Below are 57,671 nucleotides of genomic sequence, written 5' to 3' on the forward strand. Positions count from 1 at the left end.
TAGCAACGGGCGGTACTAATGCCTCGGCAGACAAAGGCAGGATAGACTCCGATTACCAAAGCACCGCAGACCAGTCCGGAATCTATGCCGGAAAAGACGGCTTCGATATTACTGTTGGCAAAAATACCGACCTTGAGGGAGCAGTCATAGCCAGTGACGCATCACCGGACAAGAACAAGCTGAGCACCGATACCCTGACCTATTCGGATATAAACAATAAGGCAAGCTATGACTCTAAGAACACCGGAGTGAACTATAACACCGGAAAAGATGTCAAGACAAAAGACAAAGGCCTGACTCCGGATATAGGAGTAGAAGCAAAGGGCAATGCCGCTGGCACGACTAAATCAGCTGTAGCACCAGGAACTATAGATATAAGAAGCAACCCTGGGCAGGATATATCCGGCCTCAGCCGTGATACAAAAGACGCTTTAAACAAGCTGGGCAAAATCTTTGACAAAGAAAAAATTCTGGAAAAACAAGAAGCAGCGACACTATTTGGTGAAATCGGGTTTAAAGCAATTGGCGATATTGCTGAAAAATTGGGCTGGAAAGAAAAGGATGCCAGAAAAATAGCTTTGCATGGAATAATTGGTGGCATAATGTCCGACATAAATAGTGGTAAATTTGGAACAGGATTTACTGCGGCAGGAGTAAATGCACTGGTAATTTCCAAGCTTATGGAAATAAAGGGCAAAGATGGAATCATGCCGCTTATACCACCGGATGTAATGCAAACCATATCGGCCGCAACAGGTAAATTATCAGATGGTAATGAAGGCGCGGCAATAGCTCAAAGCGGAACTAAGAATAACATATACGAACACTATGATAAATATATTGTCAAAAAAGCCTTAGCTGAATTTAAAATGAAGGAAGCTCAGTGTTTAGGAGATGTTAAGCAGTTACTAAAACTAGGACAGGAGTATTTGCCATATATAATAAAAGCTGCTGACCTTAAGCCCACCGACGGATACAAGTTCATCCCAATAGTTGAGCAAGGTTCACTCATGATAGCTGAAGTAAAGCTTGATGTAAATGATCAAGGTAAACTTGATAAAGACAATATGGGCAGAATTTATGTTTTAAACAACGATGGAACTACAGCCCCAATGTTTATGACATGGGTGGATATTAATGATCGAAACTTTTTTGATGGATTAAATGATGGGTTGGCTGGAGAAAGTTCGCAGTTAATAGACGGAATCAAGGAGATGCTTGAGCATCCAATAGACACCGTAAAGAGCCTGTCCGGTCTGATAAGTGACATTTATAATGATCCTGCCTTGTTGAAGAGAATATCAAAAGAAAAACTATCTGAGTGGGAAGATCAACTGAAGATTTTTGATACAGGAAATGATTATCAACGAGGAAAAGCCAATGGAGAGCTTATTGTAGATGTTCTTGAAACTTTTTCATACGTTGGTCTTGACGGAAAACTTGCCTCTGAAGTACCTAAAATGGCTAAATTAGAAAAAATATTCAGCGCCGATGAAATCGTTGTTAGACCCACTAAGGTTATTGAGGGGTCGGGTAAAGCTACTACAGTTTTTCGGGATGAACTATCACAGTCTAAATCATCGCAAGTTTGGGGAGAACTAAGTGATGGCACTAATCAAGGCATCAAGCATTTTGCAGATTACTGGGAACTGTATCCAGAAAGAATTCCTTCTATAGCAGAACGTTTAGGAGTAGATCCTTCCAAATTTGCCAAAACCGCAGAGGGATTTGAAAACTTTACAAATGAGGCGCTACGAATTACGAGAACCGAAGGGGTGCAAATGAAGGAAATTGGAGGCAAGAAAATCTACTTCATGAATGGCGCAGAAAATGCAAAAAAAGGTGTTGTTGTAATCATGAAGGATGGGAAATTACAGTCAATGATGCCAAGTGAACTAAGATCATTCCTCAAGATGGAATAGAGAGGGGGCTACAAACAATGCGCGGTAAAATAATTCAAATAAATTCCGATGGCTATGAAAGATGTATCAACATAGAATGTTACGACTCCAAAGTTGGGGCAATCTGGTGTTACTTTTTAGATAAGGAATATCTAGAGCCTGGGCAAGAAATGGAGTTTATGCCGAAAGGGGCTGAAGTAGACATTGATGTGTCTGTAGTCTTCGTAAATAAATATGAGGTGGTGGATGATTCCGCAACGATGGAAATGAGGCAACCGATAGAGCAATCTTCACATGTTCAAGTTAAGGCACTGGTAGTACAAATCATTGACGAGTGGACAATGGTTTGTAACATAGGTGTTTTGGAAAATGTAGTAGTTGAGTTTGAAACGAAAGTATTGGGAGTAAATGTAGGTCAAAAGTTGAGTTTTGAAGGTGAATTACAAATGGTAATACAAGAATAAGAAATATCCCTGAAATGTGCTAAATGTGTGACTTGCTCTACAACACTTACTAGATAAACTAGCTGCAGAAGATAGGGAATCTCGCTGCAGAACGAACGCACTTTAGGAGCAAAGAGTCTACACAGCATATTAATAATGAAGTCCTTGTTTGGCAAATTGACTGCATAATCTAAATTCTGCAGTCAGTTGCCCAAAATGCTCCTAGTGTAGCGGCAGTACCGTCGGTAGCATCAATGACGTAATTGTCCCTACTGATCCTACTCGTGGGAAACAAACTAAATAGCATTAATAAGGCTAAACTATTCAGTGACATTGTATAATCCAGGGGTGAATTTCCGCAGGGAAATAGTATAATAAAAACCTTTGTCTATGATTCAAAAACCAGCGTGGTTAATAATGTTCACAAGGCACTGGATATAGCAGGTTTTATCCCGGGTATAGGATCATTTTCTGAAGGCGCCAATTCATTATTATATGCTTTTCAAGGAGAAAAAGGCGAAGCGGCACTGGCAGCATTATCGGCAATACCGGGCATCAAGGCAGTAAAAGTTTTAAAAGACGGCATACAATATCTTAAAATAATACCCGAATCAGGGGAAGCTGGTAAAGCATTAAAAGAATTATATGATGTTGAAAAAACAGCCGGAAATACCGGAGATGTTATTGAGGTAACTGCGGAGTCGGGTAAAGATGCGGGTAAAATACCTTGGAATAGTTGGACAGATTATGAAAAAGTAACTATTACTATTAATGGAGAAGTACAGACTTACGCCAAAGTCGGTGATCGATTGTATTCAAAACATGCAGTTGACAGAATGCAGCCCAGTGGAAATAGATATGGTTCTTCGATTACCCAGGCTGGTGGAGATTATGGAAGAAGTGTCGCTCCAGAATACATAGAACAAGTAATAAAAGAAGTAAAACCTGTTTTGCAGGAAAATGGTAATCTCTCTTATACATCAGGCTCTTTGCAGGTTATTACAAATCAACAAGGAGCAGTTGTTACCATAATAACGAAGTAGTTAGGAGTTGATAGAGATAGATACACTAGGGCAATTAGAGTTAATTTGTAAACGATATATAAATAAAGAATTCGAGCTAGAGGAGTTTCAGAGTCGGTTAGAAACACTAATAATTTCTGATGAGAAAAAAGCAGAAATAGAAAAGGTTCGGCTTGATGCGGTAAATAGATTGGAAAAAATTAGATTTTGTAATTTAGAAGCGAATTTTTATAAGTATGGAGTAGTCGTAGCTACATCTTTGGTTGAGTTTGTTAAAAGGATGAGGTGATTCTCAACATCATCAATGAAACCCGAAGTGACGGCAGGAGATACCCTGAAAACGAACTCGGGTGAGAGGATACCACCATCACCGGCGCCAAAGCCAGCGGTGGCAAAGTAGAGATGAATGTCGGCCGTGACCTTGCTATAAAATCACTGCAGGATACGGATGATTACAATGAACACAACAGCTCCTCAGGTATAGCTATAGCAACGGGCGGTACTAATGCTTCGGCAGACAAAGGCAAAATAGACTCCGATTACCAAAGCACTGCAGATCAGTCCGGTATCTATGCCGGAAAAGACGGCTTCGATATTACTGTTGGCAAGAATACCGACCTTAAGGGTGCGGTCATTGCCAGCACGGCTAGGCCAGATAAGAATAAAATCTCTACGGATACGCTGACACACTCGGATATTCAGAATAAGGCGGATTACAGCGCAAGCAGCGTTGGAGTTAATGTCAATACGAAGCCTGATGCTAAATATAATGAACAAGGAATAACTCCTAATATCGGAGTACCTGCATCAGGAAAAGCAGACAGTACAACTAAATCAGCAATTGCTAATGGAACGATTGAAGTACGGAGTAACCCAAATTCTGATTTGAGTAATCTGAGTAGGAATACTGATCAAGCAGTAAATGTATTAGGGAAAATTTTTGATAAGAAAACATTTGAAGAAAAGCAAGAGTTAGCAAGGGTATTTGGTGAAGAAGCATTCAAAGCAATTGGCGAATTATCTCGAAATCAACAAGACAAAGCGGATATTGCTGGTGCATTAGCTGATAAATATGATGAACAAGCTAAAAAAGATCGTGCTAATGGAAAGATAGAGAAGGTTGAGAAAGATGAAAAACTAGCACAACAATGCAGGGATATACAAGAACAACTTGCTCCATGGGGTGAAGGCGGAGCGAATATAACGGCATTACATGCTTTGGTTGGTGGACTTTCAGCCGAGTTAGGTGGAGGTAGTTTTGCTTCAGGTGCTGTCGGTGCAGGAAACGCTGAAGCAAGTAGAAATCTTCTTAAAAATTTATCGCCAGATTTACAACAATGGGGTAGTGCTATAATTGGTGCTGCGGCAGCAAAAGTTACAGGGAATAATGCTGGTACAGGAGCTACTACAGCTATATCAGGAACGGTAAATAATGACCTAGCGCATAGGGCGACAGGAATTGCGAAGGGGGTAGTAGATAGTTTAAAAAGCGATGTACAAGGTTTATGGAATATGTTTGCCAATCCGAAAGAAACAATAGATGCCATAAAAGATGCAGCAGGAGCAATATATGATTTAGGAAAAGAACAAGGTTTTGGTGCAGTGTTTAAACAGATAGCCAATGCAGTAGGTGGCGAGTGGGTATCTAAGTATAATAATATTCAAAGTGATTTTGCCAATGGAAATATTGATGAAAATACTTATGATTATCGTATGGGAACTTTATCAGGTGAGGCAGCGTATTTTATTGCTACTACCGTTCCAGAACCAGAAAAATTATCACTGAGTCCTAAGTTAGTAAGTGCACTTGGAAAAATTAGCAAGGCAAAAGATTTTGAAATGCCTGAAATGGTAGTGACAGCAGATAAATTAAAAAAAGTCGAATACGGTGACCAATATACAAAAGTAAATGGAAAGAAGAGTTTAAAACCCGATGTGGAATATACAACTTGGACTGATATAATAAAAGCGTACACCCAAAAGTGATAAAATAGTATCAATAGAGGTGTGCGAAAATGGTAAAAAAGTACAATGAAGAATTTAAGCATGACGCGCTGAAACTGGCTTCAGAGATTGGGGTTCGCCAAGCCGGCGAGAAGCTTAATGTATCTACGAAAACGCTATATGCCTGGCAACGGGCCGAGCGGCTGGCGCATGGCATTGCGCTGAAAGGCTTGCGTCCCGGAGAAAGCGTTGAAGAAGGCCTCCGGCGTCTAGAAAAAGAAATGGACGAACTACGGGAAGCCAATATGATATTGAAAAAAGCGTTGGGTTTTATGGCGGGTCGATAAGCGGATTAAAACCGCGGCAACTGTATACATGGATTGCCCAGAACCGTGGAACGGCCAGTGTCGCACTTTGCTGTATGGTGCTGTCCGTCCGTCGGGAAGGGTATTATGCCTGGCAAAAGCGGCTAAGCCATCCTGATCGGGATGGTGACCTAATATCGGCCCTGAAAGCCATTAGAGCAAAACATCCCTGCTATGGGGTCCGCAGTCTACGTGACGAACTGCCGGCAACAGTGGAAAAACCTAGTTATGGGAAATGTTACACGCTATGCCGCGACAACGGTCTGCTGCAACGGCGCAGGAAGTCGCATGGTATTACGCGGCGTAGCTTTAAAGACCAATTGAGTGAGGATTTAGTAAAGCGCGATTTTACAGCAGCCGAGGCGAACACCAAATGGTTGTCGGACATAACGGAAATGAAGTGCAAAGACGGAAGATTATATTTAGCCGCTATTCTGGACTGCTTTGATGGCGCTATTGTTGGCCTGTCGATGGCGGCGCACAAGCGGGCTGACTTATGTGTTTCCGCGCTGAACAGTGCCATAGGCCGTTACGGAGAGCGCCCGGACCTGATTATCCATTCAGATCGCGGCAGTGAATACACCAGCCATAAATATCGCCAAGCACTCCAAAAATATAAGCTACTGCAAAGCATGGGACATACGGGAAGCTGCTATGATAACGCTCGCATGGAAAGCTTTTTTGCCACATTGAAAAAAGAACTTATCTATAAATTGCCCTTGTACAAGCTGTCACGTCACCAGGTTCGGCAACAAATATTCGCCTGGATTGAGCTATATTACAATACCGAGCGACGGTATACGGCCAATGAGGGAAATCTGCCTCCCCTTAAAAAGCGAGCCATAAATCAGGCCCAAGCNCGCTTTTCTTGACTATTTCAACTACCGAAGGATACAAATATGTTACAGATAGTGATGGGCGAATATCATCTGTTGAGGCGAATTTAGAATCTGGTATCGCAGATAGAAATAAATATGCGCAAAGAACAGTCGGTGGGGATGACAGATTACCTAATGATGATGGTGGACATTTAATAGCAAGTATCTTCAAAGGTTCTGGAGAAATTGATAATTTAGTACCAATGAATTCTACGTTAAATCGAAGTGAATATAAATCACTGGAAAATACTTGGAAGAATGCTTTGGATGAAGGTAAAACCGTAAATGTTAAAATTGAGCCAACTTATAATAGTGGATCTGTAAGACCGGCTAAATTTGACATCGAGTATACTATTGATGGTAAAAAATATAAGAGGAGTTTAACTAACTATGAATGAGATGAGAAATATGGAAACTAAAAAAATGGAAGAATTGTATGGTCAAATTGCTGATTTATTAAATCAGATGATTCCAGAAGAATGGTCAAGAATTTTATTATACTCAGAAGTTCGGGAAGGAATGTCACAAGTGTATTTTTATTATTATCGTACATCACAGGATAAGCCAATATATAGTTTAGATATCGTAGATATCTACAATATCGATAAACAAAATTTCAAAAATTTCGACCACAAGTTATATGATTGTTTCGAAAGGCTTTGGGAGGAATTTAAGATACAAGGGCAAGAACCATGGACACATCTTACATTTTTCCTAGATAGTACAGGAAAAATGAAAATTGACTATAGCTATGAAGATGTTTCTGAAATCAGCCCTGTAGAGCAACAAGAGAAATGGGAGGCTAAATATTTAAGTTTGTAAAATTAATAAAATCCATTAGTAGATTCAAAGCAACTAAAATGAAAAGAGGATTACCCAATGTTCAATAAACAAATAAAAAATATCTTTCTAGTAGCCTTCATGCTTTTCAGCATAGTAGCCATTACTCAGCCAAATACTACCTATGCTGCTGACGCATCTACAGTCGGAGTGGTAAACTACCAGCAATTAATTAATCAGCATCCTGATATGGCGCAAGCGAATGAAACATACAAAGCAGCAGTTAAACAAGCACAAGATGATTTTAATGCTAAATCAGCTAACATGAAGGATCAGGATAAAAAGCCTTATTCAAACAGTTACAACAAGGAATCCAACAAAAACAACAGGAACTAATAAACGCTATTCGTGATAAAGTAAATGCTGCAATCAAAGCGGTAGCTGATGACAAAGGATTAACCGTTGTTGTGGATAAAAGCGTTATCGCTTGGTGTTGTTAGCACATGATTCATTGGCAGGGCTTATTAAAATGATTGACTTGAGCGAGACCTATCCTGACCAAAGTGAGTTATTTGAAGAATACTGGTCAATGAAAGCTGACATGCTTGAATCGTTGAAACAAGAGGAAATATCTCTGTGACTAAAACTTATTGCAAAATGACGGAATTTCGTGGCTACAATGCAAAAAATCATACACCACCATGCTTGCTGATAAACAGAAGGTGCAAAAACTGACTGCATAATCATAATTCTGCAGCCAGTCATCCCCAAAGCTCCTAGCGTAGCGTCAGTGCCGTGGTAGCATCAATGACGCAATTATCCCTACAGATCTACTCGTGTAAGACAAACTAAATAGCAGCAATACTGGATATAGCAGGTTTTATCCCGGGTATAGGATCATTTTCTGAAGGCGACAATTCATTACAATACAATATTTTGATAGGATACTGTGTTTAACGGAGCAATCCGTTGATAAATGTTCAAGAAAAGAGATAGGAGCGTTTTGCTATGAAAAAAATTTTACCAATTATATTTTTTACATGTATGTTTATATTTTCTCCAATAAGCAGTGCAGCAATATATGTAAATAACGAAAATGGATATTCTATTGATTTACCAAATGGATGGAGTTTAGAACAGGAATCTGAACAGATTACAAATTTTTCAAATGCCCAAAAAATGGATTTGAAAATTATTACCAAACCTTCAAATGTTAAAGCTCATTCGCCTGAATATGATTTAGCAAATTTATATTACAATACTAAACAAATTAATCAAATTTCTTGTGTTAATATCCGACCTGACCTAATAGCTAATCAGATCGCTGTATGCGCTGATTTTTCTCAGCAGGAAAATACTAAAACTTATTCAGATGGTATAATTGCACAATTTTATTATAATAATAAACTGTATATATTATTATTTAGTGGTAAACAGCAACAGAAAGAAGCAATGGAAAATGATGCAAATAAAATACTGAAATCAATGAAGTTTATGCAAAAATCATCATTTGAATTATATACAGACGGACAACAAGAAACTGCTCAAAAAAATTATGAGGCGGCATCTGTTGATTATAAAAAAGCCTTAGAATTAACTTCCAATTACACAGGGGCAATGCACCAACTGGCTTATAATTATTCTGAAACAGGTGAATATACTAAGGCAATTGATATTATGACTTCAGCGATTAATATACAGCCTAATGATCCTGAATATTATAGTGAACGGGGATATGCCTATTTTAATACTAATGATAGTATTGATGCCATCTCAGATTTTTCTAAAGCAATTGAATTGGACAATAAAGAGGCCCATTATTATGGTGGACTTGGCAATGCTTATGCACAGCAGAATAATTATCAAGCTGCAATAACCGCATTCGAAAAACAGTTTTCGTTAAGTGCTAAAAGTGGTAATTCAGCAGAAGCACAATTTAATTTGGCACAATGCTATGAAAAATTAGGGTATAGGGACAAAGCTTTGGAGCAATATAATGCTGTGCTGAAATCTCAAGATTTACCAGCAGAAATAAAAGCTAAGGCTGAGGTTAGAATTAATAATAATTGGTCAATTCTGCAAGAATGGCTATAATATACGCAATATAAAAGCTGTGCGAATATTATCATGGTTATTAAACTAATCAAAATCATTATGATGTATCCAATTATAGTAGTGCAAGATAAGTTTGTGTTTTTGATAAAAATCTATAGAGTGATATTTTAACAATGCTCAAAAAATTATTCAATGAAACGATGCAGGAAATGCTGGAAGTGGAAATGGATATGATTCTGGGTTACCGCGATTACTGGTATGCATATACGCTGGTGCTTGAATATGTAGAAATATTTTACGATACAGTACGGATTTACAGCAATTGTGATTATATATCGCTAGATGAATACAAAAAAATGTATCAGTAATGTCAGAAAAAAGATACATAATTGGTAAGATAAAGATAAAATACGTTTATCGTTTTATTTATACCAAAAATTGACACAGAACAACTGTAAGACAATAGCAATATTGTTTGTCTATTGAAGATGTTATTATATAAACTGTAGTTAATACATACTAAAAGGTGATAGTATTATGAAGAAATTATATATTGGTATTATGCTGACTTTAGGTCTTTTAACAATTGGATTTGTCTTTCAACCTTTATCAGCTTTAGCATCGGTAGAAAAATCACAGAAAGAATCAGTGGTCTTGGAAGGGAATAATGAAGAAAAATGTGCAGAACATATGAATCAAGGTAAAGTGTATGTGAGCCAAGGGCAATATGCTTCAGCACTAAATGAATATAGTTCGGCTATTGAATTAAATCCAACATTTGTACCCGCTTATTTTAATCGTGGATTGATGTATGAAATGCAGAAACAATATGATTTAGCATTGACCGACTATGACCATGCTGTTGAATTAGACCCGACAGATGCGCAAATATTTGATGCTAGAGGTAATATATATATATATCTGAAAAAACGTGATTTAGCATTGGCCGACTATAATCATGCTGTTGAATTAGACCCGACATATATACAAGTATTGTACGATAGAGGCATGTTTTATTTAAGACAGAAGAAATATGATTTGGCAATAGTAGACTTTAACCATGCTATTGAACTGGCACCGACAGACGCGGAAGCATTTTGGCATAGAGGTGATTTATATTGTTGGCAGAACAAGTATGATTTAGCGCTAGCAGACTATAATCATGCTATTGAGTTAGACCCGACAAATATACTCTATTATACTTCTCGTTTATTACTGTATAAACAAGAAGGAAAACGTGATTTGGAATTGGCTGATATACAGCATTGTTTAGAATTAGCACCATATGAAAGTAGTTATAGTCTTTTGGTCGATTCTTTATATAAACAAAAATCATTAGCAGATACACCAACAGAATTAACGAATCAAAAAGATAATATTGAATGATGTATAGAATATTGTAGTGAACCCAAAGTTAGACCTAACCGTAGTAGCATTTATAGTAAGCGATTACCATTCTGTTATTAGTCGCTTATCGTCGAAAGGTGTGCCGGAAACGGTGTACCGACGCTTTATCAATATTATCTGGCAAATAAGCCGGAGAATTCAGACTGAGTTGTGCTGCCTGTGACGAACTTCGACGCTTATTTAGGCACGACCATCTTTAGTCGGAATTGGCTCGCCAAGCTGCCGGAAAGTATTCTATAGCGTGAAAATGACTATGGTGTGTATAAGTAATATTTGTATAATACATTGGATATTCGTCGTAAAAAGTGTTATTTGTTTTCTTTATATCGTTGATATTTTCGATTTTATGCGCTATACTGTACTCACGTTATCATGTGGAGGTGAGTGTATGTACCGATTTGCTATTGAAAAACTCTATAAATGGAAGAAAAGCAAGCGCCGAAAGCCGCTGATCATCGAAGGGGCGCGTCAGGTCGGCAAGACCTGGCTGATGAAAGAATTCGGTTCCAAGGTGTATGCGAATACCGTATATATCAACTTCGACTCTAATTCTAGGATGGCGGAGCTGTTCGCGTCTGACCTGAACACTGATCGCCTTATCATGGGGTTGGAGCTTTACGCCGGTCACAAGATCGACGCCGAAAACACGCTGCTGATTTTTGACGAAGTGCAGGAAGTGCCAAGGGCACTTTCCTCTCTTAAATATTTTTATGAGAACGCACCGCAGTATCATATTATCTGCGCAGGTTCGCTGTTGGGTATTGCTCTCCACGGCGGAACCTCTTTCCCCGTTGGTAAGGTAGACTTTCTCAAGCTCTATCCGCTTTCTTTCCGGGAATTCCTGATGGCGACCGGCAACGAGCGATTCACTAAACTACTGGACAAGCAGGATTACGAGATGATCACCTCCTTTAAGCAGACCTACATCGACGCGCTTAAGTACTATTATTTCGTGGGCGGTATGCCAGAGGCCGTGCAGAGCTTCGCCGAGAACAAGGACTTTAATGAGGCTCGGGAGATACAAAAGCACATTTTGGCGGCGTATGAGCAGGATTTTTCCAAGCACGCGCCCTATGAGATCGTGCCGAAGATCCGTATGATATGGAACAGCATTCCCTCTCAGCTGGCAAGGGAAAACAAGAAATTTATTTACGGTCTTGTCCGCGAGGGTGGTCGTGCGAAGGAATACGAGACAGCGATCATGTGGCTCACCGATTGCGGGTTGGTGCACAAAGTCAGCCGGGTCAACGCCGCCGGAATCCCGCTGAAAGCCTACGAAGACCTGCGGGCGTTCAAGCTGTATATCGTGGACGTGGGGCTATTGGGTTGTATGACTGGACTTAGGCAGCGCACACTGCTGGACGGCAATAACCTGTTCACCGAATTCAAAGGTGCACTGACAGAGCAATATGTCTGTCAACAGCTCAAAACCATTGAGGATTTGGGCGTCTATTATTTCACCAACGACCGGGGTTCCTGTGAGGTGGATTTTGTCATCGACACCGGCGAAAAGGTCATTCCGGTGGAGGTCAAAGCCGAGGTCAATCTCAAAGCCAAAAGCCTGCGGGTGTATAAGGATAAATTTAATCCAGAAATCTCCGTCCGTACGTCCATGGCAGATTACAAAAAGGAAGATTGGCTGGTAAACTTGTCACTGTATGCGGTGGAAGAGATAGATCATGTTGTTTCATAGAAAATTATTGAATTCTGCAAGTCAGCCGGCATCCGGCAGAGTATGAGTAAGGCCGGTTATCCTTATGATAACGCGCCTATGGAACGTTATGACAATACATTGAAAACTGAGCTGATTTATCTGCATTATTACCATTCTGATCAGGAGTTGAATGCATCCATTGATGAATTTGCTTATGGTTGGTATAATCACGCAAGGCCACATTCATACAACGGTTATAAAACACCATATGAGGCGCGGTATAACTCATAAAGATTAGGTTGATGTGTTACAAAAATGATTGACTATTACAGTACACCTGCTGTGGGAATTTATGGATAACGGTGTAATGAGAGATTGATTTCTATAAATAAAAAAAAGAACTGCCGTATGCAGCCATTTTCATTCATAATGCAATATGCCACTTTCTTTATCCGTATTCAGAAAGGTGGGAGACAGTACAGCGGTAGTGATTTATATTTTTATGAATTCAATGAGTTGTTTCATGCGACAGTTCTTTTTTGTAAGTCAAATTTCTTTTTGCCTGCCGGCACCGGGGCCGTCATTGGCGACGGCAACTGCAGCTTCAGCAAAAGTTTTCATATCATTAAGCATGTGGAGGGCTCCCTCTATCAGTATAAGACCGATTCTTTCGGCAGCGTAGCTGTTGGTTACCGGCTTTTTCAGGCAGTGGCTGGTTTGGATGATATAGGGAAGCAGTTTATTTTTATTGACAATGATATCGGACAATAAAGGTCGTTCTTTTTGTAAGGCACCTGCCAGATATACAGCAATTTCCTCGAATTTTCCCAGGCAATGTATTGGTTTGGTCAGATTGTCGATGCGTTCCTGGCATTTGTGCATTATTGAATCATTCAGCTGCAGGGCAGTGTTGATTGGCAGTGTGGTAAGAGCTGTAGAAGCAGGTACGGAATTAGTTCGAACCATATCATATAATTCCACAGCTAATTCGATAAAACGACAGATAACGGCAGATCCGGCAGTTTCACTTAACTGTAAGTGCAGGTCTATATAAGGTGACAATCCTAATTTTTTCAGGGCGGCCTGATGTGCCGGCTCGCCGGCCAAATGGGAAGGCATGAGATGCGTCGCTGATGCGGGACAGATGGCCTGGGCAATAAGGGCAGCCGCCGCGGTGTTGAAACCGTCAAGGATTACCAGACAATTGTTGGCAGCAGCACCAAGAATAATTCCGGCAAGACAGCCAAATTCAAAACCGCCGATTTTTGTTAATACATCTATTCCGTCATTGGTACGGGGTGCATTAACGGCAAGAGCCTTTTTTACGACAGCAATTTTGGTTTGGAGTCTGCTGTCAGATATATTGGTGCCCCTGCCGGTTGCCTGTTCCGGGCTTAGTCCACAGATCGCTGCGGCAATAGCGGCACTGGAAGTGGTGTTGGCAATGCCCATTTCTCCGAGTAAAAAGCAGTTATATTTTTTTCGAACTAGTTCATTGGCAATATTTATTCCTGTAATTAAGGCTTTTTTGGCATTATTTTCGGACATGGCCGGTCCGTCAGTAAAATTATTTGTACCTAATGCGATTTTTTTATTGATCAGTCCGGGTAGATTATTAAGATTGGCAGCAATCCCCATGTCGACTACCAGCATGTCCGCACCGGAAAAGTTAGTCATGGCGTTGGCCACAGCGCCTTTATTGATCAGATAATTACGGGTCATATCGATAGTGGTTTTTTGTGGATAGGCACTGACCTTCATAGCACAAACACCGTGGTCGGCGCAGGCTATTACTGCAGCTTTTTTCGGTTTGCGCGGATTGATCTGCCCGGTTATGGCAGCATAGTTCAAAAATATATCATATAATCCGCCTAAACCGAAAATGTTGTGCAGTGCTGCGGCAGGTCCGGTTTTTACTGAAGCGATGAATGCATCATCTACGGGAGTTATTTTATTTACAGTTGCTGTGATTATTCCCATTAAGCTTTTAATTCCTTTGGTACTTGTTTTAGGCTGAGACCGATCCTGTTTCTGGCGGCATCGACGTTTATCACCATGACATCAAGGATATCACCAACTGAGACAACATCTAAAGGATGCTTGACTCGTTTATAGCTGAGTTCTGAGATGTGGATGAGTCCTGCTGTTTTAATGCCAATATCGACAAACACGCCAAAATCAGTAATGTTTCTTACTGTACCGCGCATGATCGTACCTACTTTGATATCATCAAGTTTGACAATAGCTTTTCTGGTGAGTGGAGCCGGTAAGTCTTCACGGGGATCACGACCGGGCTTTGCCAGGGCATCGATGATATCGCGCACAGTTGGAACACCGGCTTTGAGGGAAACGGCCATTTCGTCCGGGTTTACCAGTTTCAGCTTGGCTTTTAGTATTTCCAGCTGCTTTTTGTCATTGATATCATCTAGTGTGAACCCGAGTTTATTGAGCAGCTGCTCAGCAATTTTATATGATTCGGGGTGTACAGGTGTATTATCGAGCGGCATCGTTCCATCGTTGATGCGGAGAAAGCCGGCACATTGGGTATAGGCTGCCTGACCTAAGCGGGTCACTTTCAAAAGTTCTTTGCGATTTTCAAAGCTGCCATTGGCATCGCGGTATTTTACGATGTTTTTGGCAACGGCTGCATTTATGCCGGCAATGTGTTTCAATAAGGCGGCAGAAGCTGTGTTTAAGGCTACGCCAACATGGTTGACGGCTGATTCGATTACGGTATCCAGTGTAGAATTCAATTCTTTTTGGTTTACATCGTGTTGGTACTGTCCTACGCCAATAGCTTTGGGATCGATTTTTACCAGTTCAGCGAGTGGATCCTGGATACGGCGGGCGATGGAGACGGCACCTCTGATGGTTACATCATAGTCGGGCAGCTCTTCTACAGCAAGTTTGGAAGCTGAGTATACAGAAGCGCCGGCTTCACTCGTGATAAGATAATGTACATTCAGATTGTTGTCGGCAATCAAATTCGCAGTAAATTCTTCTGTTTCAAAGGAAGCAGTGCCGTTACCAATAGAAATTAGTGTTACATTATATTTTTTTATAAGCTGCAATACTTTTTGTGCAGATTTTTCTTTGGCGTCTTCGCTCATGGTTATATACAAAACACCGTGGGCAAGAATCTGCCCGGTGGCATCAACAATGGCCATTTTGCAGCCTGTACGATAGCCGGGATCAAGCCCCATTACGACATGTCCGGCCAGAGGAGCCTGCAATAACAGTTGTTTGAGGTTGGCACCAAAGATGTTTATAGCCTGTTTTTCGGCATTTTCAGTCAATAGCGAACGGATTTCACGTTCCAATGCAGGAAATAGCAATCTTTTATAACCATCGGATAAGGCAGTCTGCAGCGTTTGTGTGAAAATTGATGGACGGGTAATAAGTTTATCATAAAACCGTTGGATATTTTTGTCGTGGTCGGCGGTGAGCTTTACTTTAAGTGCACCTTTTTTTTCACCGCGGTTTATTGCCAGAATGCGGTGTGAAGGGAGAGTCCGTATTGGTTCACTATAGTCTTCATACATGAGGAAAGCCTGTTCCGGGTCTTTTTCGGTATCGCGGATTGTTTCAATCAGACCTTCCTGCCATAAAACTTTGCGCAGCCAGGCACGAATAACTGCAGTCTCAGTTGTGCTTTCAGCTATTATATCCATGGCACCGGCAACAGCATCATCAGCAGAAATCACTTCTTTTTCGGGATTGATGTATTTGACAGCCAGATCGTTTATCGTGCCGGCCGTAATTTTTTGCTCTAACATGAGCTGCGCTAGTGGTTCCAAGCCTTTTTCCCGGGCAATCATAGCACGGGTGCGTTTCTTTTGTTTATATGGAAGATAAATGTCTTCCAATTCCTGAAGCTTTGTGGTTTTACTGATGGCTGCTTTTAGTTCGTCAGTGAGCTTACCTTGTTCGTCAATATTGTTTAGTATTTCAGTTTGACGTTTTACCAGATTACGCAGATAAGTTAATCGTTCCGACAAATCACGCAGTTGTTCTTCCTTCAATTCACCTGTAGCTTCCTTGCGATAACGGGCAATGAAGGGAATAGTGTTTCCTTCGTCAATGAGTTTCACAGCAGCCGTAATTTGTTTGGGTGCTATATTCAATTCTTTAGCAATAGAAGCATTGATATTTTGTTCTAACAAAAAGTTCCCTCATTTCATTTAGTACTGATATGTTATTATAGCATGAAATATTGTGCTGATATATGAATTGAAACAGTTATCAGGAAAAGTCCAGCCGGAATTTTCTGCCGGGAGTTATATATCGCAGTAAAAATATTTCATTGGCAGGAATCTGACCGACAACGTTTGTTTTTTCATCGGCAGGCTGGGGATTTTTTATAATTTGCAGTTCGCCCTTGTAGCGTCCGTATAAATCATTATCTAACGTTATCATGCCAATCTGACGGTCTATGGAATTTGCTTGTGTGATAGAAAGATCATTGAATAATTGGCGGCTTTCTTGTGTTCTTATAACATCACGGGCTTCATCAAGACGAGCAGTGAAAGTGTTGTGCTGCAACAATTGTCCAACAGCAGGATTTTTATTGTAAAGACGGGCCTTTATAGTGACAATGTTTTCTTGTAGGTGGGCCAGAGTTTGGATTTCATCAATTGTAGGAAAGCTGTCACCAATGAAAATTGAATTGACACCGAGAGCACATAGGTGACGGGCTGCCAGGTCAAAGGGCAGACGACGGTGCTCTTCTAAGGTTGGCAGTCCTTTTTTCAAGGGAGGCCGGGGTCGATTATGGCTGGGTATAAAAGCGCCCACTTTTATACCGTTTTCCTGCAGCATTTGTGTCTTATCGGCCAGTAATTTTTCCGATATGCCGGTACCGGGATGCGGATAGAAATTATGCAAGGCATCAATGTGCGAAAAATCAGCGTTATACAGTGCCAGTTCATTGAGGATACGTCTGGTAACAGTGGATGCGTTAAGCTGAAGTTTTATATCGCAAGAATTATGGCTGAGCTCGCTGATCACCGCATTTTCATAACCATAATCGATACGAAGGCGTTTGATGCCTTTTAATTTAAATAAAGAAGCGTTGAATTTTTTGCTGCCGAGTAATGTCAAAGTGTCAGGGGAAATATCAGCAATGATTTCCATATTGTTTTGTGATGCCGCTTTCATAAGTTGGTCAAATTGGCTGCGAAAATTGGCAAAATTGGTTTCGGGGATGTGGAAGGAAGTAAATATTCGTTTGATATGGCAGTCAGCAGCAATATTTATCAGCTGCAGATTTTCTTCAAAAGAATTTTCCAGACCGGGATAAAGAGAAATGCCGTTGTTCATCAAGTCACCTCATTAAAATAAAATAGCTTAATTGATACATTCTGGGAAGGCGGTTTGTCCGCACAATAAGTAATTTTGTGATATCGAGCATACAGAATTATTCATCAGGATCTTCAAAACCGACAAGGTAGGTAACAATGAATCCTGTAAGATAGGCAGTAAAAAGACCAAATAGATAGGCAGGCATGTTGTCGGTAGCAGCTGTCAGGGGTAGACCTGATATACCTATAGCAGAAGCACCTACGTTGTTCATTGCCTGGATACCGCCGCCTAATGCACCACCAATGCAGGCTGTAAAGAATGGTTTTCCCAAGGGCAGGGTGACGCCGTAGATGAGTGGTTCACCAATGCCCATTATGCCGACAGGCAGTGCGGAAATAATGATTTTTTTTAGTCGTTGGTTTTTGGTTTTGCAATATACGGCAAAAGAAGCACCGACTTGTCCTGCTCCGGCCATTGCCAAAATAGGCAAAAGTACGGTTACACCGTATTTGGCTAATAATTGTGCGTGAATAGGCGTCAGACCTTGGTGCAGTCCGGTGATGACGAGAGGTAAGAATGTGCCGCCGAGGATAAATCCAGTCAGCATGCCACCGGAACTGATAGCGGTAGTTACTGTCTGTCCGATAAAGTCGGCAATTATACCGCCGACAGGCTGTAAGATGAATATTGCTGGGAAAGTAGCAAGTAAAATGACCAGCAGTGGTGTGAGAAATAGATCAAACATCTGAGGAATGATGTTGTGTAGTTTTTTTTCCAGCCAGGAAGAAAAAGCTACAACCAGTAAAACCGCTATGATACCGCCGCGCCCGGCAGAAAGTTTTTCATCAAACAGCATTATATCGGATAATGCCGGGTGAGTTATGATCACGGCCATTGTTCCACCCAGCATAGGGGAAGCACCAAATTCTTTTGCCGCGTTGATACCGACAAAGATGTTAATACCCCAAAAGACACTGGTGCCGGCTATTTTTAATATTTGGATTATTGGATTCAGGCTGAGTGAAGCATCTGTTTTCAAGATGATATTTAATAATCCGGTTATAAGGCCGCAGGCAATAAAAGCGGGAATCAATGGCAGAAAGATGCCACTGATTTTTTTTAACAGTAATTTAAATGGGGTAGCATTTTTTTTGCGGATGGCAGTGTGTAATTGCTCAGCTGCAGTAAAATCAGGATTTGAAATGGTTTTGTTATTTATAAATTGCTGCATGATTTCGGTAGCTGTCGTGGCTTTACCGGGACCTAAAATTATCTGCAGTTCATTGCCGTTCAGGACAACTCCCATTACACCATCGAGTTTTTTTATTTTATCAAGTGGCAGATTGTCGGTAATGGTCAATTGCAGCCGCAATCTGGTCATGCAGTTGTAAACTTTATTTATTTTATAATTGCGCAGTAGGAGATAAATTTGTTTTATTAATTGCTGCATTGTTTAACCTTTCCAATATCAGTTTGTATTTGTCTGATAGAATCGTTGCTGCAGGCAAGTAATTTTTGTGCCTGTGGCATGTCAGCACCAGTCAGGTGCATAACAATGGCCAATTTTACCCTGCCGTTGGTTTTTTTTAATAATTCGACAGCTGATTCATAAGAAACATCGGTGGCAGCCATGATTATGCGCACGGCCCTTTCCTGAAGTTTTAAGTTGGAGACATGCACATCAACCATTAGGTTTTGATATACTTTGCCGAGCTTTATCATGACTGCAGTGGAGAGCATGTTTAAAAGCATTTTTTGAGCAGTACCGGCTTTCATTCGGGTGCTGCCGGTTATGACCTCCGGTCCGGTTATCATTTCAAGTGGAAAGTCGGCATAGCGGGCAATGGCTGAATTGCTACAGCAGGCCGCGCTGATGGTTGTGGCACCAATTCCCTGGGCATATTTCAATCCACCAATAACATAAGGAGTACGGCCGCTGGCGGCAAGACCGACGAGTACATCATCGGATGAAAAGGCTTTGGCTTTTAAATCATCTTCAGCAGATTTTTTGTTGTCTTCAGCACCTTCTTGTGCTTTGAATACAGCTTCTTTTCCTCCGGCAATTATTCCTTGTACAAGCTGTGGAGAGATGCTGTAGGTCGGCGGACATTCAGCTGCATCTAAAATACCAAGACGTCCGGAAGTGCCGGCTCCAAGATAAAAAAGCCGCCCCCCTTTTTTTAATTTATCAACGATATTGTCAATGGCGGCAGCAATTGCTGGCAGGATTTTTTCAACGGCATCAGCGACTTTTTTGTCTTCGTTGTTAATAATACGGCATATAGTAAAGGTATCTTTTGTATCTATATTCATAGTAAAAGAATTGCGATTTTCTGTGTTAAGTTTTTTTAAATCAATCATAAATTATGTCACCTGTCTATAGTTAAATTATAGATATTATTATAGCAAATATAATTGCTAAAAACATGGATTCGCGGTCTTATTTTTTGTTTCCAAATGGATTTGAGACCATGAATAATAAAAACGACAGTATTTTTACTGTCGTTTTTATTATTCATGGTCTCAATGATGCTGATTAATTAATCAATGTTGAGTGGTTCGGCCTTTACAGCAAATGCTTGAGCCGGGTTGCTAAGAGCAACCGTGGCATACCATACCAGCACACAGTCACCATTTTGTACATTTTGCAACTCAACAGAGACGTTTTGAGGAATTGTCACATAAGTATTGGTGCTTTCATCGAGAAAACGAACACCATTCGCAGTTTTTTGCGGGTCAGATACGATAGCATACATTGCGCCGGTTTTGTTCTTGGGAGTCATGATCAGTGCATAGCCATGTGACTGCGGTGGCAGACTGCGAGTCATTATATGGCTATAATATGCCATAACATCATCACCAACATTGAGACGGTCAAGTGGCACATCTTTGCCGGATTCGCCGGATAAAATCAATGTGTCCCATCCAACCAATATCACTACACTGTTTTTATTATTATTATCAACAACGGTGATGTAATGATTATTGATGCCAGATATGTGTCCGCGCAAAATAAGTGGTGATTCGGGTTTAACAGGGGCAGCCAGAACTGTGGCATTGAACAAAAGGAGAGCAGCGAGCATGAAGAAAATCTTTTTCATTAAATCCTCCTAATAATGTATACTGTTAATATACATTATTATACGATAAAACAATAATGTGGTCAAATGTATGACTATAACGTTAACTATTTAAAAAAAATAGATACATTAATGCTGATTAAACGTATTAAAATTACTTTTCAGACAAAATATACAGCCGATTATAAAACCGATAACGGCTGGTAATATCCATCCCATGCCGATATTAAAGAAGGGCAGTAATGAATTATAGATATTTAAAATAGATTGAATAAACTCGGTATTTTTTATTAAGAGAGGCAGATTGTTGCAGGCATCGCCCAAAGCGGCAAATATAGTAAAAATTGTTGTTGTAACATATACGATCTGCTGATTGCCAAATAGTGGAGACAATAAGGCCAAGAGTATCAAGGTTATGGATAATGGATAGAGGAACATCAATACGGGAACGGCCAGATTAATTATTTGAGTTAAACCTACATTACTGATAATAAAGGAAATTATTGTAAAGACAAATACATAGTTTTTGTATGATAAGGAGTTGGGAAACATTTTATGAAAAATATCCGAGCAAGCGGTTATAAGGCCGATAGCCGTTTTTAAACAAGCCAGTGTGACTATGATGGCAAGCAGGACATCACCAATCATTCCTAAATAATAGTCGGCTATTTGGGCTAAAGCAATACCGCCATTACTGGATACGGTAAATTGGTTGACACTGAATACACCAATATAAGCTAAACAAGCGTAAATTATGCTCATCAGTATTAAGGTCACAATACCGGCTTTTATTGTACCAACGGCTATATCACTGGGCTGATTCAATCCTAAGCCGCGTAATGTATCAATTACGATAACTCCGAATACAAGTGATGCCAGAGCATCCATTGTGTTGTAACCTTCCGTAAAACCATGAAAAAATGGTGCGGTTTTAAAGGCATCGTGGGCAGGGGGAATAATACCGCCGCCCATCGGCTGATAAAAGGCGATGATGATGAGAATGGCCAAAAATAATAAAAATAGAGGATTTAGCACTTTTCCTACCCACAGCAATATTTTATTGGGCTTGAGAGAAAATATGAGAGCAATAAGAAAAAATAGTAAAGTAAAAATGAATAAGGACAATGTTTGATTTTGCGGGGCAATATACGGTGCCAGACCAATTTCATATGATACTGAACCAGTCCTTGGCAAGGCAAAAATTGGTCCAATGGTGAGATTAAGGGCAACTGTAAGAAAAACAGCATAATAAGGATGAATGCGGCTGGATAGATCATACAGACTGGAACTTCCGGATATGCCGATTGCTAAGACACCAAGAAATGGAAGTCCTACCCCGGTGAGGAGAAAACCCAAAATTGTCGGTATGATATTATTGCCGGCTTCCTGCCCCATATGCACTGGAAAAATCAGATTTCCCGCACCAAAAAACAGGCCGAACAGCATTGAACCGACAAATACATAAGATGACAAAGAAAGTTTCTTGTGAATCATGAAAATGGACACCTCTTTAGATTGTTTTATGACGATAAATTTAAACTTTGAAGATAAAAATTTAATATATACTAAATTCATAATAATTTATAAGTGCAAAATTTAAATTAGTATATATTTTAGCATATTGTAAAGGTAAGGGCAAAATTATTATACAGCAATCTTTTGGGTCAAATAAATAATTTTTGGATAATGAATCAGTAATGTATACTGTACACTTTTTAATAATATGGAAAATTTTTCAGATTTAGAGTATAATAACAAAATGTAATCATTCTTATGACAAAATGTAATTAACCGTTAGAGAGCAAGATTGAAAAAGATATTGCTGCTAGTGTATTACAAAGGGAGGTTGTACTATTTTGAGTATGAAATTTTTTAAATCATTGCATTTTCAGGTATTTGCATCAATAATAATTGGTATTGTATTTGGCTATTTATACCCTGCCCTTGGTACGGAAATGAAACCGTTGGGTGACGCATTTATAAAATTAATTAAGATGATTATAGGTCCGATTATATTTTGTACTATAGTATGCGGTATTGCCGGTATGGGTGATATGAAGAAAGTTGGCCGGGTCGGTGGTAAAGCCTTGCTGTATTTTGAAGCAGTAACTACGTTTTCCCTGTTTTTTGGCATATTGCTCGTAGAAGTTTTGAAACCCGGTCAGGGAATGAATATCGATCCATCGACACTTGATGCGTCGTCAGTGGCTGCATATGCACAGGCGGCACAGACACATACTGTCGGACAGTTTTTTATGAATATAATTCCCAATACAGTAATAGATGCTTTTGCAAAAGGGGAAATTTTGCAAATATTACTATTTTCAATTATATTTGGCTGGGCGTTATCGAAGATGGGAGAAAAAGGCAGGCCGCTTTTGCAGATTATCAATGATGTTTCACAGACATTTTTCAAGATTGTTGATATAATTATGAAATTGGCACCGGTGGGGACCTTTGGTGCAATGGCATTTACCATTGGTGCTTACGGGATTGGATCATTAAGCAATTTACTGAAATTACTCGGAACTTTTTATCTGGCATGCTTTTTGTTCTTGATGATCATTATTGGACCTATTGCCAAGTGGGCCGGGATAAATTTTTTTCATTACCTCAATTATTTTAAGGAAGAACTTTTGGTTGTATTTGGTACGGCATCATCAGAAAGTGTTTTACCGCGTATGATGGAGAAACTGGAAAAATTGGGCTGCTCTAAATCTATTGTTGGATTGGTCATACCTACAGGGTATTCTTTTAATCTTGATGGGACGTCGATTTATTTGACGATTGCAGCTATATTTTTGGCACAGGCAACAAATACTGATCTGACTTTTACGCAGGAAGCAACGATAATTGCAGTGCTGCTGCTGACTTCTAAGGGAGCATCCGGAGTTACCGGCAGCGGTTTTATTGTGCTTGCCGCTACACTATCAAGCATGCCGTCAATACCAGTAGGGGCGTTGGCACTTATTTTCGGTGTAGATCGTTTTATGACACAAGGCCGGGCTTTAACAAATCTGGTTGGTAATGGTATTGCAACTTTTGTTGTAGCACGTTGGGAAAATGAGCTGGACTATGATAAAATGCAGGTAATTGCCAGTAATGGTAAAAGAAGTACTAAACACGAATTAGTCTGAATGAAATTATAAAAAGAGGCTGTCGTACCGATGGCATTGACATCATAGAAATGTAATTCACCGTGTTATCCTCCTGCTTTTTTGAGGGCGGATAAGAAAACTGGGATATTGCATGTTTATGAATGAAAATGCACACGTACAGCAGCCTTTTTTATTGTTCTGTTATAGTGACGTTGCGTCCGGAATTTTTACCGTTATAAAGAGCCAGGTCGGCTCTTTTTATAATATCTTCTTCGACGGCATCGTCAATATGAATTGTTGAAACTCCCAGGGTAATAGTAACATGTAATACGTTGTCATTGTGTATCCAGATTTTTTTATCAATTAACTGCCGGATATTTTCAAGTTTATTTTTAGCTTGTTCCAAGTTGGTTTTTGGCATCAGTAAAATAAATTCTTCCCCTCCCCAGCGTGATGCTATATCGATTCCGGATAAGTTTTTTTTCATGATTTTAGATACTTCGATTAAAATGAAATCACCGGCGTCATGTCCATACTTATCATTTACTTTTTTGAAAAAATCTATATCAGCCATGCCTAAAGACCAAATTTCTTCGCTGATTTTAAATTTTTGAATCATTTCTTTAATTTTTTTTGCTGTGTAGCGGCGATTATTTAATCCGGTCAATTCATCTGTTATTGAAATTTCATGTAATTTTTTATTTAAGGTAGTAAGATAATTATTTGTATTTTCTTGCAAGATTTTTGTACTTGTCAGTTCAGCTATAGTTTTTTCCAATTCCGAAGTTCTTTCACGGATGATTTTTTCAAGATTAATGTTTAGCTGGGTTACTTTATTTTCAGCTTTTTTTCTTTTTCTGTATGTTATGAACAAAAAAATAGTCAGTGATGTTTCAAGCAAAATAACAATGCTGCCGTAAATTATCCAGTTTTTATAGTGTGTCCATAGAGAAGGCGGTTTATTTTCTATTTGCGTATTTTCCGGTAGTAAGTTTTCATTTATTCCCCAGCGGGTAAGTTCGTACCAATCAAAAATATATTGATTTACGCAGTTAGGTGTATTGATGACAGGAGAAAGCTTTTTTTTCGCTAAAATATCAATACAGGCTTTTGCTGCATATTGGCCGACTTGTTTCCAGTTATGCATATAGCCTCCTGTTGCCCCTTTACCTATATAATAAGAATTTATCGTATATATGGGTACTTTGGCTGAATGGTATATTTTTTGGAAAATTTGCAGAGGAAGGAGTTTTTTGTTATCATCATATCTATTCCAAAATAAATATAATATTGCTGTATCATTTTTAAAAGTATTTATATTATTGTATATTTCTTCATAATCCATTTTATTGGAAAATACGAATTGAATATTTGGATATTTATCTTTATTGGCGAGAATAGATTTTATTGCGCTGTGCCCAAGTGGTGAGTCATTGACGATTATGAAGATTTTCTGTGTATTTGGCCGGGTGGTAAGGATCAACTGAATAATCTTTTCTTTGTCATCGTTGTCACTGGAAATAATTGTGAGATTGTCAAATAATTGTCTGTTTATCGGTACGGGATCATTGACTTGAATGGCTGCAATAGGGACGTTGGGGAATATTTTTTGCGAATAAGTTTGCAAAAATGGCAGCATGAAACTATCGCAGATGATAAGATCCGGCGGCGCGTTTTTAAATTTTGCTGCGAGGTGGCGGGCCATTTCCGGCAGGTAATCATCTTGTGATGCAAAATGGATTAAGTCGAAGTAACTATAAGAATATGTAAAGTTATAAGTATCGTCTTTATTAAATTGTTCTTTTATTCCATCTATCCAAGCATTAACGGAAGGATAATCCGGGTTATACCCGCTGATAAAAAGAATATGTTTATCATTTTCTACTGTCTGGCATTCAGCTGTTTCGCTCAAAGCTGTTATCATAATAATTATCATAAATATGAAAAAGTAATGTTTAAAATAAAATCGTTGCATGAAAAATATATACCCTTTGTAAAAAATTAAATTTTATAATCTGATTAAACAATAATATATATTCATTATACACAATTATTTAGATAAGTACATGAAAATGTACTTTTTATGATGGAAAATGGCAGAAGTTATTACTTAAAGGGTATTTCTGATAAACAGAAATATATAATAAAGGAAAATTTATTAGTAAAGGCGAATTATTGTTTACGATGATAAATGTATAGAGGGATATAATGAAGATTTTGGTGACAGGTTGTTCGGGGCAATTGGGGTTTGATGTATGTCGAGAGTTGACGAAAAGAAGAATTGATTATTATGGAGCGGTAAGAAAAGATTTTGATTTAATTGATGGTAAAGCTGCTGCAGCTTTTGTCGCGGCCTATGCTCCTGATGCAGTAATACATTGTGCAGCTTACACAGATGTTGATAGTGCGGAAGATGAAGTAAATGTTTGCCGGAAAATCAATGTTGATGCAGCGCGGGTAATGGCTCGGGGTTGCAAAACTATAGGGGCCAAGATGATATATGTCAGTACGGACTATGTATTTGATGGAATCGGTGGGGAATTTTATCCGGTGAATGGATTAAAAGCGCCGTTGAATGTTTATGGACAGTCTAAATCAGACGGAGAAGAGGCTGTCCGCGGTTCGCTTAACGAGTGTTTTATTGTGAGAACATCGTGGGTGTTCGGAATAAATGGTAATAATTTCGTCAGAACAATGCTGCGCCTTGCTGAGTCGCATGATGTACTCAAGGTAGTTGATGATCAAGTCGGTTCGCCGACATATACAGTAGATTTGGCAGTATTGCTATGTGATATGGTGATGAGTGATAAATATGGTATCTATCATGCAACAAATGAAGGAATCTGCTCGTGGGCAGAATATGCCAGGGAGATATTCCGGCAGACCAAAATATCTGTACAAGTAATTGGGCAGCCTGCGGTGTCATATCCAACAAAAGCCAAAAGGCCGCTGAATTCTCGTTTGAGTAAGAAGTCGTTGGAGGATGCCGGCTTTACCAGATTACCGGATTGGCATGATGCATTACAGCGGTATATCCAGGAGCTGCGGGATAAAGGATCAGTGTAAGTTGTTTAGAAAAAGGAGGCAGTGTTTTGAAAGTTATAATTTTGGCAGGCGGTGGCGGTACGAGATTATTCCCGCTTTCACGTAAAAGAAGGCCTAAGCAGTTTTTACATATAAATAAAAATAAATCACTTCTGGCTGAAACAGTAGAAAGATTTCGTCAGTTGGTAAAGGCAGAGGATATCGTTATTGTTACCGGCAGGGACTATCTGTTTTCGGTACAAAGTGAGCTGGCTGAATGCGATGCATCAGCTGTTCATATAGTATTGGAAAGCGCGGCCAGAAATACGGCACCGGCAATAGCTCTGGCTGCGCAGTACTGCTGTGATGTATTGGGCGGCAGTGAAGATGAAGCATTGTTTGTAGCGCCATCAGATCATATTGTGCGGCCAATAAGTGTATATGGCGATATGGTACAGAAAGCGGCTGGGAAAGCCCGGGAGGGACAGTTTGTCGTGTTTGGGGCTGAGGCGGTGCGTCCTGAAACAGGGTTTGGTTATATCGAGGCAGGAGAAAAGCAGTCAGATAAAACATATAAAATAAAAGCCTTTAAGGAAAAACCCGATAAGGCAACAGCCGTTGAGTATATAAAAAAGGGAAATTATTTTTGGAATGCAGGTATGTTTTGTTTTACATGGCACACATATCGTGAGGAACTACGCAAATATGCAGAACCGGTGTATCGCTGTATATTGGAAACTTATGCGCAGACAGCAGCAGCCTTTTCCAAGATGCCGGGTATTTCCATTGATTATGCTGTAGCTGAAAAAACGCAGCGCGGAGTGATGGTGCCGCTGGATTTATATTGGAATGATGTTGGGTCATGGGATGCTCTTTATGAAGTATTGGATAAAGATTCCTCCGGAAATGCTATCAAGGGTGACTGCATCAGTGTAAATTGTTCGGATAGTCTGCTTTGGGGTCAAAGCAGACTGATAGCGGGAATTGGACTTAAAGATATAATGGTGGTGGAAACGGATGATGTGATTTTAGTTGCGCAAAAAGGTGAATCCCAGCATGTCCGTGAGATTGTAAACAGACTCAAGGCTCGCGGCAGACGTGAAGTAGATGAACATACAACTATCTATTATAAATGGGGTTATGCGACGCTGTTAAATGAAGGAACGGGTTATCGTATGAAAAAACTGACGATAAATCCAGGCGGTGTGTTGCCGGAAAAGATGCATTATCATCGTGCAGTACATTGGATAGTGACACGTGGTGCCGCATTGGTCGGTATAAATGGGCAAGTACGCATGATGCATAGCAATGAAAGTGTATTTATCCCGATGACTACGCCATATAAAATAGAAAACCCCGGTAAGGTGCCATTGATAATAATCGAAGTGTCCAGTGGTGAGTATTTGGGGGAAGATGATGAGAAGTTTATCAGTTCGGAAAAGGATGTTATAAAGGGATAGCAGATGAAAGAAGGTGGAAAAATGGCAAAAATGCCTGTTTTATTTATTGGACATGGTTCACCAATGAACGCTGTGGAGAACAATGCTTTTTCGGCAAAATGGATTTCTTTGGCCGATATATTGCCGCGGCCGCGGGCAATATTGGCAATATCAGCACATTGGTATACTGACGGAACAAGAATAGCAACGTCTATATCACCCAATATGATTTATGACATGTATGGTTTTCCCCAGGAGCTTTATGCAGTGCGGTATCCAGTAAAAGGATCACCTCAATTAGCTGAATGTACACAAGCAATGATAACAAAAAACGTCAGTATTGATAATACTTGGGGTATTGACCATGGGACATGGTCTGTGTTGTGCAGAATGTATCCAAAGGCAGATATCCCGGTATATCAGCTCAGTATTGACAAAAATGCCAGTGGGGCAGAACAGTTGCAAATAGGCAGGGATATTGCCGGATTGCGCAGCCGCGGTGTATTAATCTTTGCCAGTGGCAACGTCGTGCATAATTTGGGAATGGTGAATTGGAACATGTCTGATGGTTATGCTTGGGCTGATGAATTTGATGGTTATATTAAGGAAAAAACTGCTGCAAAAGATTATGCGGCAGTCGTTGATTATAAAAAAGCCGGCCAATGCGCTGAGAATGCGTTTTTGACACCGGATCATTTTTATCCGTTATTGGTAGCCATTGGGGCTGTGGAAAAGACGGACAGCCTTACTGTATTTAATAATGCGTGCACTCTGGGATCATTGTCAATGACCAGTTATTTGTGGGAAGATGCTATTGGATAAACAGTAAAAGCTGACCTTATTTTTAGTATTTTAGATATTTTGTCACCAAAAATCGCAGATTTTCCTGCAGAGCCATTTCCGTGTCGGCCAATGCACCGGCTGAAGGAGCCAGTTTGTTGTAATGAAAGACTTGTTCCTTGTTTTCAATATAATCAGCAGGATAGGCAGTTACGGTCACACCTTCTTGTTCGAAATTTAAAACGGCTCTTTTCATATGGAATGCAGAAGTCACTAAAATTGGCTCATAAAGTTCATGATCACGTAATATTTGCGCAGAAAAACGGGCATTTTGTTTAGTGTTAAGACTTTTATCCTCTACTAGTATTTTAGATTCCGGGACTCCTAAATCGAGTAATATACGTTTGGCAATGACAGCTTCTTTCCCGCTGTCTTCATATACCTGGCCACCGGAAACGAGAATGGGGACATTGAGAAGTTTTTGCAGACGTACCGCCGTTAAAAGACGATTTGCCGGAATGCTGCGTAATTCACCTGTTCCGCTTACATCAGGAGTATCTAAAGTAGCTCCGCCACCCAGCATTATTATGGCATCACCTGTCGGAAACACTGGTGGGTTATATTCATTTTCCAGATTGCTGACAAGTTTTTGCGACATCCAGCTTGTTGACAGTAAATATAAACTCATCGTTAGAATTAATATTATAATGGCAACGTATTTTTTTGTATATTTCCAGCAATATATAGCTAACAGTAAAAATAATACAAAAAAAATGCCGGGGGGTAAAATAAGACTGGCACCAAATTTCAATAGGTAAATCATTAACTGGAATCCTCCCAATGTGTATTATGGCATATATAAATATCATATTATATAGTAACATAAAATTAATAGATATGGTGATTTTATTGTTTGAATGACTTGTTTAAGAAGAATATTAGAAAAGAGAGCTGTATTTACAAAAAGGATATTTTTTCACTACAGCGAACTGATTAATATAATAAATTTTTTGATAAGAGGAGCGTTTTATTATGTTGATGGAAAAACAAAAAGTTATACGGACTGAAAAAAAAGCCGGCGGTAAGGGACATGTCTTAATAGAACATCTTATAACTGCCGCTGAAATGAAGGATAAGTGCCAGATGTTTGCTAAAGTGACCTTGGAACCGGGATGTTCACTGGGATTTCATAAGCACGAAGGTAATAATGAAACATATCATATAATTACCGGAACAGGTTTATATAATGATAATGGCAATGAAATTACTGTGAAAAAAGGTGATACGACTTTTTGTCCTGTCGGTGAAAGTCATGGCATTGAAAATAGATCTGCTGAAAATCTTGTTTTTATGGCATTGATCATGAATGAATAAACTATATATTTTAGAGATTATGTGTTATCGGCTGTTACACCGATGGGCTTATAGATGTAAGATCCAATTAAAAAGGGCTTTGCCTTTGGCAGAGTCCTTTTTAATTGGATCTTTTAGGGTGGTATATCATCACACGGCACCATACGGCATTAAGCAATAATAAAAGCGCTGTTATAAAAAAAACATTTTTGATACCAATAAGTGCCGCAAGATGCCCACCAAGGAACGAACCGGCAAACATCCCCAAAAACTGTGCGGATTGATTAAATCCGTAGATGCGTCCCAGACAGGCTGAAGGGGTATATTGGCGGATAAGATTGTTTACTGAAGGGAGAAGGCCGGCTGTTGCGATACCGAGGATAAAACGAAGTGCGCCGAGTTCAGCAGGAGTTCGCACGAACCCCTGCAGGATAAAAGAGCAGCCACTTAATAACAGTGAGATAAAAAGTATTTTTTGTGAACCAATGGTATCGGCCAGCCGTCCAATGCGTGATGCCGAAAGCATGCTGGCAAAACCGGCACAGGAAAAAACAATTCCGGCTATGAGTGCCAGATGTTCGGGTGAGGCAGCTAATTGCGCTATATATACGGTAATGATTGGTTGAATGGACATTAGTGCGAACTGCATAATAAGTGTCGTGACAAAAAGGCCGATAATTAATTTTTTATCTGGAAGTGCATTAAAGGTGCGGCTTAATGTCAAGGCAGCGATTTGTGGCTGTGGATGGAAATTTTCTTTGAGAAGAAAAAGCAGCAAAAAACCGACAAAACAACAGGCACCGATTATAAAAAAATTTTCCCGATAACCGACTGTTTCAGATAATAGACCGCCAAATAACGGTCCCAGCAGTGCACCACTTACCTGTGATGTAAAAAATATACCCAAAGCCCAGCCAGAATGTTCTTTCGGAGTGGATTGAGCAATAAGGGGGATTATTGCTGCCTGAAAACCACTCATAGCTCCCTGGGCGAGACGCAGCCCGGCAAGCTGGTATACATTTTGGGCGAGCCCCATTCCCACCATAATAATGCCAAGCCATAAACTGGCACGCAGGGTCATGGGTTTGCGTCCGTATTTATCTGATAAGCGTCCCCATATGGGAGAAAAAATTGCCAGGCTGATGAAATTGCAGCTGAAAATGATTCCTGACCAGCGTTCTATTTCCTGAAAATTGTTAATACCTAGTGATTCAATATAAAGTGGTAAAATAGGTGCCATTTGGCTCATGCCAACAGATACAATAAAACTTGCACAACAGCAAATCGCAAGATTTCGTTTCCAGATTTCCATTATAATACGCCTGCCATTTTTAAATTGGTTCAATAATAACTCATATCGTGCAGGTTTATTACATTACGGCTGTATTTGAGGAATAATACATTGCTTGAAATGAGCTTTAAATTTATGTTATGATTGCGATAGTAAATATATATTTACTATATAATATGCAGGGGAAAAAGTAAATATATATAAATTAATTTAGAACTGGGGAATTTTAATGACTAAAGATTTAACATCAGGCGGGCCGGCAGGCTTGATATTTTCTTTTGCTGTGCCACTTATTGCCGGCAATGTTTTTCAACAGATGTACCTGTTAGTAGACACGCTTATTGTCGGCCGGTTTTTAGGCGTCAGCGCTTTAGCGGCAGTGGGTTGCTGTGGTTGTCTGATGTTTTTACTGGTGGGGTTTGTTATGGGGTTTACGAGTGGGTTATCCATTTATACCGGACAGTGTTTCGGGGCAGGTAATTTTACCGGAGTGAGACAAAGTGCGGCAGCTTGTTTATTGATAAGTTTAGCTGCCACGCTTATATTAACATTGCTGGGAATATTATCGGCCAGACCGATGCTGGTTTTTATTCAGACACCACCGGATGTAATTGATATGGCATATTCATTTATCAGTATTATTTATGCCGGGGCTGGTGCATTAATAATGGTTAATATGATGATGAATTTTATCAGGGCATTGGGTGACAGTAAAACGCCTTTATATTTTTTAATTTTTGGCACGGTGGCTAATATAGTTTTGGAGATAATATTTATTCCGATGTTGGGGCTGGGAGTTGCTGGGGCCGCAGAAGCAACAGTGATCTGTCAAGTAATTTCGGTTGCTCTATGTTTTTGGTACATTGCTAAAAAAATGCCATTGTTATGGATAAGACGTGAAGACTGGCATCTGTCATGGAATTTTATTTGGCAGCATTTGCGGATAGGGCTGCCAATGGGGTTTCAAGCTTCGGTAATAGCATTGGGGGCAATAATATTACAGATATCTTTAAATAATCTGGGTGAAACAGCGATTGCTGCTTATGCCGCTGCACAAAAGATCGACTCTATAGCAGTCATGCCGATGATGTCTTTCGGTATGGCAATGGCCGCTTATACAGCGCAAAATTACGGCGCTAAAAAAATTTCCCGTATTGATGAGGGCGTACGAAAATGCATGCTGATGTCGGGCGGATTTGCTGTTGGTATTGCGATTATATTGATAACACTCAGCCCATTGATGCTGGAGCAGTTTGTCGGACCGGGTCAGACAAAAGTTATTGAGTATGGGCATTTATATTTAATAATTGATGGGATAAATTATATTATTTTGTCATTGCTGTTTATTTATCGATTTACATTGCAGGGGCTGGGCCAAAGTATTGTTCCCACTATTGCCGGTATTATGGAGCTGGTCATGCGTGGCATAGCAGCGGTGTTCCTTGTCAATGCATGGGGTTATATCGGAGCCTGCCTGGCTAATCCGTTAGCATGGATAGGATCATGTCTGCCGCTGGCAATGATGTATTATTATACGCGCCGCAGTCTGGGCAGATCTTATAAAGCAGCTCATTGAATAATGATTTTAATAATATATAATTTAGCTTTGTTTTTTAAAGGGAAAATTTATCTTTATAACGAATAAATAATAGCAGCATAAATGATGGTTTTATTTGACAGTTGCTCAAAATGGCTTGTGAGATAATAATGTGACAATGGTAAAATACAATGTTCCGGTAACTGCCAGATATAGTATAGTCAGGCATAATTGGTAGAAGGGAATGATAAAGCATGGAATTAAAACGTACAGCATTTAAGGCTTATGATATTCGCGGAAAATATCCAAGTGAGGTAAATGAGGAACTAGCTTATCGAATAGGTCGGGTGTTTGTTGATATTTTTAATAGCAAAAGGGTAGTAGTGGGCAATGACATCAGATTGTCAGGACCTAAAATCAAAGCAGCATTGATACGCGGTCTGACGGAAATGGGGTGTGATGTTGTTGACATCGGAGAATGTGGCACGGAAATGATTTATTTTGCCACATATTTTTTGCAGCTCGATGGTGGAATAATGATTACTGCCAGCCATAATCCAAAAGATTATAATGGAATGAAGCTGGTCAGACAAGGTGCCCGCCCAATAAGTTCTGATACGGGACTTAAAAGAATAGAAGAAAAAGTTATCAATGGTGAGCTGGGTCGTCTGGCACTCAGACACGGCCTTGTAAGTCAGAAAAATATTATGAATGAATATGTTGAACATATTTTAGGCTATGTCGATAAAAAGGTATTGAAACCGTTGACGGTAGTTGTTAATGCCGGTAATGGCGCCGCCGGTCCGGTACTTGATGTCATGGAAAAATTTTTACCGTTTAAGTTTATAAAAATTTATAATGAACCGGATGGCAATTTTCCCAATGGGGTTCCCAATCCGCTGCTTCCGGAAAATCGCGCGGCTACAGCACAGGCTGTACGCGAAAATAAAGCTGATATTGGTGTGGCTTGGGATGGAGATTTTGACAGGTGCTTTATTTTTGATGAAAAAGGCAGTATGATCGAAGGGTACTATATTGTTGGTTTTTTGGCAAAAGCATTTTTGGAAAAGACACCGGGAGCGAAGATAATATATGATCCGCGTCTGATTTGGAATACGATCGAAATTGTTAAGGAAGCCGGTGGTATACCCGTTATGTGCAAGAGTGGACATGCGTTTATCAAAGAAAAAATGCGTCGGGAAAATGCGATTTATGGCGGCGAGATGTCAGCACATAATTATTTTCGGGAGTTTACATTTTGCGACAGTGGTATGATAACGTGGCTTTTAGTGGCAGAATTATTGTCAAAAGCAGACAGACCGCTTTCGGCGTTGCTGACTGAACGTATGCAGCGATATCCGATAAGCGGTGAAATTAACAGTACGGTAAAAGATGCCGAAGCTGTAATGAAAAAAATTGAGGAATTATACGGCAGGACTGGTAAGGTTGATAAAACAGATGGACTGAGCGTAGCTTATGATAATTGGCGCTTTAATCTGCGTATTTCGAATACTGAACCGGTGATTCGCCTTAATGTAGAATCGCGTGGTGACAAGAAATTGCTCGAAGTTAAAACTAATGAACTGCTTAATATTATAAGAGCATAAATACAGATACTTGGATAAAATAAAATGATGGCAGGTAATTTTTGTGCAGAAAAAAATAAGAAAAGCAATAATTCCGGCAGCCGGTCTGGGAACGAGGTTCCTTCCGGCGACAAAGGCCCAGCCTAAGGAAATGCTGCCAATAGTTGATAAACCGGCAATACAATTTATTATCGAGGAAGCTATTGCATCGGGTATTGAAGAAATCCTGGTAATAACCGGGCGTAATAAACGCTCGATTGAAGATCATTTTGATCGATCTTTGGAATTAGAAATGCAGCTTAAGGCCAAGGGAAAATATGAAATGCTCAAGATGATCGAAGAAATTTCAAGTATATCGCTGCATTTTATTAGGCAAAAAGAGGCACGGGGGTTGGGACATGCTGTTTTGTGTGCCAAACAATTTGTCGGGAATGAACCATTTGCTGTATTATTGGGCGATGATTTGGTGGATTCTGAGGTACCGTGTCTGTTGCAATTGATAAAGGCTTATGATGATTTGGGTGGCAGTATTCTGGGAGTCCAGGAAGTTCCTCATTCGCAGGTCTGTAACTATGGTATTGTTGATCCTGTGCGGGTGAAGGATAATGTATGGCAGGCAAAAACCCTGGTGGAAAAACCGGCAATAGATAGGGCTCCGTCAAATCTGGCTGTTTTGGGACGTTATATTTTGCAACCGCAGATTTTTGAAATATTGGAGCATACGGTACCGGGTAGTGGTAATGAGATACAGTTAACAGATGCTATTCGTGAACTGGGCAGTAAACAAAAAGTATTTGCCCTCAATTTTTCCGGACGACGCTATGACATTGGTGATAAAGAGGGTTTTTTAGAGGCAACTGTGGAGTATGCATTAAAACGTCCGGAATTACGGGATAGATTTATGGCTTATATGATGCATACTATTGGGCCATTATTGTTAAAAGAAGAACAGTGAAAGGGTGTTGGTAAATGAGCTTAAAATTGAAATCGGGTTTTGAATTTGATTATGAAAATCTTGTTGGTGAGGGACGTGTGACCAGGGATGATGTAGAGCAACTGGCACCACAATTAGGTAAGGCTCATAAGGCAATGGACACTATGCGTAAAACTGGTGTAATCAAAGCACATTTATCAAAAGATGGTACACCGGAAAAGGTATTGTTCAGTCAGCTGCCATATGTTGAAAAAGGAAACCTTAATTCCCCGGAATCGATTGATCGTCTTAAAAAATTTGGACAGTCAATGCGAAATCGTATTGATACGGTTATTTCATTGGGAATAGGCGGTTCTTTTTTAGGTAATAAGGTTTTGTTTGATGTGCAATGTGGCAGCTTTTGGAATATGAAAACACGGGAAGAACGCGATGGTTATCCTCGGGTATTTTTTAGTGGTAATAACATTGATCCGCGCAGCACAAAGGATTTAATTGACTATATAAACCATGCTGCTGATATGGCAATGCATCACGATAAAAAAAATCCGCATAAATATAAGGTTATGCTGATTTGTATTTCTAAATCAGGTGGCACACTTGATACGATGTCTAATTTTATGGTTATTTATGATGCATTAATGAATAATCCAAATGTTGAGGTCGAAGTAACTGCTGTTACTGATCCCAATACAGAAAAACCAACATTGCTAAAAAAAATGGCCATGGAAAATAAGTGGGAAAGTTTCGCTGTACCGGATGGTGTTGGCGGACGTTTTACTATTTTTTGTGAAGTAGGATTGGTTTTGGGAGCAGCAGTAGGTTTTGATATTGAGGCTTTTCTGGCTGGTGCGAAACAGATGGATATTGATTGTCAAAATGATGATATATGGCAGAATCCGGCTATGCTTAATGCTGCACTGAAATTTATCGCATCGGAAAAATATGGACGTAGTGAAGAAGTTATGATGCCATATGGGGATTATCTTGAATCCGTTTCGATGTGGTATATTCAGCTGCTGGCTGAATCACTTGGGAAACAATTCAATAAAGAAGGAAAAGAAGTCTGCTACGGACGGACTCCGATTGTGGCCTTGGGAACACGTGATATGCATTCACAAACGCAGCAGCATCAAGAAGGTCGTCTTAATAAGATAGTACAGTTTATCCGTATTGAAAAATGGACAAATGATTTAACCATTCCCAATGTCTTTCCGCAGGCCCATAAACTTGCCGATATAGCAGGAGTGACTATGGGACAGGCATTGGAAGTGGCACGACAGTCAAATGCTGATGCACTTGCGTCAAATGGCCGTTTTAATGCATTGTTTAGTCTGCCGGAATTGAATGCTTATTATCTTGGTCAGCTTTTGTATATGTTGGCTTTATCTGTTGCGTATGAAGGGGAATTGGCCGATGTCGATGCATTTAATCAGCCGGGTGTTGAAGCCTATAAACGTATTATGGGTCCGAAGCTTCAACAGGTAAAAAGCAGGGGATAATTATAAAACATTTGTTTTAAGATGAAACTAATGCAGTAAGTTTTTTTGTCAGCTGTCCTGGCAGTTTTATTTGATGGTATTTGTGTATAGAAGAAATTCGAAAAATAACCCCACATTATCCGGCTATATTATGGAAAGAATAATGTGGGGTATTTTAGTTATTATTATACAAAAACAGCGGTAAGATGAAATATCTTGTTAATTAAATGCTTGGCCCCATGCTGAGAATGTCTTCATCAATTTCACCTTTAAATTTTTTAACATTTTTATTGAATAGGCCGACTAACTTAGCAGCCTGGCGTTTATAAGCTGCCTTGTCAGCCCAGGTATTGGCTGGTTTCAGAATGTCACTGGGTACATCCGGACAATAGTCCGGTACTTCTATCTTGAAGATAGGGTCTGGTATCCAGCCTACACTGTCAAGTTTACCGTCTAGTGCTGCTGAAAGCATTGCCCTGGTGAATTTTAATTTCATTCTTGACCCTATTCCGTAAGGACCACCTGTCCAGCCGGTATTGACCAGGTAAACCTTAGTATTATGTTCCTTTATTTTTTGTTCAAGCAGACGGGCGTACTTTAATGGTGGCAGCGGTAAAAATGGTTCACCAAAACCGATAGAGAAAGTTGCCTGCGGTTCAACAATACCGCGTTCAGTACCGGCTACCTTACTGGTGTAACCGGATAGAAAATGATACATGGCCTGCTTAGGATTGAGTCTTGAAATCGGCGGTAATACACCAAAAGCATCTGCTGTTAAGAAAATGACAGCTGTCGGATGTCCGGACATACTTGGATGGATTGCATTGGGAATATATTCCAAGGGATAAGCCACACGGGTATTTTCCGTATATTTGGCATCATCATAGTCTTCCTGGCGGGTACGGGGATTAAGAACGACATTTTCCAATACAGAACCATATTTAATTGCCCTGTATATTTCCGGTTCGCTGTCTTCTGTCAAATGAATACATTTGGCATAGCAGCCACCTTCAATATTAAAGATACCATGTTCACTCCAGCCATGTTCATCATCACCAATCAGACTGCGGTGCGGATCTGCCGATAGTGTAGTTTTACCGGTGCCGCTTAAGCCAAAGAAGATAGCTGTTTTACCGTCTTTACCTACATTAGCCGAGCAATGCATTGATAAAATACCTTTTTGCGGCAGGAGATAGTTCATTACTGAAAAGATAGATTTTTTCATTTCACCGCAATATTTGGTTCCACCGATTAAAACCATTCTGTAATCAAAGTTTATTATTACAAATGCTTCGGAATGTACTGAATCTTCCATCGGATTTGCCTTTACGCTGGGAAAACATACAAGGGTGAAACCTTCCGGCGTAGTTGGCGGAGTTTCTGGTTTTATGAACAGTTCCTTTAGAAAAAGATGCTGTGCCGCGGTTTCTGTTATACATTTTACCTGTAGACGGTGGTCCGGATCGGCACCAACATAATTATCACTGACGTAAAGCCGATGATTTTTAGCAAAGTTTTTCATTTTTGCGTACAATCGTTCAAAAGTTCGTTCTGTACATGGGGCGTTATTAGTCCAGCTTATGATATTGTGTACGGCAGGAGTATCAACGATAAATTTATCCTTGGGGGAGCGGCCGGTATATTTGCCGGTGTATATGCAGATCGCTCCACGTTTGGAAAGTACGGCCTCTTTGTTTATTATAGCTTCTTCAAATAATTCCGATACGCTTAAATCACGTGATACCATACGTGCAACAGATAAAATATCAGCAGCTGAAAACTTTTTATTTTCCATCTTGATCAACTTCCTTCACTAAAGATATCAGATATCATTTTTACTTCGTCTGATTTGATATACTATACTTCTATTTTTTTAATACAAATCCTTCTAAATTTTTCAATAATTAAGATTAATTTATATAAACTATTATAAAATAATCTTAAACTATTTATAATAACGGTTTGCATTTATGCGATAAATGATACTTTCTTATAATACACTGTTTATGCAAAATCATGAATAATTGACTTTATAGGGGGATTTTTATATAATTAGATATATTTGTAACCTTGGAGGTAGAAAATTTTGAAATATATGAGTGGCAATGAACTGCGGGAAAAGTTTCTGCAATACTTTGCACAAAGAGGTCATTTGCGTCTGCCAAGTTTTTCTTTGATACCGGAAAATGATCCGTCTTTATTGATGATCGGTGCGGGGATGGCACCTTTTAAACCTTTTTTTACTGGGAAAATGAAACCACCATGCACACGCATAACCACTAGTCAGCGTTGTGTTCGTACCGGTGATATTGAAAATGTTGGCAGGACAGCTCGTCATCAAACATATTTCGAAATGCTGGGTAATTTTTCTTTTGGTGATTATTTTAAAGAGGAAGTAATACCTTGGGCTTGGGATTTTCTGACAAAAGAATTAGAGCTTCCTGCGGATAAACTGTGGGTAAGCATTTATCCTAAGGACGATGAGGCTTATAAAATATGGACGGAAAAAACAACGGTTAATCCACAGCAGATTATTAAACTGGAGGATAATTTCTGGGAAATAGGTACGGGCCCGTGCGGACCTGATTCAGAAATATACATTGATCTTGGTGAGGAACGCGGCTGTGGCAAACCAGATTGTGCACCGGGCTGCGATTGTGATCGTTATTTGGAAATATGGAATCTTGTATTCACTCAATATGATCATACCGAAACTGGTGATTATGTTCCTCTGGCTAAGAAAAATATCGACACTGGTGCCGGTTTAGAACGGTTGGCATCAGTGGTTCAAGGCAAACCAACTAATTTTGAAACCGATTTATTGTATCCGATTATAGAGTATGCTTCCCTTGTTTCCGGTGTAGCTTATAATGCAGGTGAACAATCAGATATTTCTTTAAAAGTCATTGCTGATCATGCCCGTAGTATAGCAATAATGGTAATGGACGGAATTTTGCCTTCTAATGAGGGCCGGGGATATGTATTACGCCGTATTTTGCGCCGGGCAGTACGACATGGGCGTATGCTGGGAATCGAAAAGGCATTTTTGGCAGATGCAGTTGATGTTGTAGCTGATATTTACAAGGATGTTTATGATGAACTTATTGTGCGCAAAGATTATATTAAAAAAGTTATCAGCGTTGAGGAAGAACGTTTTCATCTTACCTTATCACAAGGGATATCGCTATTAAATGAGGAAATAGAAGAACTTACTGCACAGGGAAAAACTATTCTTAATGGGGAAATAGGCTTTAAATTATATGATACTTACGGGTTTCCTTGTGAATTGACCAGTGAGATACTTCATGAAAATCAATTAGTGCTTGATATGGATGGATTCAATAAAGCTATGCAGGCACAAAGGGAACGTGCCAGAAAAGCCCGTCAGGAAAATAAACGCATTGATATTCCGGATTTACGCAATCTTGATGTTGATAAACTCAGCAGTAATGCCGCAGCTAAGTCAGCAAAGATAGTTTGTATATGGAAAGATGCACAGATTACAGACGCATTGCATGACGGTGATGAAGCAGGAATAATACTCGATGTAACACCCTTTTATGCTGAAGGCGGCGGACAGGTCGGTGATTGCGGTCAATTGATCGGAGAAATGGGACGTGTTGCTATTTCTAATACTAAAAAGTTGCCTAATGGGACGGTTTATCATATCGGTTATGTCACAGAAGGTGTTATTCATACCGGAGATGATATGAAAATTGAGATAGATGTTGAAAAGAAACTGGCTTCAGCGCGTAATCATACTGCTACGCATTTATTGCAGGCTGCTTTGAAGAAAGTTGTCGGTGTTCATGTAAATCAAGCCGGTTCGTCAGTAACACCTGAACATTTGCGGTTTGACTTTTCTAATTTTGAACCGATGACGAAAGAACAATTATCACAAACAGAGCAGATGGTAAATGATGAAATTATTAAGGCCCTGCCGGTAAAAATAAGTCATATGCCTCAGGATGAGGCTAAAAAACAAGGCGCAATGGCATTGTTTGGCGAGAAATATGGCGATATTGTAAGAGTTGTTACTGTACCGGGATTCAGTATGGAATTATGCGGCGGCAGCCATGTTGAAAATATCGGGCAGATAGGTTTATTTAAAATAATCAGTGAAAGTGGTGTCGCGGCCGGAGTTCGTCGAATCGAAGCATTGACCGGCAAGGCTGCTTATGAATATACTAAAAAGCAGGAGGCAGTTATTACCGGAGCGGCGGAATCATTGAAAACAGATGTTTTTGATTTAAATGCGAAAATAGTTGGATTGTTGCAGGAAAATAGGGAATTCAAACATCGTTTGAATGATGTAAGGGAAACGGTTGCTAAGGCTAATTCGCAAAAATTATTGTCTGATGCAAAACAATATGGTGATTTGAACGTAGTGTCTGGTAAAGTCGATGCTGCGGATATGGATGAACTGCGCAGTATTGCTGATACAATCTGTAGTCAGTTGAAAAATGGTGTTGTAATATTAGCAGCTGCAGTTGCAGCGGATAAAGTTAATTTAGTGGTAAAGGTTTCGACAGATGCTGTTAAGAAGGGTGTTCATGCCGGCAAAATAATTAAGGTTGCCGCTCAGGTGACCGGCGGCAACGGTGGTGGCCGTCCTAATATGGCTCAGGCCGGTGGTAAAATGCCTGGTAAGATACCTGAGGCTTTTGAAAAGGCAATAGAAATTTTGAAATCACAGATAGATAATTAGATATTTTTTCCGTGAAAGGAATGTGATTTATATGTCCAATATGGAAGAAACAATGATGTTTAAGTTTGGTGCCGATAAAAAACGGGCTGAAACGGTAATTAAGGAAGTATGTGCGGCGATGCAGGAAAAAGGATATAATCCGATAAACCAGTTGGTAGGTTATTTGTTATCAGGTGATCCTGCATATATAACCAGTTATAAAGATGCCCGCAGCAAAATTCGCAGTATGGATCGTGATGAATTGCTGGTAGAATTGGTGCAATTTTATTTGAATCAAAATAAGCTGTAAGAGCAGGAGAATGTAATGCGTGTCATAGGCCTTGATGTAGGAGATAAAACAATAGGTGTGGCGGTTAGCGATGCCCTTATGCTTACAGCTCAGGGAATCGAGACAATAAGGCGCACAGTATGGGAGAATGATTTACGTCGTCTGAAAGAACTGTTTGATGAATATGATGTTGATAAGATAGTTGTTGGACTACCACGAAACATGAATGGCACTGAGGGCGAGCGCTGTGACATTGTCAGAGATTTTGCCAAACGGCTGCAAACCGTTGTTGATAGTGAAATAATTTTTTGGGATGAACGATTGTCTACAGTAGCAGCGGAGAAATATTTGGTGGCTGCGGATGTCAGCAGGGCAAAACGGCGTAAGGTGATAGATAAAATGGCGGCAGTTTTTATTCTGCAAGGATATCTTGACAGCAGTCCACGACTTTAATCGAAAAACTCAGTCCTTTTCAGGGGACTGAGTTTTTTAGTTAAAATATTAATCAGTTTGCGGCAATTATTTTTTGGCAGTCACGACAATAGCCATATAATTCCAAACGATGATTAACGATGGAAAAATCGGTCTGCTTTTCTACTGTTTTTTCAAATTCTTTTAAAGGACAGCCACCAATTAAAATGACTTTTTTACAGCGCAGACAGATTAATTGATGTTGATGAGTGGTGGGAAATAATGAATATACACACTTTTCGTCCATAAAAGAAGTCCGCAGGGTTATTTTTTTTTCGGTGAATTTTTCTAATATTCGATAGACCGTTGATAGATTTACTAATGCATCGCTTTTTCTGGCCTTGAGATAAATTTGTTCAGCTGTGTGCGGTATTTTGATATTCTTCAATATATTAAGCAGTAAATTGCGTTGTTTTGTACTTTTCATGCCATATTTATTGAGATATTCTTTATAATTTAATTCTTCCATCTTCATCCTTCCTCGTCTATAGGATTTATGCTGCAAAAATATTATTGTAGCAGTTTAGCTTTTATTTTATATTTATAAAATAGTACACATAACAATAATAACACTGAATTCAATGCTATTATACCACCAGGAGCCGCATTGACCCAATAGGAAATGATAATGCCGGAAAAAATATCAATATAACTAAACAAGATACCATAGCAAAGTGTTTTTTTAAAACTCATTTCTAATTGTAAGGCAGCCGCAATCGGTAAAGCTATTAGTGCACTGATAACTAAAATACCGACGATACGTATTGATATTGATATGGTAGCAGCTACTAGAATAGCAAATAGATAATTGATTAATTTTACATCCAGTCCGGCTATTGTAGCACCTTCCTCATCAAAGACAATAAAGACCAATGCTGAATAAAAGCGATAGACGAGAAAAAGAGAAATGGCACTGAAAAATAGGACCCAATAAAAATCTGCCCGGGTGACAGTTAAAATACTGCCGAACATCAGTGAATCGATATTAGCATGCACCAGACCGGAACTGAGTAAAGTGATTGCTATACCGATAGACAATGATAGTATGATAACCAGAATTAATTCGGCATAGGTGCGAAAGTGTTTTCTCAGCCATTCTATGATGACACTAAAAACCGACACAGCTAAAAAAGCGCTTAATACCGGATTTTCTTGAAAAAGCATGCCTAATGCTATACCAGCCAGTGACGCATGTGATAATGTGTCGCCAATCATGGAATAACGCCTGAGCACGAGAAAAATGCCGATGACAGGACATAATACGGCGATAAATATAGAAATTAAAAAAGCATTCTGCATAAAACTATAAGTAAGCATTAATAATTTTCTCCTATGTCATTTTTCAGATGTTCTTTGATATATTGCTGCGGCAGACAAATATGGCCGTGACCCTTTTCAATATGGTAAAGGGCTGTAGAATTTTTTACAGCAGCCTGAAGATTGTGTTCTACACAAATGATCGTTGTTTTGTCCTGTCGGTTGAGAGTACGCAAAAAACCGTATATTTCAATTTGGCTTTGCCGGTCAATACCGTTAGAAGGTTCATCGAGTATCAACAGTTTGGGATTTCCCAGAAGTGCTCTGGCAATGAATAATTTTTGGCATTGTCCACCGGACAGCTGGCCAATGAGAGTATTTTCCTTTCCGTTTAAGTGTAATAATTTAAGGACGTCGGGTATTTTTACGGTGAGAGATTTTTTTTGGACTTTTTTGTAGCAATTAAGAACCTCATTAACTGTTATAGGGAAATGAGTGTTTAACTGATTGAAACGTTGCGGTACATATGCCGTGGTAGGATAAGTGTTTTCTATTGTTCCGGAATCAGGTGTAAGCAGACCTAAAATCAGACGTATTAAAGTGCTTTTGCCTGAACCGTTGGAACCGATTATTGATATGTAATCGCCATGGTTGACGGTGAGGTTTATATTAATAAGCAAATTACGCTGATTGTTATATGAAAAATACAGATTATTAATTTTTAACATGAAAATCCTTTCTGATTAATCTTGACTTTTTTCTTTTTATATTATATCTTTATATTATTGCAAATGCAAATTATTTGCAATAATATAAAGATATAATATATACTGGGAAAGGTGGAATTATTTTAATGAAAAAGAATCTAATTATTGGTTTTTTACTTGTAATGTTCTTAATTGTTGTTTCGGGATGCGGGAAAACAAATCCTTCTTCATCGCAGGAGCAAAATAATGATAAGTTGCCTGTAGCAGTGTCCTTTCAGGCCATGAAAGAGATAACAGAGGCTGTGGGAAAGGATCATGTTGAAGTAAATTGTGTCATACCAGACGGTACAGAACCGCATGATTTTCAACCGACAGCTAAAGATCTGACGATAATCAGTAAATCAAAAATGTTTATTTATAACGGTTTGGGATTGGAAAAATCGTGGCTGGATAAAGTTACGGCAGCTGATGATAATAAGGGTCTTACATTGGTTGAAGCGTCAAAGGAGGCTACGCCAATGATGGTGGCGGAAGATAACAGTGACAGTAAAGTAACTGATCCACATTTTTGGCTGAGTGTTGAAGGAGCTAAACTCGAGGCTAAGAATATAAGGGATGCCCTGATTGCGGCAGATGGTAAAAATAAAGCCGATTATGAAAAAAATTATCAGGAATTTGCTGGTAAATTAGATGACTTGAAGAAGGAATATACCGAGAAGTTTCAAAACTCAAAACGTCATGATTTTGTGACAGGACATGCCGCATTTGGTTATTTGGCCAGAGATTTTAATTTGAAACAAAATAGTGTATCAGATGCTTTGCTTTCCGGTGAACCAAGTGCCAAAAAATTAAAAGAATTGACGGATTACTGTCGTCAAAATAATGTCACAACTATTTTTGTGGAAGATATGGTAAATCCGAAAATTTCTGAAACACTGGCTACGGAAGTCAATGCCAAGACTGTTAAAATCTATACATTGGAAAGTAGTCCGGACAATTTGGATTATATCAGTGCGTTGCGCTATGATTTAGATAAAATTTATGAAAGCTTGAATTCGTAAAAAATCTATACGTTTAATAAAAAATTAATCCCTCCGTATTGTGGAGGGATTAATTTTTGCCTAATTGCTAAATGAAAGTGGCATGAAAATTATTGGGCTTTATTTTCAACTGTTTTTTCCGGTTCATCCAAGTCTTTTATTTGGATATTGCGATAACGGCTCATGCCGGTACCAGCAGGAATTAGTTTACCAATTATGACATTTTCTTTTAGGCCAATAAGTGGATCAACCTTACCCTTTATTGCAGCATCAGTAAGTACCCGGGTCGTTTCCTGGAATGAAGCTGCAGATAAGAATGAATCTGTTGCCAATGATGCTTTGGTAATACCCAGCAGGATTGGATGGGCAACTGCCGGCATTCCGTCGGCTTCAATGATTTTTGCGTTGGCAGATTCGAAGGTATTGATATCAATATATTCTCCCGGTAAGAATTCCGTGTCACCGGAGTCTTCGATTTTCACTTTATGAAGCATTTGGCGGACCATCACTTCAATATGCTTATCATTTATTTCAACACCTTGGGATTTATATACTTTTTGTACTTCATAGACAAGGTATTTTTGTGTTTCTTTCAGACCGCAGACGCGCAGGATGTCATGTGGATTGATAGAGCCTTCAGTGATTTTATCACCGGGTTTAACAGTCAATTTATCGCGGACCAGCATTCTTGCGCCATAAGGTATTGGATATTCACGGGCATCACCTTCTGGTGGAGTTACCACGACCACACGCATACCTTTTTCTTCAGTAATGCTTACTTCACCAGCAATTTCAGAAATGATGGCATGGTGTTTTGGTTTGCGTGCTTCAAATAGTTCTTCGACACGCGGCAGGCCCTGGGTGATATCTTCTCCGGCTACACCACCGGTATGGAAGGTACGCATAGTCAGCTGCGTGCCCGGTTCTCCGATCGATTGTGCGGCAATGATACCGACAGCTTCACCAATATCAACTTCGGTGGCATTAGCTAGATCACGACCATAGCATTTTATGCATACACCAAATTGCGATTTACATGTCAATACACTTCTTATCGTTACTTTTTCGCGTACACTACATATTTTATCAGCAAGTTCATCAGTAATACTGTCATTAATAGAAGCAATTTTTTCATTTGTTGAAGGATCAAGGATATCTTCTGCCAGAACACGTCCGACGATTCTTTCCTTCAATGATTCAATTACACCGTTACCTTCTTTTATTGCTTCAACTTCAATACCACGGATACTGTTGTTGCGGACCTTGACTTCTTTGGCGTCACTATTTAATATATTTTCAATGCTTTTTTCTGTCAGTGGTTCACCACCGGCAATTAAAATATCACCGGCACAATCACGAACATCTTCGGTAACTTTTTTGCCCAGCATTTCATGCATCATTGCTTTTTTGATGGAATGGCGCACATTTTCTTCCGGGGCGCCAAGTGCTATTGTTTCTGTAGATACGGTACTGCCAGTGCAAATATCGGCATTTGACAGACCTTTTAGAGTAATTTCAGCAACACCGTGTTCGCCGATAGATTTTAATGATGTTTCATCAAGAGCTGTATCCGCCGAGAATAGGATATCAGCCGTCTTAGGATCAGTTACATTCTGAGCCAGTATACGGCCAATTAAGGTCGGAGCCAGCATGGAAACGGCGCTGGATGCTGAGGTAGCTAGTTTTGCCCGTTCACGAACGAGGTTGATACCTACAATATCACAGTCTTCTTCACGCACTATTACATCTTGGGCAACGTCGACGAGGCGGCGGGTAAGATAACCGGAATCTGCTGTACGCAGGGCAGTATCGGCAAGACCTTTACGGGCACCATGCGATGATATAAAGTAATCGGATACAGTCAAGCCTTCACGGAAGTTGGCTTTGATAGGCAGTTCAATAATATTTCCGGATGGATCAGCCATTAAGCCGCGCATGCCGGCAAGCTGGCGCATTTGCTGTTTATTACCGCGGGCACCGGAATCGGCCATCATGAATATTGGATTAAAAGGATCCATATTATTCATCATTGCATCGGTTATATCATCGGTGGCCTTGGTCCAAAGATCGCAAACCATTTTATGGCGTTCTTCTTCGGTTATCAGACCACGATTGAATTTTTGTTCAACCTTATTGACTTTTTCTTCTGAAGCGGCTAAGATTTCTTTCTTTTCCGGCGGAACGATGATATCGGAAATAGCAACGGTCATACCAGCGATACAAGCGTAATGATAGCCTAAGTTTTTAACACTGTCAATTACAACAGAAGTCTGGCTGCCGCCTAGTTTTTCATAGCATTTAGCAACAAGTTTGCCAAGTTCTTTTTTATCCATGCGGATACCTAAACACCATTCGCCGGTTTTTTTATCTTTATAGTAGTAACGTATTGGTTCCGGTAAAATTTCATTGAAGATCATGCGACCTAATGAAGTGTTGACTAAACCATATTTACCGATACGTACCTTAATTTTTGCCTGCAAATCCAATTCTTTATGCTGATGAGCCAGGATGGCTTCATTTATTCCTGTAAATATTTTGTTTTCACCATGTGCACCGGGTCTTAATATTGTCAAATAATAAGAACCCAAAACCATATCCTGGGTAGGTACAATAATCGGACGGCCATCCTTAGGTGCCAGTATATGATTGGCTGCCAGCATCAATATGCGGGCTTCAGCCTGAGCTTCAGTTGAAAGTGGCAAATGGATAGCCATTTGGTCACCATCAAAATCGGCATTGTAAGCAGTGCAGGCAAGTGGATGGAGTTTTAATGCTCTGCCTTCAGTCAATACAGGTTCAAATGCCTGAATACCTAAACGATGCAGTGTCGGTGCACGGTTAAGCAGGACAGGATGTTCTTTGATAACTTCTTCAAGAACATCCCATACTTCGGGACGCACACGTTCAACCATACGTTTAGCTGATTTTATGTTGTGAGCTATTCCTGCATTGACTAATTTTTTCATTACAAATGGTTTGAATAATTCCAAAGCCATTTCTTTTGGCAGGCCGCATTGATGCAATTTTAATTCAGGTCCTACAACAATAACGGAACGGCCGGAATAGTCAACACGTTTACCAAGCAGATTTTGGCGGAAACGGCCTTGTTTGCCCTTTAACATGTCACTTAATGATTTCAGTGGGCGATTTCCCGGACCAGTTACCGGACGACCGCGACGACCATTATCAATCAATGAATCCACGGCTTCTTGAAGCATACGCTTTTCATTCCTGACAATAATGTCTGGTGCACCTAGATCGAGCAAGCGTTTTAAACGATTATTGCGGTTTATTACACGGCGATATAAATCATTTAAATCAGAAGTAGCAAATCTGCCACCATCCAATTGTACCATCGGACGAAGTTCCGGTGGGATGACCGGAACCACATCCAATATCATCCATGATGGTTTATTACCTGATTTGCGAAAAGCTTCGACCACTTCCAGACGACGTATGGCACGAACCTTTCTTTGTCCGCTGGAGGAAGTGAGCTCAGCTCGTAAACTGGTACTCATTTTGTCCAGATCTATTTCTTCTAATAACTGTTTTACCGCTTCAGCGCCCATACCAACTTTGAAGCTATTGCCATATTTTGCATTGTATTCGCGATACTCATTTTCTGTGAGTAATTGTTTTTTCATCAATGGTGTATCGCCCGCATCTAATACTATATATGATGCGAAATACAGGACTTTTTCCAAAGAACGTGGTGATACGTCGAGTATAAGTCCCATGCGGCTGGGAATACCTTTAAAATACCAAATATGTGAAACCGGTGCTGCAAGCTCAATGTGTCCCATGCGTTCACGTCGAACCTTTGCCCGGGTTACTTCGACACCGCAGCGATCACATATTACACCCTTATAACGAATGCGTTTGTATTTACCACAATGGCATTCCCAGTCACGTGTCGGACCAAATATCCGTTCACAAAACAACCCGTCACGTTCAGGTTTTAATGTACGATAATTTATAGTTTCCGGTTTTTTGACTTCACCATAAGACCATTCTCTGATTTTTTCTGGTGAAGCAATCCCTATACGCATGGAATCGAAATTATTCACATCCAGCAAAGGGTAATCACTCCCCTCTTATTCATCATAATCGTCATCATCGGCAGGCTTGCCGTCTGACGAAGTATTTCTTCCATCAGTGGTATCTTCTTCATTGGTCATATTGCCTAATTCAGCAATGATATCATCATCGCTGATGGAGTCTTTTTCTGCGGTATCGGGCTTGTCGGCAGGAGCATCAACGGGATCGTTTTGAGAATTTTCCCGCGGTGCAGATTTTATATTATCAGCATGTGGTTCAACAATATCGTCATCTGGATCGTGAATCATTATTTCCTGAGCATCTTCCGAAAGAACTTTGATATCCAGTCCGATGCTTTGTAATTCCTTAATAAGAACTTTAAATGATTCAGGAACACCCGGTTCAGGAATGTTTTCTCCCTTGACAATGGCTTCATAGGTTTTTACACGACCTACAACATCATCGGATTTTACTGTTAAGATTTCTTGTAAAGTATACGCTGCGCCATAAGCTTCCAGTGCCCATACTTCCATTTCTCCGAAACGCTGTCCGCCAAACTGGGCTTTACCACCTAATGGCTGTTGTGTAACAAGCGAATACGGTCCTGTGGAACGGGCATGGATTTTATCATCAACAAGATGATGTAATTTCAGCATGTAAACACAGCCGACAGTAACGGGATTTTCAAATGGTTCACCGGTACGGCCGTCATAAAGTATGGTTTTGCCGTCATCGGAGAATTGTGACGCATGTAAGGTCTGGAATACTTCATTTTCCTTGGCACCGTCAAATACCGGAGTAGCTATGTGGATGCCTGCAACATCAGGTTTCGGCATACCATATTTATCATAATCGTAGCCGATATCCCGCAGCCGTTTTTCAACAGTAAGATCACCTGCTTTGATCTGCATACCCAGCTCGCGTACTGCCATGCCAAGATGTGTTTCCAGTACCTGTCCAATATTCATACGTGAAGGAACACCTAATGGATTTAAAACAATTTGTACTGGGGTCCCATCCGGTAAAAATGGCATATCTTCTTCACGCATTACACGAGAGACAACGCCTTTGTTCCCATGACGACCGGCCATCTTATCACCCACAGCAATTTTACGCTTCTGAGCAATGTAAACACGTACCAGCTGGTTCACGCCTGGTGGCAGTTCATCATTATTTTCACGGCTGAATATCTTAACATCTACAATCTTACCTGATTCACCATGCGGGACACGCAGTGATGTATCACGCACTTCCCGGGCTTTTTCGCCAAAGATGGCTCTCAATAATCTTTCTTCGGCGGTAAGTTCGGTTTCACCCTTAGGGGTAACCTTGCCGACCAGTATATCTCCTGGACGAACTTCAGCACCGATGCGGATGATACCTTTTTCATCAAGATCTTTTAGAGCATCTTCTGCAACATTTGGCATATCACGGGTTATTTCTTCAGCACCCAATTTTGTATCACGGGCGTCACATTCGTATTCTTCAATATGAATAGAGGTATATATATCTTCTTTTACTAATTTTTCGCTTAATAAGACGGCATCTTCATAGTTATAGCCTTCCCATGGCATAAATGCAACGATTATGTTATAGCCAAGCGCTAATTCACCGTGATCTGTGGCCGGACCGTCCGCAATTGGCTGACCTTTATAAATATTGTCGCCTTTGTAGACTATCGGAACCTGATTTATACAGGTCCCTTGATTAGAACGCAGGTATTTTTGTAATTTATAGTTGTCATAGTCGCCGTTTTCCTTGCGGATTATAATCCGATCAGCGGTGACCTTACTTATTGTTCCGGCATTTTTGGCTAAAATCATTACGCCGGAATCACAGGCAGCCTTATATTCCATACCGGTACCGACAAGTGGTGCCTGCGTACGTAATAAAGGAACAGCTTGTCGCTGCATGTTTGCCCCCATCAGAGCACGGTTGGCATCATCGTTTTCCAAAAATGGAATCATTGCTGTTGCAATAGAAACTACTTGTTTTGGTGATACATCCATGTAATCTACAGAGTCAGCGGGCATTAAGCTGGTTTCTTCGTGGAAACGTGCTGTTACACGATTGTTGGCAAACCAATCATTATCATTTAATTTTTCGTTAGCCTGAGCGATTACGATATCTTCTTCTTCATCGGCAGTCAGATAGAAAACGTCACTGGTGACTTTTTTATGGATACGGTCAACTTTGCGATAGGGAGTTTCGATGAAACCAAAACGGTTGACCCGGGCGTAAGTGGACAGTGAACCAATGAGACCGATATTAGGACCTTCCGGAGTTTCAATAGGGCACATGCGTCCATAATGAGAATTATGGACATCGCGTACTTCGAAACCGGCCCGTTCACGTGATAACCCACCGGGACCAAGGGCGCTCAGACGACGCTTATGAGTAAGTTCACTCAATGGATTATGCTGATCCATAAACTGGGACAATTGGCTTGAACCAAAAAATTCTTTTATTGACGCAACTACCGGACGGATATTAATAAGCGCTTGTGGCGTAATGGCTTCATTATCCTGAATTGTCATGCGTTCTCTAACGACACGTTCCATGCGCGATAATCCAATGCGAAACTGGTTTTGCAGTAATTCACCAACGGAGCGCACACGGCGATTGCCTAAATGGTCAATGTCATCTGTAGAACCTATGCCATCCATCAAGTTCAAAAGATAATTAATTGCGGCCATTATGTCTTCGATGGTTATTGTACGATGATGATATTCCAGAGTGGATGAACAAATCATCTTCATTGGTTTATCTTTTTTATTTTTGACATAGAAGGAAATTATTTCCCCGTCACCAAAAATATTTTTTTCCTGTTCGACTGTAATGGGATTAAGCATTGTCATATTAATCGGGGTATTTGCAGGAATTACTATTTCACCCGTGGTGTGGTCAACTAACGGTTCAATCAGTTCATGACCTGATAAACGTCTTTTCCAGCCGAGTTTTTTTGTTATTTTATAGCGGCCTACTGTAGCTAAATCATAACGTTTCGGATCAAAAAACAATCCGTCCAGGAGGGCTTGTGAATTTTCAACTGTAGGTGGTTCACCGGGACGCAGACGTTTGTAAATTTCAACTAATGCTTCCTCTTTAGAGGTGGCACTGTCACGTTCCATTGTATTGACAATACGTGGGTCATTATCAAATAATTCGGCGATTGCCTGATTGGAACTTACTCCTAAGGCACGAATGAGAATTGTAACCGGTAGTTTGCGTGTACGATCTATTCGGACTGAAACAACATCATTAGCATCATTTTCTAATTCTATCCACGCACCACGGTTTGGAATAAGTGTAGAATTATACAATTGTTTACCAGTGGCATCAGTGGCAACACCATAATATGCACCTGGTGAACGCACTAACTGACTGACGATGACACGTTCGGCTCCATTTATAATAAATGTACCTGTTTCTGTCATCAACGGGAAGTCACCCATAAAGACTTCCTGCTCTTTTATTTCTCCAGTTTCATTGTTTATAAGACGAACATTGACTCTTAATGGTGCTGCGTAAGTAGTATCTCGTTCTTTGCATTCATCTATGGAATATTTCGGATCACCTAAAGAAAAATTTTCAAAGGATAAAACGAGATTCCCCGTAAAATCCTGAATAGGTGAGATATCATGGAAAATTTCTTTGAGGCCATCTTTCATGAACCATTCGTATGAACTTCTTTGGATATCCAGCAAATGCGGCATATCCATAACTTCTTTAATTTTGGCGTAGCTATACCTTGTTCTTTTTCCTACCGGAACAGGTTTAAACAAAATTTTCACCCCTCAGCACATTTACACAATAATAAAGTAATGAACATTAAAAAGGCAAGGCCATTATTGCTGTTCACACCTTGCTTTTTTAATTTCGTGATATTTCATTGTACACCCCGCCTGATATATTTTATCCGTAGGCAATGCACTTCCTTTTACGGATAATTAGCCATTCTGTAATAACCAATTATAGCACAACATAGCTCAAAGGTCAACCAAAACATGAAATAATTTTAGTTGACCTTTGAGTTATGTTATACCAGATATTATGATAAGAGTCAAATATTGTTTGTTCAGCAGCTAGTGTACGATCATAGATTGGCACGGGCCGTTTGAGTATTATTCATTATGTCGCTGGCGATAAGACCGATCATGCCGTGCTGAGCTGCTATATCGCCGGCTTTACCATGTAAGTAAACAGCAGCTATGGCAGCTTTTTTTGCATCTGTTTCCGCACGTATTGCCGCAGTTATTCCAGCCAGAACATCTCCACAGCCTGCAGTTGCCATTCCCTGGTTACCGACTGTTGTCAGGAATATATTACCATCAGGACAGGCGACAATAGTTTTTTCACTTTTTAGGATAAAGATACTGTTGTATTTTATAGATGCTCTGCGGGCATATGACCATAAATCTGCCTTGAGTTCTTTTACTTTGATTTGCAATAAATTGGCCATTTCACCGAGATGCGGAGTCAATATCGGCGGGGTGAAGCATTTAGCCAACTCATCGATGTGCCCGGAAAATGCAAAGATAGCATCAGCGTCTAATATAACTGGTTTTTTTATTTTATTGACCAGTTCACGTACGAATTGTAAAGTAGCAGTATCTCTGCCTAAACCGGGACCGATTAATATGCTGTCATAGCTTTCTTCTCGTGGCAATATTAAATTAATGGCTGAGATTCCCAGTATTCCGGGTTTTTCTTCTGGCAGAGGTTTTACGATCACTTCTGTCATTTTGCCAGCGAATATAGGGTATAAACTCTCAGCAGTTCCCAAAGTTACGAGTCCTGCGCCTGCACGCAAAGCTGCCTGAGAGCATAATGACGCGGCACCTGTGTAACCGGTTGAACCTGCAATGACCAGTATTCTGCCGCAACTGCCTTTGTAAGCATTCATCGGACGAGGCAGCAGAAATTTTTTTGTCAAATTTTTATCAATAAATCTTTGTTTAATAGTTGTATCATTGAGGACATTGAGAGGAATGCCAATGCTGTCTGTCAATAATTTACCAGTATAGATTACACCTGGATAAAGCAGGTTTCCTATTTTAGGAATACCTAAAGTAATTGTCGTTGTGGCTTTTACTGCCTGTCCATCGCTTACGGTGCCATTGTCGGCGTTTACACCGCTGGGAATATCAATGGCAACGACTGATTTTCCAGCATTGTTTATGTAAGCAATCATTTTTTTGTAGTCATCTTTTAATGGCAAGCGAACACCAGTGCCGCAGAGTCCGTCAATGACGATATCAGATAAATTTAGGCCTAATCTGACTTTATCCCAGTCGTGAGGTGTTTTTATAAAGTAAAGCTCTGCACCCATATGTAGTAATATTGCATAATTCGAACGGGCTGACCCGGTAAAATGTTCAATATTGCCTAAAAGAAAAATTTTTACTTTAAGATTAAAATTCAATAAATGCCTTGCTGCAACTAAGGCATCACCGCCGTTATTACCCATTCCGGCAGCCACAAAAACAGTTTTATCAGAATTGTTTTCCAACAAATTGAATGCAGCCCGGGCAACAGCACGTCCGGCATTTTCCATTAAGACGATTTCTTTGATACCGTATTCTTCAATAGCTGTTTTGTCAATATTTTTTATTTGTTCAACTGTTGCTATTCGCAATTGAAAAACCTCCCCTGCCAAGTGTTGCTGCAGGCCAGAGACTAATTTTTGACCTGGTTATAACACTATTTGATGTTTTGGATGCCATCAGGTGAGTAGCTGCGCGCAATCAACACTTCTACCCGACGATTCTGGGCACGATGCTCCGGTGTATCATTGGGCACTATCGGATGGTACTCACTGTTTCCTGTAGCTTGAAAGCGTGCAGGGTTAAGATTGGGATTTTTTTGCAAAATTTCTTTCATGAAATTAAGCGCCCGCTGACTGCTCAAGTCCCAGTTAGAAGGAAAGCGGCTGTTGGAGATGGGGACATTGTCAGTATGTCCGGAAATTATGACACTCTGGCTGATTTCTCCTAATAAAGATGCCACGATAGATGTTACTTTGTTGGAGTCATTTGTCAAATCGGCACTGCCAGAAGCAAACAGGGCTTTTTCCTTGATCCGTATCATCAAACCCGGTTCAGTCATCTGTGTACTGACTTCATTTTCCAAATGATTTTTTTTAATGTATGCTTCAAGCTTTTGCTGTTCTTGTTCTAATTTATCATTTTCTGCCACATAATCGTTCATGGACTTTTGTCTGGTTTGATCTTCGGTAAGATAGGCAGAGTAACCGCTTTGTGTTCCCATTTTGTTGAAAAAAGAAATACCGCCTGCATTGAAACCACGCCGAAATGAAGCTGTAGCATCATCAGTGTTTTTGCTGGAAGCGGCACTGACTGCAAAAAGAACGATAAACAGTGCTAATAGAAGTGTCAACAAATCTGAATAAGGTAGAAGCCATGCTTCGCTGGCATGTTCTTCCTTGGGCTTAGGTCTTTTTTTTCGTGCCACATCATTCACCCGCTTTTTCAGATTTTATTTTGTCTCTTTCCGACTGAGGAATAAATGTCATTAGCTTTGCTTCAATTGCCATTGGTGAATCACCGGCCTGCAAAGATAAAATACCTTCAATGATCATTCGTTTCTGGGCGATTTCCATTTGAGACAGAATTTTTAGCTTATTGGCTATTGGCAGCCATAATACATAACCGGTGAATATACCTAGTAAAGTAGCAACGAATGCAGCCGAAATAGCATGACCGAGTGCCTCAATATCCGATAGATTTCCCAGCGCTGCAATAAGTCCTACAACGGCACCTAATACACCGAGTGTAGGTGCGTAAGTACCGGCTTGGACAAATATCGACATACCCTCAGAATGACGGTGTTCCATGACCTGCAGTTCTGCTTCCAATACATCACTAACAAATTCAGGATCCATCCCGTCAATTACCATTGATAAACCTGAACGAAAAAACGGGTCTTCAATTTCATTTACTCTGTCTTCCAACGCTAAGATGCCTTCACGTCGGGCAACTTGAGATAAATCAACAAAAAGCTGGAGCATTTCAGTTTTGGGTTTGTTGTCAGGCGGCTGTAGCGTTTTTTTGATTAACTTTGGAAAATTCTTCATCTGCTCTGATGTAAATCCGGTAAACAGACAGGATATAGTACCTCCGATAATAATCAAAAATGCAGCCGGGTTGATCATTACCGTAGGATCTGCTCCTTTTAACACATATCCTATACTCACTGATAAAAAACCAACGGCTAAACCGATAATTGTCGATTTTTCCAAGCTTAAATCCCTCCCTGGATTGCTAAATACATTTATTTAGAATCGAATTCTAAGTTTAATTGTATATTATTCCATATGGTACAGTAAAAATCCTATTAAAAAATTATTTTATTTCATTTTTATCAAAAATTATTATATTTGTATAGTAAAACGGCGAAGAATTCCTTCGCCGCTTCATTATTTGTAGATTATATTTTAATATCGGCCGCCTGTTTGAGCGTTAATTTCGCTTCTGCGATTATCGAAGTGATTATAGTTTTTGCCGGTTCCACTTTATTTAGCAACGTCAATGTTTGCCCGGCCTGAACCATACCATTTTCGATATCACCGTCAACAGCAGCTAATTTATTGGTGCCGGTAGCCATTTTAATGAGTTGTTCCTTGGTTGTGGTACCCAAATTCTCTTTGGTGACAAAATCCTGGGAAAATTTATTTTTTAGACCACGGACAGCAGCCCCAAGTGTATAACCAGTTACAATAGTATCAGTATCAATAGCTTGTAATAGTTTTTCCTTGACATTTTTATGAACCTGGCATTCCTCAGCTACTAAAAAACGTGTTCCCATTTGAA

The 57,671-nt window shown here is 39.9% G+C and carries 47 protein-coding genes and 2 pseudogenes (1 of these 49 running past the window's edge); 29 read left to right on the forward strand and 20 right to left on the reverse strand.

What is annotated here, in order from left to right:
- The 16 genes and pseudogenes from I6751_RS03025 to I6751_RS03100 all read left to right on the forward strand — a co-directional run.
- Positions 1-1,922: pseudogene (locus I6751_RS03025) on the forward strand (hypothetical protein); the annotation flags it as partial.
- A 17-nt stretch (positions 1,923-1,939) separates the two neighbouring features.
- Positions 1,940-2,365 (forward strand): hypothetical protein, encoded by a 426-nt coding sequence (locus I6751_RS03030; protein WP_196592138.1) that lies wholly within the window; start codon positions 1,940-1,942, stop codon positions 2,363-2,365.
- Positions 2,366-2,751: 386 nt separating this feature from the next.
- Positions 2,752-3,387 (forward strand): hypothetical protein, encoded by a 636-nt coding sequence (locus I6751_RS03035; RefSeq protein WP_196598984.1) that lies wholly within the window; start codon positions 2,752-2,754, stop codon positions 3,385-3,387.
- A 7-nt stretch (positions 3,388-3,394) separates the two neighbouring features.
- Positions 3,395-3,655: a hypothetical protein gene (locus I6751_RS03040; RefSeq protein WP_196592136.1), complete on the forward strand. Its 261-nt coding sequence runs from the start codon at positions 3,395-3,397 to the stop codon at positions 3,653-3,655.
- Between the two features lie 113 nt (positions 3,656-3,768).
- On the forward strand, positions 3,769-5,352 hold the full coding sequence (locus I6751_RS03045) for a DUF637 domain-containing protein (protein WP_231038023.1): 1,584 nt from the start codon (positions 3,769-3,771) through the stop codon (positions 5,350-5,352).
- Positions 5,353-5,381: 29 nt separating this feature from the next.
- On the forward strand, positions 5,382-5,657 hold the full coding sequence (locus I6751_RS03050; RefSeq protein WP_196590715.1) for a transposase: 276 nt from the start codon (positions 5,382-5,384) through the stop codon (positions 5,655-5,657).
- 32 nt (positions 5,658-5,689) lie between these two features.
- Positions 5,690-6,547: an IS3 family transposase gene (locus tag I6751_RS03055; protein WP_330998715.1), complete on the forward strand. Its 858-nt coding sequence runs from the start codon at positions 5,690-5,692 to the stop codon at positions 6,545-6,547.
- Positions 6,544-6,951 (forward strand): DNA/RNA non-specific endonuclease, encoded by a 408-nt coding sequence (locus tag I6751_RS03060; RefSeq protein ID WP_231038024.1) that lies wholly within the window; start codon positions 6,544-6,546, stop codon positions 6,949-6,951. The genes I6751_RS03055 and I6751_RS03060 overlap by 4 nt, the downstream gene beginning before the upstream one ends.
- Complete coding sequence (locus I6751_RS03065) at positions 6,944-7,375, forward strand: immunity protein YezG family protein (protein WP_196591662.1); 432 nt, start codon at positions 6,944-6,946, stop codon at positions 7,373-7,375. The genes I6751_RS03060 and I6751_RS03065 overlap by 8 nt, the downstream gene beginning before the upstream one ends.
- 57 nt (positions 7,376-7,432) lie before the next feature.
- A complete protein-coding gene (locus tag I6751_RS03070) occupies positions 7,433-7,729 on the forward strand; it encodes a hypothetical protein (RefSeq protein WP_196591663.1) in 297 nt (98 codons plus the stop codon).
- Positions 7,730-7,737: 8 nt separating this feature from the next.
- Positions 7,738-7,833, forward strand: a complete 96-nt coding sequence (locus I6751_RS14065) for a hypothetical protein (RefSeq protein ID WP_330998148.1) — start codon at positions 7,738-7,740, stop codon at positions 7,831-7,833.
- Positions 7,834-8,341: 508 nt separating this feature from the next.
- Complete coding sequence (locus I6751_RS03080; protein WP_196591665.1) at positions 8,342-9,427, forward strand: tetratricopeptide repeat protein; 1,086 nt, start codon at positions 8,342-8,344, stop codon at positions 9,425-9,427.
- Positions 9,428-9,561: 134 nt separating this feature from the next.
- Positions 9,562-9,756, forward strand: a complete 195-nt coding sequence (locus I6751_RS03085) for a hypothetical protein (protein ID WP_196591666.1) — start codon at positions 9,562-9,564, stop codon at positions 9,754-9,756.
- A gap of 169 nt (positions 9,757-9,925) precedes the next feature.
- Positions 9,926-10,774: a tetratricopeptide repeat protein gene (locus I6751_RS03090; RefSeq protein WP_196591667.1), complete on the forward strand. Its 849-nt coding sequence runs from the start codon at positions 9,926-9,928 to the stop codon at positions 10,772-10,774.
- 409 nt (positions 10,775-11,183) lie between these two features.
- Positions 11,184-12,488: an ATP-binding protein gene (locus I6751_RS03095; protein WP_196591668.1), complete on the forward strand. Its 1,305-nt coding sequence runs from the start codon at positions 11,184-11,186 to the stop codon at positions 12,486-12,488.
- A gap of 9 nt (positions 12,489-12,497) precedes the next feature.
- Positions 12,498-12,740: pseudogene (locus I6751_RS03100) on the forward strand (integrase core domain-containing protein); the annotation flags it as partial.
- A gap of 255 nt (positions 12,741-12,995) precedes the next feature.
- Here the strand turns inward: I6751_RS03100 and cobT are convergent.
- From cobT to brnQ, 7 genes are all read right to left on the reverse strand, one after another.
- Positions 12,996-14,429 (reverse strand): nicotinate-nucleotide--dimethylbenzimidazole phosphoribosyltransferase, encoded by a 1,434-nt coding sequence (gene cobT, locus I6751_RS03105; protein ID WP_196591669.1) that lies wholly within the window; start codon positions 14,427-14,429, stop codon positions 12,996-12,998.
- Entirely contained in the window at positions 14,429-16,612 is a 2,184-nt protein-coding gene (locus tag I6751_RS03110; protein ID WP_196591670.1) for a Tex family protein, read from the reverse strand. Before I6751_RS03110 ends, cobT begins: the two co-directional genes overlap by 1 nt.
- Positions 16,613-16,691: 79 nt before the next feature.
- Positions 16,692-17,768 (reverse strand): DUF871 domain-containing protein, encoded by a 1,077-nt coding sequence (locus tag I6751_RS03115; protein ID WP_196591671.1) that lies wholly within the window; start codon positions 17,766-17,768, stop codon positions 16,692-16,694.
- A gap of 97 nt (positions 17,769-17,865) precedes the next feature.
- A complete protein-coding gene (locus I6751_RS03120; RefSeq protein WP_196591672.1) occupies positions 17,866-19,200 on the reverse strand; it encodes a PTS transporter subunit EIIC in 1,335 nt (444 codons plus the stop codon).
- Positions 19,188-20,111 carry an N-acetylmuramic acid 6-phosphate etherase gene (gene murQ, locus I6751_RS03125; protein ID WP_196591673.1) on the reverse strand — a complete coding sequence of 308 codons (924 nt, stop codon included), beginning with the start codon at positions 20,109-20,111 and terminating at the stop codon, positions 19,188-19,190. The genes I6751_RS03120 and murQ overlap by 13 nt, the downstream gene beginning before the upstream one ends.
- Positions 20,112-20,290: 179 nt before the next feature.
- Positions 20,291-20,851 carry a hypothetical protein gene (locus tag I6751_RS03130; protein WP_196591674.1) on the reverse strand — a complete coding sequence of 187 codons (561 nt, stop codon included), beginning with the start codon at positions 20,849-20,851 and terminating at the stop codon, positions 20,291-20,293.
- Positions 20,852-20,959: 108 nt separating this feature from the next.
- The gene (brnQ, locus tag I6751_RS03135) at positions 20,960-22,324 is read right to left on the reverse strand and encodes a branched-chain amino acid transport system II carrier protein (protein ID WP_231037949.1); all 1,365 of its coding nucleotides are present in this window, start codon (positions 22,322-22,324) and stop codon (positions 20,960-20,962) included.
- A gap of 368 nt (positions 22,325-22,692) precedes the next feature.
- On the opposite strand from brnQ, the gene I6751_RS03140 reads away from it, so the two are divergent.
- Positions 22,693-23,967, forward strand: a complete 1,275-nt coding sequence (locus I6751_RS03140; RefSeq protein WP_196591886.1) for a dicarboxylate/amino acid:cation symporter — start codon at positions 22,693-22,695, stop codon at positions 23,965-23,967.
- Positions 23,968-24,118: 151 nt separating this feature from the next.
- On the opposite strand, the gene I6751_RS03145 is transcribed toward I6751_RS03140, so the two are convergent.
- Complete coding sequence (locus tag I6751_RS03145; RefSeq protein WP_196598985.1) at positions 24,119-25,852, reverse strand: ABC transporter substrate binding protein; 1,734 nt, start codon at positions 25,850-25,852, stop codon at positions 24,119-24,121.
- A gap of 284 nt (positions 25,853-26,136) precedes the next feature.
- Here I6751_RS03145 and rfbD point away from each other — a divergent pair, with 284 nt between their 5' ends.
- From rfbD to ygiD, 3 genes are read left to right on the forward strand one after another with little or no spacing between them, the layout of a single operon-like run.
- Complete coding sequence (gene rfbD / locus I6751_RS03150) at positions 26,137-26,994, forward strand: dTDP-4-dehydrorhamnose reductase (RefSeq protein ID WP_196591676.1); 858 nt, start codon at positions 26,137-26,139, stop codon at positions 26,992-26,994.
- 26 nt (positions 26,995-27,020) lie between these two features.
- Positions 27,021-28,412, forward strand: coding sequence for a mannose-1-phosphate guanylyltransferase/mannose-6-phosphate isomerase (locus I6751_RS03155; RefSeq protein ID WP_196591677.1), 1,392 nt, complete (start codon positions 27,021-27,023; stop codon positions 28,410-28,412).
- Positions 28,413-28,433: 21 nt separating this feature from the next.
- Positions 28,434-29,213, forward strand: coding sequence for a 4,5-DOPA-extradiol-dioxygenase (ygiD, locus tag I6751_RS03160; protein ID WP_196591678.1), 780 nt, complete (start codon positions 28,434-28,436; stop codon positions 29,211-29,213).
- A gap of 22 nt (positions 29,214-29,235) precedes the next feature.
- On the opposite strand, the gene I6751_RS03165 is transcribed toward ygiD, so the two are convergent.
- Positions 29,236-29,994 carry a YdcF family protein gene (locus I6751_RS03165; RefSeq protein WP_196591679.1) on the reverse strand — a complete coding sequence of 253 codons (759 nt, stop codon included), beginning with the start codon at positions 29,992-29,994 and terminating at the stop codon, positions 29,236-29,238.
- A gap of 209 nt (positions 29,995-30,203) precedes the next feature.
- Between I6751_RS03165 and I6751_RS03170 the strand changes: the two genes are divergently transcribed.
- Positions 30,204-30,545, forward strand: coding sequence for a cupin domain-containing protein (locus I6751_RS03170; RefSeq protein WP_196591680.1), 342 nt, complete (start codon positions 30,204-30,206; stop codon positions 30,543-30,545).
- A gap of 100 nt (positions 30,546-30,645) precedes the next feature.
- Here I6751_RS03170 and I6751_RS03175 read toward each other — a convergent pair whose 3' ends face one another.
- The gene (locus I6751_RS03175) at positions 30,646-31,836 is read right to left on the reverse strand and encodes an MFS transporter (RefSeq protein ID WP_182188253.1); all 1,191 of its coding nucleotides are present in this window, start codon (positions 31,834-31,836) and stop codon (positions 30,646-30,648) included.
- Between the two features lie 208 nt (positions 31,837-32,044).
- On the opposite strand from I6751_RS03175, the gene I6751_RS03180 reads away from it, so the two are divergent.
- The 4 genes from I6751_RS03180 to I6751_RS03195 all read left to right on the forward strand — a co-directional run bounded on the left by I6751_RS03180 (position 32,045) and on the right by I6751_RS03195 (position 37,371).
- Positions 32,045-33,391, forward strand: a complete 1,347-nt coding sequence (locus I6751_RS03180) for an MATE family efflux transporter (RefSeq protein WP_196591681.1) — start codon at positions 32,045-32,047, stop codon at positions 33,389-33,391.
- Between the two features lie 215 nt (positions 33,392-33,606).
- On the forward strand, positions 33,607-34,959 hold the full coding sequence (locus tag I6751_RS03185; protein WP_196591682.1) for a phosphohexomutase domain-containing protein: 1,353 nt from the start codon (positions 33,607-33,609) through the stop codon (positions 34,957-34,959).
- A 43-nt stretch (positions 34,960-35,002) separates the two neighbouring features.
- The gene (galU, locus tag I6751_RS03190; RefSeq protein ID WP_414153182.1) at positions 35,003-35,893 is read left to right on the forward strand and encodes a UTP--glucose-1-phosphate uridylyltransferase GalU; all 891 of its coding nucleotides are present in this window, start codon (positions 35,003-35,005) and stop codon (positions 35,891-35,893) included.
- A gap of 14 nt (positions 35,894-35,907) precedes the next feature.
- Positions 35,908-37,371 carry a glucose-6-phosphate isomerase gene (locus I6751_RS03195; RefSeq protein ID WP_196591683.1) on the forward strand — a complete coding sequence of 488 codons (1,464 nt, stop codon included), beginning with the start codon at positions 35,908-35,910 and terminating at the stop codon, positions 37,369-37,371.
- A 202-nt stretch (positions 37,372-37,573) separates the two neighbouring features.
- Here I6751_RS03195 and pckA read toward each other — a convergent pair whose 3' ends face one another.
- Positions 37,574-39,145 (reverse strand): phosphoenolpyruvate carboxykinase (ATP), encoded by a 1,572-nt coding sequence (gene pckA / locus I6751_RS03200; protein ID WP_196591684.1) that lies wholly within the window; start codon positions 39,143-39,145, stop codon positions 37,574-37,576.
- A 300-nt stretch (positions 39,146-39,445) separates the two neighbouring features.
- On the opposite strand from pckA, the gene alaS reads away from it, so the two are divergent.
- From alaS to ruvX, 3 genes are read left to right on the forward strand one after another with little or no spacing between them, the layout of a single operon-like run.
- Positions 39,446-42,058, forward strand: coding sequence for an alanine--tRNA ligase (gene alaS, locus I6751_RS03205; RefSeq protein WP_231037962.1), 2,613 nt, complete (start codon positions 39,446-39,448; stop codon positions 42,056-42,058).
- Between the two features lie 31 nt (positions 42,059-42,089).
- Positions 42,090-42,347 (forward strand): IreB family regulatory phosphoprotein, encoded by a 258-nt coding sequence (locus I6751_RS03210; RefSeq protein WP_182188259.1) that lies wholly within the window; start codon positions 42,090-42,092, stop codon positions 42,345-42,347.
- Between the two features lie 15 nt (positions 42,348-42,362).
- Positions 42,363-42,779, forward strand: a complete 417-nt coding sequence (gene ruvX, locus I6751_RS03215; RefSeq protein WP_196591686.1) for a Holliday junction resolvase RuvX — start codon at positions 42,363-42,365, stop codon at positions 42,777-42,779.
- A 52-nt stretch (positions 42,780-42,831) separates the two neighbouring features.
- On the opposite strand, the gene I6751_RS03220 is transcribed toward ruvX, so the two are convergent.
- The 3 genes from I6751_RS03220 to I6751_RS03230 are packed head-to-tail and all read right to left on the reverse strand — an operon-like array spanning position 42,832 to position 44,782.
- Positions 42,832-43,266: a Fur family transcriptional regulator gene (locus I6751_RS03220; protein WP_196591687.1), complete on the reverse strand. Its 435-nt coding sequence runs from the start codon at positions 43,264-43,266 to the stop codon at positions 42,832-42,834.
- A 41-nt stretch (positions 43,267-43,307) separates the two neighbouring features.
- Complete coding sequence (locus I6751_RS03225; RefSeq protein ID WP_196591688.1) at positions 43,308-44,114, reverse strand: metal ABC transporter permease; 807 nt, start codon at positions 44,112-44,114, stop codon at positions 43,308-43,310.
- A complete protein-coding gene (locus I6751_RS03230; protein ID WP_196591689.1) occupies positions 44,114-44,782 on the reverse strand; it encodes a metal ABC transporter ATP-binding protein in 669 nt (222 codons plus the stop codon). The genes I6751_RS03225 and I6751_RS03230 overlap by 1 nt, the downstream gene beginning before the upstream one ends.
- Before the next feature lie 125 nt (positions 44,783-44,907).
- Here I6751_RS03230 and I6751_RS03235 point away from each other — a divergent pair, with 125 nt between their 5' ends.
- On the forward strand, positions 44,908-45,822 hold the full coding sequence (locus tag I6751_RS03235; RefSeq protein WP_196591690.1) for a metal ABC transporter solute-binding protein, Zn/Mn family: 915 nt from the start codon (positions 44,908-44,910) through the stop codon (positions 45,820-45,822).
- Positions 45,823-45,911: 89 nt separating this feature from the next.
- Here I6751_RS03235 and rpoC read toward each other — a convergent pair whose 3' ends face one another.
- From rpoC to I6751_RS03265, 6 genes are all read right to left on the reverse strand, one after another.
- A complete protein-coding gene (gene rpoC / locus I6751_RS03240) occupies positions 45,912-49,877 on the reverse strand; it encodes a DNA-directed RNA polymerase subunit beta' (protein ID WP_196591691.1) in 3,966 nt (1,321 codons plus the stop codon).
- Between the two features lie 18 nt (positions 49,878-49,895).
- Complete coding sequence (rpoB, locus tag I6751_RS03245; protein ID WP_182188266.1) at positions 49,896-53,624, reverse strand: DNA-directed RNA polymerase subunit beta; 3,729 nt, start codon at positions 53,622-53,624, stop codon at positions 49,896-49,898.
- A gap of 311 nt (positions 53,625-53,935) precedes the next feature.
- Positions 53,936-55,477: an NAD(P)H-hydrate dehydratase gene (locus I6751_RS03250; RefSeq protein WP_196591692.1), complete on the reverse strand. Its 1,542-nt coding sequence runs from the start codon at positions 55,475-55,477 to the stop codon at positions 53,936-53,938.
- 65 nt (positions 55,478-55,542) lie between these two features.
- Complete coding sequence (locus I6751_RS03255) at positions 55,543-56,313, reverse strand: flagellar motor protein MotB (RefSeq protein ID WP_196591693.1); 771 nt, start codon at positions 56,311-56,313, stop codon at positions 55,543-55,545.
- 1 nt (position 56,314) lies between these two features.
- Positions 56,315-57,100: a flagellar motor stator protein MotA gene (motA, locus tag I6751_RS03260; protein ID WP_182188269.1), complete on the reverse strand. Its 786-nt coding sequence runs from the start codon at positions 57,098-57,100 to the stop codon at positions 56,315-56,317.
- Between the two features lie 188 nt (positions 57,101-57,288).
- Positions 57,289-57,671: the 3' end of a nitronate monooxygenase gene (locus I6751_RS03265; protein WP_196591694.1), read on the reverse strand. The gene runs 562 nt beyond the window's last position; the window shows 383 of its 945 coding nt (coding positions 563-945); the start codon falls outside the window, past its right edge; it ends in the stop codon at positions 57,289-57,291.

This window comes from Pectinatus frisingensis (assembly GCF_015732285.1).
GTDB classification, from domain to species: domain Bacteria; phylum Bacillota; class Negativicutes; order Selenomonadales; family Selenomonadaceae; genus Pectinatus; species Pectinatus frisingensis.

Excerpts from the sequence above, each read along its gene's own strand:
- I6751_RS03030 (WP_196592138.1), top strand. The coding sequence starts at position 1,940 with ATGCGCGGTAAAATAATTCAAATAAATTCCGATGGCTATGAAAGATGT.
- I6751_RS03045 (WP_231038023.1), top strand. The coding sequence starts at position 3,769 with ATGAATGTCGGCCGTGACCTTGCTATAAAATCACTGCAGGATACGGAT.
- I6751_RS03050 (WP_196590715.1), top strand. The coding sequence starts at position 5,382 with ATGGTAAAAAAGTACAATGAAGAATTTAAGCATGACGCGCTGAAACTG.
- I6751_RS03065 (WP_196591662.1), top strand. The coding sequence starts at position 6,944 with ATGAATGAGATGAGAAATATGGAAACTAAAAAAATGGAAGAATTGTAT.
- I6751_RS03070 (WP_196591663.1), top strand. The coding sequence starts at position 7,433 with ATGTTCAATAAACAAATAAAAAATATCTTTCTAGTAGCCTTCATGCTT.
- I6751_RS03080 (WP_196591665.1), top strand. The coding sequence starts at position 8,342 with ATGAAAAAAATTTTACCAATTATATTTTTTACATGTATGTTTATATTT.
- I6751_RS03085 (WP_196591666.1), top strand. The coding sequence starts at position 9,562 with ATGCTCAAAAAATTATTCAATGAAACGATGCAGGAAATGCTGGAAGTG.
- I6751_RS03090 (WP_196591667.1), top strand. The coding sequence starts at position 9,926 with ATGAAGAAATTATATATTGGTATTATGCTGACTTTAGGTCTTTTAACA.
- I6751_RS03095 (WP_196591668.1), top strand. The coding sequence starts at position 11,184 with ATGTACCGATTTGCTATTGAAAAACTCTATAAATGGAAGAAAAGCAAG.
- cobT (WP_196591669.1), bottom strand. The coding sequence starts at position 14,429 with ATGGGAATAATCACAGCAACTGTAAATAAAATAACTCCCGTAGATGAT.
- I6751_RS03115 (WP_196591671.1), bottom strand. The coding sequence starts at position 17,768 with ATGAACAACGGCATTTCTCTTTATCCCGGTCTGGAAAATTCTTTTGAA.
- I6751_RS03120 (WP_196591672.1), bottom strand. The coding sequence starts at position 19,200 with ATGCAGCAATTAATAAAACAAATTTATCTCCTACTGCGCAATTATAAA.
- murQ (WP_196591673.1), bottom strand. The coding sequence starts at position 20,111 with ATGATTGATTTAAAAAAACTTAACACAGAAAATCGCAATTCTTTTACT.
- I6751_RS03130 (WP_196591674.1), bottom strand. The coding sequence starts at position 20,851 with ATGAAAAAGATTTTCTTCATGCTCGCTGCTCTCCTTTTGTTCAATGCC.
- brnQ (WP_231037949.1), bottom strand. The coding sequence starts at position 22,324 with ATGATTCACAAGAAACTTTCTTTGTCATCTTATGTATTTGTCGGTTCA.
- I6751_RS03140 (WP_196591886.1), top strand. The coding sequence starts at position 22,693 with ATGAAATTTTTTAAATCATTGCATTTTCAGGTATTTGCATCAATAATA.
- I6751_RS03145 (WP_196598985.1), bottom strand. The coding sequence starts at position 25,852 with ATGATAACAGCTTTGAGCGAAACAGCTGAATGCCAGACAGTAGAAAAT.
- rfbD (WP_196591676.1), top strand. The coding sequence starts at position 26,137 with ATGAAGATTTTGGTGACAGGTTGTTCGGGGCAATTGGGGTTTGATGTA.
- ygiD (WP_196591678.1), top strand. The coding sequence starts at position 28,434 with ATGGCAAAAATGCCTGTTTTATTTATTGGACATGGTTCACCAATGAAC.
- I6751_RS03165 (WP_196591679.1), bottom strand. The coding sequence starts at position 29,994 with ATGATTTACCTATTGAAATTTGGTGCCAGTCTTATTTTACCCCCCGGC.
- I6751_RS03170 (WP_196591680.1), top strand. The coding sequence starts at position 30,204 with ATGTTGATGGAAAAACAAAAAGTTATACGGACTGAAAAAAAAGCCGGC.
- I6751_RS03175 (WP_182188253.1), bottom strand. The coding sequence starts at position 31,836 with ATGGAAATCTGGAAACGAAATCTTGCGATTTGCTGTTGTGCAAGTTTT.
- I6751_RS03180 (WP_196591681.1), top strand. The coding sequence starts at position 32,045 with ATGACTAAAGATTTAACATCAGGCGGGCCGGCAGGCTTGATATTTTCT.
- I6751_RS03185 (WP_196591682.1), top strand. The coding sequence starts at position 33,607 with ATGGAATTAAAACGTACAGCATTTAAGGCTTATGATATTCGCGGAAAA.
- I6751_RS03195 (WP_196591683.1), top strand. The coding sequence starts at position 35,908 with ATGAGCTTAAAATTGAAATCGGGTTTTGAATTTGATTATGAAAATCTT.
- pckA (WP_196591684.1), bottom strand. The coding sequence starts at position 39,145 with ATGGAAAATAAAAAGTTTTCAGCTGCTGATATTTTATCTGTTGCACGT.
- alaS (WP_231037962.1), top strand. The coding sequence starts at position 39,446 with ATGAGTGGCAATGAACTGCGGGAAAAGTTTCTGCAATACTTTGCACAA.
- I6751_RS03210 (WP_182188259.1), top strand. The coding sequence starts at position 42,090 with ATGTCCAATATGGAAGAAACAATGATGTTTAAGTTTGGTGCCGATAAA.
- ruvX (WP_196591686.1), top strand. The coding sequence starts at position 42,363 with ATGCGTGTCATAGGCCTTGATGTAGGAGATAAAACAATAGGTGTGGCG.
- I6751_RS03220 (WP_196591687.1), bottom strand. The coding sequence starts at position 43,266 with ATGGAAGAATTAAATTATAAAGAATATCTCAATAAATATGGCATGAAA.
- I6751_RS03225 (WP_196591688.1), bottom strand. The coding sequence starts at position 44,114 with ATGCTTACTTATAGTTTTATGCAGAATGCTTTTTTAATTTCTATATTT.
- I6751_RS03230 (WP_196591689.1), bottom strand. The coding sequence starts at position 44,782 with ATGTTAAAAATTAATAATCTGTATTTTTCATATAACAATCAGCGTAAT.
- I6751_RS03235 (WP_196591690.1), top strand. The coding sequence starts at position 44,908 with ATGAAAAAGAATCTAATTATTGGTTTTTTACTTGTAATGTTCTTAATT.